The 54,965-nt window shown below is 35.1% G+C and carries 47 protein-coding genes, 2 other RNA genes and 3 riboswitches (1 of these 52 only partly in view); of the genes, 39 read left to right on the plus strand and 10 right to left on the minus strand.

The features are described from left to right. The 5 genes from ypwA to pbuX form a co-directional block, all read left to right on the plus strand. On the plus strand, nucleotides 1-96 hold the 3' portion of the coding sequence (gene ypwA, locus BAU23_RS05200) for a carboxypeptidase (protein ID WP_016129034.1). The gene continues 1,422 nt to the left of window position 1, outside the view; 96 of the gene's 1,518 nt are visible here — the last part of the coding sequence; its start codon lies beyond the left edge, outside the window; it ends in the stop codon at nucleotides 94-96. 48 nt (nucleotides 97-144) lie between these two features. Beyond that, a complete protein-coding gene (locus BAU23_RS05205; RefSeq protein ID WP_000540537.1) occupies nucleotides 145-618 on the plus strand; it encodes a GNAT family N-acetyltransferase in 474 nt (157 codons plus the stop codon). A 159-nt stretch (nucleotides 619-777) separates the two neighbouring features. Continuing rightward, a complete protein-coding gene (locus BAU23_RS05210; protein WP_071733700.1) occupies nucleotides 778-1,524 on the plus strand; it encodes a type I methionyl aminopeptidase in 747 nt (248 codons plus the stop codon). A gap of 117 nt (nucleotides 1,525-1,641) precedes the next feature. After that, nucleotides 1,642-1,743: riboswitch (purine riboswitch) on the plus strand. A 107-nt stretch (nucleotides 1,744-1,850) separates the two neighbouring features. Further along, entirely contained in the window at nucleotides 1,851-2,444 is a 594-nt protein-coding gene (locus BAU23_RS05215) for a xanthine phosphoribosyltransferase (RefSeq protein WP_000866479.1), read from the plus strand. Between the two features lie 2 nt (nucleotides 2,445-2,446). Next, nucleotides 2,447-3,769 (plus strand): xanthine permease PbuX, encoded by a 1,323-nt coding sequence (pbuX, locus tag BAU23_RS05220; RefSeq protein ID WP_000809237.1) that lies wholly within the window; start codon nucleotides 2,447-2,449, stop codon nucleotides 3,767-3,769. A gap of 15 nt (nucleotides 3,770-3,784) precedes the next feature. Here pbuX and BAU23_RS05225 read toward each other — a convergent pair whose 3' ends face one another. Next, complete coding sequence (locus tag BAU23_RS05225; protein WP_000193100.1) at nucleotides 3,785-4,948, minus strand: DUF418 domain-containing protein; 1,164 nt, start codon at nucleotides 4,946-4,948, stop codon at nucleotides 3,785-3,787. 100 nt (nucleotides 4,949-5,048) lie between these two features. On the opposite strand from BAU23_RS05225, the gene BAU23_RS29665 reads away from it, so the two are divergent. Together BAU23_RS29665 and BAU23_RS05235 are read left to right on the plus strand one after the other, a co-directional pair. Continuing rightward, nucleotides 5,049-5,306, plus strand: a complete 258-nt coding sequence (locus BAU23_RS29665) for a hypothetical protein (protein ID WP_071733701.1) — start codon at nucleotides 5,049-5,051, stop codon at nucleotides 5,304-5,306. Between the two features lie 194 nt (nucleotides 5,307-5,500). Continuing rightward, a complete protein-coding gene (locus tag BAU23_RS05235) occupies nucleotides 5,501-9,160 on the plus strand; it encodes a dynamin family protein (RefSeq protein WP_000182145.1) in 3,660 nt (1,219 codons plus the stop codon). Between the two features lie 3 nt (nucleotides 9,161-9,163). Here the strand turns inward: BAU23_RS05235 and BAU23_RS05240 are convergent, their stop codons facing one another. Beyond that, nucleotides 9,164-9,418 carry a DUF3931 domain-containing protein gene (locus BAU23_RS05240; protein ID WP_000369740.1) on the minus strand — a complete coding sequence of 85 codons (255 nt, stop codon included), beginning with the start codon at nucleotides 9,416-9,418 and terminating at the stop codon, nucleotides 9,164-9,166. Nucleotides 9,419-9,489: 71 nt separating this feature from the next. On the opposite strand from BAU23_RS05240, the gene BAU23_RS05245 reads away from it, so the two are divergent. The 5 genes from BAU23_RS05245 to ssrS (BAU23_RS05265) all read left to right on the plus strand — a co-directional run bounded on the left by BAU23_RS05245 (nucleotide 9,490) and on the right by ssrS (BAU23_RS05265) (nucleotide 11,591). After that, complete coding sequence (locus tag BAU23_RS05245) at nucleotides 9,490-9,957, plus strand: GNAT family N-acetyltransferase (RefSeq protein WP_071733702.1); 468 nt, start codon at nucleotides 9,490-9,492, stop codon at nucleotides 9,955-9,957. A 21-nt stretch (nucleotides 9,958-9,978) separates the two neighbouring features. Then, entirely contained in the window at nucleotides 9,979-10,251 is a 273-nt protein-coding gene (locus tag BAU23_RS05250; protein WP_000451807.1) for a YpbS family protein, read from the plus strand. A gap of 2 nt (nucleotides 10,252-10,253) precedes the next feature. Then, entirely contained in the window at nucleotides 10,254-11,087 is an 834-nt protein-coding gene (locus BAU23_RS05255) for a sulfurtransferase (protein WP_000637537.1), read from the plus strand. A gap of 116 nt (nucleotides 11,088-11,203) precedes the next feature. Further along, a non-coding RNA gene (ssrS, locus tag BAU23_RS05260) (6S RNA) lies at nucleotides 11,204-11,386 on the plus strand. A 21-nt stretch (nucleotides 11,387-11,407) separates the two neighbouring features. Further along, nucleotides 11,408-11,591, plus strand: a non-coding RNA gene (gene ssrS, locus BAU23_RS05265) — 6S RNA. Between the two features lie 54 nt (nucleotides 11,592-11,645). Here ssrS (BAU23_RS05265) and BAU23_RS05270 read toward each other — a convergent pair. Beyond that, entirely contained in the window at nucleotides 11,646-12,095 is a 450-nt protein-coding gene (locus BAU23_RS05270) for a hypothetical protein (protein WP_001235544.1), read from the minus strand. 83 nt (nucleotides 12,096-12,178) lie between these two features. Here BAU23_RS05270 and BAU23_RS05275 point away from each other — a divergent pair, with 83 nt between their 5' ends. The 15 genes from BAU23_RS05275 to BAU23_RS05345 all read left to right on the plus strand — a co-directional run bounded on the left by BAU23_RS05275 (nucleotide 12,179) and on the right by BAU23_RS05345 (nucleotide 26,765). Continuing rightward, nucleotides 12,179-12,490 carry a hypothetical protein gene (locus BAU23_RS05275; protein ID WP_000169032.1) on the plus strand — a complete coding sequence of 104 codons (312 nt, stop codon included), beginning with the start codon at nucleotides 12,179-12,181 and terminating at the stop codon, nucleotides 12,488-12,490. A gap of 3 nt (nucleotides 12,491-12,493) precedes the next feature. Continuing rightward, a complete protein-coding gene (locus tag BAU23_RS05280) occupies nucleotides 12,494-13,726 on the plus strand; it encodes a glutathionylspermidine synthase family protein (RefSeq protein ID WP_000084957.1) in 1,233 nt (410 codons plus the stop codon). Beyond that, entirely contained in the window at nucleotides 13,727-14,113 is a 387-nt protein-coding gene (locus BAU23_RS05285) for a DUF350 domain-containing protein (RefSeq protein WP_000606866.1), read from the plus strand. 348 nt (nucleotides 14,114-14,461) lie between these two features. Further along, nucleotides 14,462-14,625, plus strand: a riboswitch (M-box (ykoK) riboswitch). Nucleotides 14,626-14,976: 351 nt separating this feature from the next. Next, entirely contained in the window at nucleotides 14,977-15,702 is a 726-nt protein-coding gene (locus BAU23_RS05290; protein WP_000967616.1) for a P-type ATPase actuator domain-containing protein, read from the plus strand. A gap of 132 nt (nucleotides 15,703-15,834) precedes the next feature. Further along, a complete protein-coding gene (locus BAU23_RS05295; RefSeq protein ID WP_000757066.1) occupies nucleotides 15,835-16,701 on the plus strand; it encodes a 5'-3' exonuclease in 867 nt (288 codons plus the stop codon). 187 nt (nucleotides 16,702-16,888) lie between these two features. After that, the gene (locus BAU23_RS05300; RefSeq protein WP_001228050.1) at nucleotides 16,889-17,029 is read left to right on the plus strand and encodes an FbpB family small basic protein; all 141 of its coding nucleotides are present in this window, start codon (nucleotides 16,889-16,891) and stop codon (nucleotides 17,027-17,029) included. A gap of 332 nt (nucleotides 17,030-17,361) precedes the next feature. Continuing rightward, nucleotides 17,362-18,555, plus strand: coding sequence for an acyltransferase family protein (locus tag BAU23_RS05305; RefSeq protein ID WP_000439459.1), 1,194 nt, complete (start codon nucleotides 17,362-17,364; stop codon nucleotides 18,553-18,555). Continuing rightward, nucleotides 18,556-19,299 carry a YveK family protein gene (locus BAU23_RS05310; RefSeq protein WP_000807066.1) on the plus strand — a complete coding sequence of 248 codons (744 nt, stop codon included), beginning with the start codon at nucleotides 18,556-18,558 and terminating at the stop codon, nucleotides 19,297-19,299. Then, entirely contained in the window at nucleotides 19,286-19,906 is a 621-nt protein-coding gene (locus BAU23_RS05315; protein ID WP_016129038.1) for a CpsD/CapB family tyrosine-protein kinase, read from the plus strand. Before BAU23_RS05310 ends, BAU23_RS05315 begins: the two co-directional genes overlap by 14 nt. 18 nt (nucleotides 19,907-19,924) lie before the next feature. Then, on the plus strand, nucleotides 19,925-20,563 hold the full coding sequence (locus BAU23_RS05320; protein WP_000617638.1) for a sugar transferase: 639 nt from the start codon (nucleotides 19,925-19,927) through the stop codon (nucleotides 20,561-20,563). Between the two features lie 83 nt (nucleotides 20,564-20,646). Next, nucleotides 20,647-22,083: an oligosaccharide flippase family protein gene (locus tag BAU23_RS05325; protein ID WP_000533739.1), complete on the plus strand. Its 1,437-nt coding sequence runs from the start codon at nucleotides 20,647-20,649 to the stop codon at nucleotides 22,081-22,083. Nucleotides 22,084-22,086: 3 nt separating this feature from the next. After that, on the plus strand, nucleotides 22,087-23,301 hold the full coding sequence (locus BAU23_RS05330; protein WP_000429893.1) for an O-antigen ligase family protein: 1,215 nt from the start codon (nucleotides 22,087-22,089) through the stop codon (nucleotides 23,299-23,301). Further along, a complete protein-coding gene (locus BAU23_RS05335) occupies nucleotides 23,276-24,076 on the plus strand; it encodes a glycosyltransferase family 2 protein (RefSeq protein ID WP_000237698.1) in 801 nt (266 codons plus the stop codon). The genes BAU23_RS05330 and BAU23_RS05335 overlap by 26 nt, the downstream gene beginning before the upstream one ends. Continuing rightward, nucleotides 24,073-25,125, plus strand: coding sequence for a glycosyltransferase family 4 protein (locus BAU23_RS05340; protein WP_001023689.1), 1,053 nt, complete (start codon nucleotides 24,073-24,075; stop codon nucleotides 25,123-25,125). The genes BAU23_RS05335 and BAU23_RS05340 overlap by 4 nt, the downstream gene beginning before the upstream one ends. A 92-nt stretch (nucleotides 25,126-25,217) precedes the next feature. Then, complete coding sequence (locus tag BAU23_RS05345; RefSeq protein WP_071733705.1) at nucleotides 25,218-26,765, plus strand: glycoside hydrolase family protein; 1,548 nt, start codon at nucleotides 25,218-25,220, stop codon at nucleotides 26,763-26,765. A 138-nt stretch (nucleotides 26,766-26,903) separates the two neighbouring features. Here BAU23_RS05345 and BAU23_RS05350 read toward each other — a convergent pair whose 3' ends face one another. Then, the gene (locus BAU23_RS05350; RefSeq protein WP_071733707.1) at nucleotides 26,904-41,936 is read right to left on the minus strand and encodes a DUF11 domain-containing protein; all 15,033 of its coding nucleotides are present in this window, start codon (nucleotides 41,934-41,936) and stop codon (nucleotides 26,904-26,906) included. Nucleotides 41,937-42,058: 122 nt separating this feature from the next. Between BAU23_RS05350 and BAU23_RS05355 the strand changes: the two genes are divergently transcribed. Continuing rightward, nucleotides 42,059-42,919, plus strand: a complete 861-nt coding sequence (locus tag BAU23_RS05355) for a GNAT family N-acetyltransferase (RefSeq protein ID WP_071733709.1) — start codon at nucleotides 42,059-42,061, stop codon at nucleotides 42,917-42,919. Nucleotides 42,920-42,961: 42 nt separating this feature from the next. Here the strand turns inward: BAU23_RS05355 and BAU23_RS05360 are convergent, their stop codons facing one another. Next, nucleotides 42,962-43,522 (minus strand): cysteine hydrolase family protein, encoded by a 561-nt coding sequence (locus BAU23_RS05360; protein ID WP_000806342.1) that lies wholly within the window; start codon nucleotides 43,520-43,522, stop codon nucleotides 42,962-42,964. Nucleotides 43,523-43,704: 182 nt separating this feature from the next. Here BAU23_RS05360 and BAU23_RS05365 point away from each other — a divergent pair, with 182 nt between their 5' ends. Then, nucleotides 43,705-43,965, plus strand: a complete 261-nt coding sequence (locus BAU23_RS05365; protein ID WP_001195213.1) for a DUF6123 family protein — start codon at nucleotides 43,705-43,707, stop codon at nucleotides 43,963-43,965. 2 nt (nucleotides 43,966-43,967) lie between these two features. On the opposite strand, the gene BAU23_RS05370 is transcribed toward BAU23_RS05365, so the two are convergent. The 3 genes from BAU23_RS05370 to BAU23_RS05380 form a co-directional block, all read right to left on the minus strand. Further along, nucleotides 43,968-44,873 (minus strand): DMT family transporter, encoded by a 906-nt coding sequence (locus BAU23_RS05370; protein ID WP_000711152.1) that lies wholly within the window; start codon nucleotides 44,871-44,873, stop codon nucleotides 43,968-43,970. A gap of 13 nt (nucleotides 44,874-44,886) precedes the next feature. Continuing rightward, the gene (locus tag BAU23_RS05375; protein WP_000573868.1) at nucleotides 44,887-45,273 is read right to left on the minus strand and encodes a reverse transcriptase-like protein; all 387 of its coding nucleotides are present in this window, start codon (nucleotides 45,271-45,273) and stop codon (nucleotides 44,887-44,889) included. Between the two features lie 70 nt (nucleotides 45,274-45,343). Next, the gene (locus BAU23_RS05380; protein WP_000127413.1) at nucleotides 45,344-46,216 is read right to left on the minus strand and encodes an aldose 1-epimerase family protein; all 873 of its coding nucleotides are present in this window, start codon (nucleotides 46,214-46,216) and stop codon (nucleotides 45,344-45,346) included. 131 nt (nucleotides 46,217-46,347) lie between these two features. After that, nucleotides 46,348-46,392, plus strand: a riboswitch (PreQ1 riboswitch). Nucleotides 46,393-46,398: 6 nt separating this feature from the next. Between BAU23_RS05380 and BAU23_RS05385 the strand changes: the two genes are divergently transcribed. The 3 genes from BAU23_RS05385 (at nucleotide 46,399) to BAU23_RS05395 (ending at nucleotide 47,884) form a co-directional block, all read left to right on the plus strand. Next, nucleotides 46,399-46,884, plus strand: coding sequence for a QueT transporter family protein (locus tag BAU23_RS05385; RefSeq protein ID WP_001026481.1), 486 nt, complete (start codon nucleotides 46,399-46,401; stop codon nucleotides 46,882-46,884). A 151-nt stretch (nucleotides 46,885-47,035) separates the two neighbouring features. Then, entirely contained in the window at nucleotides 47,036-47,695 is a 660-nt protein-coding gene (locus BAU23_RS05390; protein WP_000875540.1) for a ribonuclease H family protein, read from the plus strand. Nucleotides 47,696-47,707: 12 nt separating this feature from the next. Then, nucleotides 47,708-47,884 (plus strand): zinc-finger domain-containing protein, encoded by a 177-nt coding sequence (locus BAU23_RS05395; protein ID WP_000358801.1) that lies wholly within the window; start codon nucleotides 47,708-47,710, stop codon nucleotides 47,882-47,884. A gap of 34 nt (nucleotides 47,885-47,918) precedes the next feature. Here the strand turns inward: BAU23_RS05395 and BAU23_RS05400 are convergent, their stop codons facing one another. Then, entirely contained in the window at nucleotides 47,919-48,167 is a 249-nt protein-coding gene (locus tag BAU23_RS05400) for a DUF2564 family protein (protein WP_000534729.1), read from the minus strand. A gap of 119 nt (nucleotides 48,168-48,286) precedes the next feature. Continuing rightward, nucleotides 48,287-48,484, minus strand: coding sequence for a cold shock-like protein CspB (gene cspB / locus BAU23_RS05405; protein WP_001161729.1), 198 nt, complete (start codon nucleotides 48,482-48,484; stop codon nucleotides 48,287-48,289). Nucleotides 48,485-48,746: 262 nt separating this feature from the next. On the opposite strand from cspB, the gene BAU23_RS05410 reads away from it, so the two are divergent. From BAU23_RS05410 to BAU23_RS05440, 7 genes are all read left to right on the plus strand, one after another. Beyond that, nucleotides 48,747-49,475 (plus strand): YqcI/YcgG family protein, encoded by a 729-nt coding sequence (locus BAU23_RS05410; protein WP_001005930.1) that lies wholly within the window; start codon nucleotides 48,747-48,749, stop codon nucleotides 49,473-49,475. A 139-nt stretch (nucleotides 49,476-49,614) separates the two neighbouring features. Further along, nucleotides 49,615-50,247: a LysE family transporter gene (locus BAU23_RS05415; protein ID WP_000466555.1), complete on the plus strand. Its 633-nt coding sequence runs from the start codon at nucleotides 49,615-49,617 to the stop codon at nucleotides 50,245-50,247. 19 nt (nucleotides 50,248-50,266) lie between these two features. Further along, a complete protein-coding gene (locus tag BAU23_RS05420; protein WP_000286371.1) occupies nucleotides 50,267-50,560 on the plus strand; it encodes a hypothetical protein in 294 nt (97 codons plus the stop codon). A 77-nt stretch (nucleotides 50,561-50,637) separates the two neighbouring features. Further along, nucleotides 50,638-51,267, plus strand: coding sequence for a sterol desaturase family protein (locus tag BAU23_RS05425; protein WP_000832714.1), 630 nt, complete (start codon nucleotides 50,638-50,640; stop codon nucleotides 51,265-51,267). A gap of 247 nt (nucleotides 51,268-51,514) precedes the next feature. After that, nucleotides 51,515-51,856, plus strand: coding sequence for a DUF485 domain-containing protein (locus tag BAU23_RS05430; protein WP_000817363.1), 342 nt, complete (start codon nucleotides 51,515-51,517; stop codon nucleotides 51,854-51,856). Nucleotides 51,857-51,858: 2 nt separating this feature from the next. Continuing rightward, nucleotides 51,859-53,409, plus strand: coding sequence for a solute symporter family protein (locus BAU23_RS05435; protein ID WP_001098254.1), 1,551 nt, complete (start codon nucleotides 51,859-51,861; stop codon nucleotides 53,407-53,409). 177 nt (nucleotides 53,410-53,586) lie between these two features. Continuing rightward, nucleotides 53,587-54,936 carry an aspartate aminotransferase family protein gene (locus BAU23_RS05440; RefSeq protein ID WP_000850945.1) on the plus strand — a complete coding sequence of 450 codons (1,350 nt, stop codon included), beginning with the start codon at nucleotides 53,587-53,589 and terminating at the stop codon, nucleotides 54,934-54,936. The last annotated feature ends 29 nt before the right edge of the window (nucleotides 54,937-54,965 follow it).

Raw genomic sequence — 54,965 nt, forward strand, 5'->3', positions numbered from 1 at the left:
CTTGAAATTTTAAAAGATGTAACAGGTGAAGGGCTAAATGCAAACTACTTAGCTGATTATTTAGAAGCTAAATATAAAGAGATTTATGAGTTATAAAACAGGAGCTGCTTAATTGCAGCTCTTTTTTATGAGGGAGTGAGAGAAATGGGCTATATATTTACAGTAATGTCGCAAACGGAAGCGGAAGAAATTGCGTACAACTGGCATTATGAAGGGAAGTATTCTTTTTATGACATAGAGGCAGATCAAGAAGATTTAGCTGAATTTTTACATGATGAGAGTAGAGGGGACGACACATTTGCTGTGAAGGAAAATGGTACTCTTATTGGCTTTTTTAGCTTTTGCAGAATGAATACTCGAACGGTTGATATCGGACTAGGAATGAGACCTAATATAACTGGAAATGGATTCGGTTTAAAGTTCGTAAAAGCTGGACTAGATTTTAGTGAAGAAAAATATGGTTGTAACTATATAACACTATCAGTAGCGACATTTAATGAAAGAGCAATTAAAGTGTATAAAAGAGCGGGATTTGAAGCGGTTGGAACGTTTATACAGAAAACAAATGGTAGTTGTTTTGAGTTTTTGAAAATGAATTATATATGTAAAAATGATTAAAAAACAGAGGAGAACTTCTGTTTTTTATTTTGATGTAGCAATAAATGATGTTTGTTTTTGTGCTCGCTGTAATTGGAGGTTTTGAAATTTTGGAAGAGGATGTGTATGATTGAAGTTTAGTAGTAAATAGCAAGTTTAGTAAGGAGAGGTAGAGATAGTATGATTACAATTAAAACGAAAAATGAAATAGATTTGATGCATGAATCTGGGAAATTACTTGCTTCATGTCATAGAGAAATTGGAAAAATGATAAAACCAGGAATAACGACACAAGAAATTGAGACGTTTGCTGAAGCGTATTTAGAAAAGCATGGTGCAACATCTGAGCAGAAAGGTTACAACGGGTATCCATATGCAATATGTGCATCTGTAAACGATGAAATGTGTCATGGGTTTCCGGCAGATGTTCCTTTAACTAAAGGCGATATTGTGAAAATTGACATGGTAGTAAACTTAAATGGTGCGCTTTCAGATTCTGCATGGACGTATACAGTTGGCGATATTTCTAATGAAGCAGAAAGGTTATTGTTAGTAGCTGAGAATGCTTTGTATAAAGGGATTGATCAGGCGGTAATCGGTAACCATGTAGGAGATATTGGCTATGCCATTGAAAGTTATGCAAATGCTGAAGGTTTTTCTGTCGCAAGAGATTTTACGGGACATGGAATTGGTAAAGAGATTCATGAAGAACCAGCAATTTTTCATTTTGGGAAGCAAGGACAAGGGCCTGAGCTACAAGAGGGAATGGTAATTACGATTGAGCCGATTGTAAATGTAGGTATGCGATATTCTAAAGTTGATTTAAACGGATGGACTGCAAGAACGATGGACGGTAAATTATCAGCTCAATATGAGCATACAATTGCGATTACAAAAGATGGGCCGGTCATTTTAACGAAGCTATAATAGAGAATGTAAGAGTTTGCAAAACTCGAACGAAAATAGTGTTTTTGTAAAATTTGTACGTGTTTTTTAAAATAAATACTTTCCAAATTATAAAAAGTGCGTTATAATCCTTCTATAAAATAAATAGTTAGCTACACTCATATAATCGCGGGGATATGGCCTGCAAGTTTCTACCGAAGTACCGTAAATACTTTGACTATGAGTGAGGACGAATATATTTGCTTGTTTAGCATTCTTTTTTTGCGAAACTCCAAAAGCGCGTCTCTCACTTGTAACGAGTGGTGGCGGCTTTTGGAGTTTTTTATTGCATAAGAGGGGGAACAAACATGAAAGTATTACAAGAAAAGATTTTGAACGAAGGAAAGGTTTTATCTGGTGACGTATTAAAGGTAGATGCATTTTTAAATCATCAAATTGACCCAGTACTTATGCAAGAGATCGGAAAAGAATTTGCTAAGCGTTTTAAAGAAGAGAACATTACAAAAATCGTGACGATTGAATCTTCAGGCATTGCACCAGCAGTTATGGCTGCATTAGAGCTTGGTGTAAAAGTAATCTTTGCAAGAAAACGTAAATCGTTAACGTTACAAGATAATATGTATGTGGCGAAAGTATATTCATTTACAAAACAAGAAACGAACGAGATTTCATTATCTCGAAATCATATCGATGAAAATGATCGTGTGTTAATCATTGATGACTTTTTAGCAAACGGCCAGGCTGCTTTAGGATTAATGAGTTTAGTAGAGCAAGCTGGTGCAAGTATTGCGGGAATTGGCATTGTTATTGAAAAAGCATTTCAAGATGGAGGAAAGAAGCTGCGTGAACAGGGTGTTCGTGTTGAATCACTAGCAGAAATTGCATCACTTGATAACGGCACAGTTACATTTGTACAGCAAGAAACTGCGGAGGTGAATTAACAATGAAGCAGCACCCATTTAAAATAGCATCGCTTGGTATGCAGCACATGCTTGCCATGTATGCTGGCGCAATTATTGTTCCTCTTATTGTCGGCGGAGGACTTGGTTTAAATCAACAAGAATTAACGTATTTAGTATCGATTGACTTATTAATGTGCGGCGTTGCAACGATTTTACAAGCATTATCAAATCGCTTTTTCGGTATTGGACTTCCGGTTGTACTTGGTTGTACATTTACAGCGGTTGGGCCGATGATTGCAATTGGTAAACAATACGGTGTGTCTTCCATATATGGGGCAATTATTGCTGCGGGATTATTTGTTGTTATTTTCGCGAAATTATTTGGGAAACTTGTAAAACTATTTCCTCCTGTAGTAACAGGATCTGTTGTTACAGTCATTGGGGTTACACTTGTTCCAGCAGCTATTAATGATATGGCTGGAGGAGTAGGCAGCAAAGATTTCGGAAGTCTTGAAAATTTAGCTTTAGCATTTGGAGTTTTATTATTTATCATCATTATCTATCGTTTCTTTGACGGATTTATCCGTTCAATCTCTATATTACTTGGTCTGTTGTTCGGTACAATTGCTGCGGCATTTATGGGGAAAGTAAGCTTGCAAGCGGTTGGAGAGGCAGATTGGTTCCATGGTATTCAGCCATTTTACTTCGGTACACCAACATTTGAATTAACACCAATTATTACAATGATTCTCGTTGCTTGCGTAGGGATTGTAGAAGCAACAGGTGTATATTTTGCATTATCTGATATTTGTAATAAAAAGATCGGTGAAAAAGAATTAACAAAAGGTTATCGTGCAGAAGGATTAGCAATGGTTTTAGGTGGAATTTTTAACGCATTTCCATATACAACTTACTCTCAAAACGTAGGACTTGTTCAATTAACTGGAGTAAGAAATCGCGTTATTATTTATACTTGCGGTGGTATGTTAATAGTTCTTGGGTTCATTCCAAAAATCGCAGCTATCACAACAATTATTCCGAAATCAGTACTTGGCGGTGCAATGCTAGCAATGTTCGGTATGGTTATGGCATATGGTATTAAAATGTTAAGTAGCGTTGATTTTGGAAAACAAGAAAATTTATTAATTGTCGCATGTTCTGTCGGAATCGGACTTGGAGTTACAGTTGTTCCAACGTTATTCTCACAGCTTCCTGAAAATATTCGTATTTTAACGGATAACGGAATTGTACTTGGAAGTGCGTCAGCAGTACTTTTAAATATCGTATTTAATATGGTGCCGCAGCGTAAAGTGAAAGTAAAAGAAGAGCCAGTGTCTATGCAAAGTGCAGTAAGAGAAGCGTAAAAAAGCAAGGTCTCATTATGAGACCTTGCTTTTCTTTTTAAGTGGCATCATCTTACCGTACGTACCAAGGCGCCAAATGTATTCAAGTGGCCCATATTGGTAACGTGAAAGCCACCAGCGGCTAATAAAGATTTGTAACGTATAAAAGCCGATGCAAAATAGTGGTCCCACCCATAATGGAGCGGGATAATAATTTTTGAAAAATAGGCCGAATACAAGTAACGTAACAATCGTATGCGTGATGTAATTTGTTAACGCCATTCGTCCGACATATTGGAACGGACGTAATAATGTTTGCCATCTTTCTTTTTGTAATAAACGCATGAGCGTGAAAATATAGAATATGAATAATGTTTTTCCACTAAACATTGTAAAGGCCTGCATATAAAATGGTTCATAAGATGGTTTTGATAAGAAGTAACGGACCATGAAGAACCACATTGGTAATGTCAAAATGAACATAATGATTTGCCATTTTTTAAGCTTTGGATCTAACTCTTTCGTGCGGCGGAAAATATCTTTTTTGCCGGCGTATAAACCAAGTAAAAATAGTCCAACTGTTTCTGGGAGCATGAATGCGTTTAGTCCAATTCCTTCAGAATAAAATGCATGGAAACGATTTTGTATTTGTGACACAAAGTCTTCAAGTGGCATGATCGGTAAGGAAAACCCTAACTCTGCCTTTGGTACTAAGGCAACCACTATACTAGCGATTAGCATGAAAAACTGAAAAATACTTAATAAAACGATTGCCCATATTAAAATGGTACGAGGTTCTCTCTTATAAAATAAAAATAAGAAAAATCCAGCGATTGCATAAGTATGTAAAATGTCTCCGTCCCATAAAAGAACGTAATGTAAGAAACCAAATAATAATAAAATAAGTAAGCGACGAACAAATAAAGTTTTTGGGCGATCTGTTTTCGCTTCAGCACGAGTCATAAAAATGTAAAAGCCTAGGCCGAATAAAAACGAAAAAATTGTATAAAATTTGGTTTGAATAAACATATCGTAAAATAGACGGATATAGCTATCTAGCCCCTCATAAACTCCTGAAAGATCACGTGAGTCAATCCCAGCGATAACAGGCCAGTTAACAAGAAAAATACCTAGTACAGCTATTCCTCTAATAATATCGATGGAATGTATCCTCTCGCCTTGTGAAATATTTTGTGTCATTATTTTCCTCCTTGTTAAGTAATTCCCTTTTATTATACAAAATGTAAAGAGGAGGGTATATAGGCAATTTCCAATTTTTAAAGCTGTTAAGTTGTGTATTATGAGATATAATAAGAGTGCACAGCAAGTTTTAAACTTCTTTAAAACAGGCAGTAGAGCTCCTTTTCCCGAAGGAGCTTTCTTTTTTAGAAATTTGTTGATAATGATTCTCTTTAATGATAAAATGTATTTAAAAGTGATAATCATTATCAAAAAAGGTTGGTGTGTTAATATGGTGTATGCACTTGTTGCAGGAACGATTGCTATATATTTTGGTGTTACAAAGTATGTATTAAATGGAGTAGGAACAACAAAATGAATAATATTACATAAAATCCCTTTCGTTTGTAAAAAGAATGAAAGGGATTTTTTTATTTTTAATGAGAATATGCTGAAAATTTAGTATGATAGTAAAGTGAAACTGTAATCATGGGGATGCTCAGTCCTAAATGATTATTGTCACACAAATAGCGGGATAAAGTATATACATCTTGGATAAAGGGGAACAAGGGGATGACAAACATAGTACAGACAAACGGTATGAAAAAACTTGTTTGTTTTTATGAAGAGTGGCAAAAACATGGAGATGCAGAGAATAGTTTGAAGTTGTTTGAAGTGATTCAAAAATATAAACAAGAACAGCTTATGATAGCTTTTTGTGGTCATTTTTCGGCAGGGAAATCGACGATGATGAATCATCTATATAAAGCGCAATTACTACCGACAAGTCCAATTCCAACGAGTGCTAATGTCGTTAAAATTGAAAAAGGTTCTGATCGCGTTGTTGTTACGATTAAGTCTGGAGAGCAGTATGAATATGACGGCGCATATTCAGCAGAAGAATTAAAACAAATATGTAAAGACGGTGATGAGGTAATTGGTGTTCATATTTATCGAAATGATGCACCAATTCCTGACGGAGTTATGTTAGTTGATACGCCAGGAATTGATTCTACAGATGATGCTCACCAATTAGCAACAGAATCAACACTGCATCTTGCAGATGTTATTTTTTACATGATGGATTATAACCATGTCCAATCAGAAGTAAACTTACAATTTGTTAAAGAATTGAAACAACGTAATAAAACGGTTTATCTTGTTGTAAACCAAATAGATAAGCATAAAGAAAATGAACTATCTTTTGAAGAGTATAGAGAAAGTGTAAAACAATCTTTTGCTAACTGGGATATTGAAGTGGATGGTATTTTTTATACATCATTGCGAATGATGAATCATCCATACAATGAGATTCAACGTTTAGAAGTACTAATCTCTTCTATCATGAAAGAAAAAGAGCAGTATGTAAGTAAGGGAATGGAGCGAGAAACAGAATATTTACTGCAAGAACATTTCTCATTTATTCTTTCTGAAAATGAAAAACAGCTTATAAAATATGCGGAAGAATTAGTCTCACCGCTGTCGCTTTCAGAGATTGTTGAAAAGAAGGAAGAGTTAATTGAAAATAAAAATCGAGCATCGAGTAAAGAGTCTGATGTAAGAAATGAATTTATTAAAGGTTTACAAGCTATATTAGATAACGCGTATTTAATGCCATTTGAAATGAGAGAATTGGCAAATGAGTATTTAGAAACGAAATTAACGAAATTTAAAGTTGGTTTGCTATTTGCGAAGGGAAAGACGGAGCAAGAAAAACAGAGACGTGTGGATGCTTTTCATTCCACCCTTCAAAAGACTGTTGAAACGCAACTTGATTTTCATGTGAAAGAATTCATTGTAACCTTCTTAAAAGAAGAGGGATTATTTACAGAGGAAATTGGGAAGGACATATATGCTCTAGAGATTGCTTTCGGGCCGGAATTATTGGCGGAGACAATTAAACAAGGGGCTGGCTTTACTGGTGATTACTTACTTCTATATACCGCTGATGTTGCAAATGAGTTGAAAAAAAGATACTTTATGAAATCCCAGCAAATCTTTGGGAAAAGTACGGGTACATTGCAGAAAAAAGCGAAGATAGAAGTTGCTCGTATTGAAGAAGAGATTGAAAAATACACGATGTTACAAACAGCAAAAGAAACGAAATTACAATACATTCAGGCGTATGAGGAATATGAGAGTTATTTAGGAGATGTTTGGAATGAACATATTTCTATACCAGATGGATTGCGAATAGACGAAATATTACAAAGTGAAAAACAAATTGTTAGTGAGAAGTTTACGCTACAAGAGCAAGAAATCGTAAATGATAACGAAATGGCTAGTGAAGAAGAAATTAAAGGGACGGCAGCTTTAAATATTCAGCGTATATTAGAAAAAGTGAAGAAAGCTGAAACAATATTAGATCCATTGCCTACACTGAAACATTTACAGCAAGAAGTAGTTGGAAAAAGACAGCGTGTAGAAACGAAGCAATTTACAGTAGCATTATTTGGAGCTTTTAGTGCTGGGAAATCATCATTTGCTAACGCATTGCTCGGTGAAAAGGTGCTTCCTGTATCACCAAACCCAACGACAGCAACGATTAATCAAATTTTGCCGGTTACAGAGGAAAAACCACACGGAACAGTAATTGTTCAGTTTAAATCAAAGCAAGCACTATTAGAAGATGTGAAAGCTGTTTATAAGCTGTTTCATTATGAGATTACTACGTTAGATGAAGCGTTAACGCAAATTGATAAAATTATGAAATATCCTTCACCGAGCGGGAAGCAAAAAACAACATTTAGCTTTTTACGAGCGGTACAAAAAGGATATGAGGCAGTTGCTGCTCATTTAGGGGAACAAGTACAAGTAACGTTAGAAGAATTCTCTGATTATGTAGCTAATGAAGAAAAATCATGCTTTGTTGAGTATATGGAGCTTTATTACGATTGTGCTTTAACAAGACAAGGAGTAGCTCTTGTAGATACACCAGGAGCTGATTCGATTAACGCCCGCCATACGGATGTTGCATTCCAGTATATTAAAAATGCGGATGCTATTTTATTCGTAACATACTATAATCATGTTTTCTCTCGTGCAGATCGTGAATTTTTAATTCAGCTCGGTCGTGTAAAGGATACGTTTGCGCTTGATAAAATGTTCTTCTTAATTAATGCGGCCGATTTAGCAGAGTCTGAAGAAGAACTTGAAATGGTAAAAGGTTATATTGCAGATCAGCTCTTGCAATATGGTATTAGAAATCCGCGTTTATTTGCAATTTCAAGTTTATGTGCGCTTGAGGAAAAACAAGGGAAAAGTATTGACAAAGAAAAGTATGGCGTCTTACAAAACTCTGGGATTGCTAAGTTTGAAGAATCATTTACATCCTTTATGATGAGGGATTTAATGCTTGTATCTGTGCATGCTTTATATAGTGCATTGCAAGGAGCAAATCAGCTTCTAGTAAATATGATAAATGGCGCAAAGCAGGGAAATGATGAGAAAGCGAAGCAAACAAAAAAATATGAAGCAGAGCGTGATCAGCTACTTCATATTATTTCATCATATAGTGTGCTTGCTGAAGAACAAGCAATGCAAAATGAAGTGAAAGAATTGCTTTATTACGTACAACAACGCTTATTCCTGCGCTATAACGATGTGTTTACTGAATTTATTAATCCAGCATCACTTCGAACGGATGGGAATGTAAAAACGCAGTTGCAACAGTGTGTAATGGAATTAGTTTCATTTATTCAACATGATTTATTACAAGAAATGCGTGCGACATCATTACGTCTTGAAAGGTGGATAGATGAAGCGATGAAGCGCGCGAAGGATGAAATTGTTGTGAACTGCAAAGGAGAAAATGAATCGATTTCTATGGGTGGAACAGTAGATTATGAATATAAAGTTATTACACATAAAGAGCCATTTCCTTCAATAGAAATAAAAGATTTCAAAAAGGCACTAGCGCATTTTAAAAATGAGAAAAGCTTTTTTGAAAAAAATGATAAAGCTTTTATGCAAGAAGATGCTAAAGGAGTACTAGAACCTTTCGTATCAAACTATGTAGCTGATGAAGAAGATTTATTCGTTCATCATTATAAGCAAGAGTGGGATACAAAATGGAATTTATTCCAAAAAGTGATGCAACAAGATGTTGAGAAATATTATGAAAGTATATTATTTGCTTTAGCTGAAACAATTGATGTAACACTATATGAGCAAAGTAAAGAAGAGCTTCAAAAGCAGTTAATAGAAATAGAAAAAGAAATTTATGTTATATAGTCGCTATGAAAAAAAGATTCGTTCAATTTTCTTTTGTAATACAGTATCTAAAGATTTTACGAACCCTGCGAATTCATCAGTAGAAATCATATGAGTAAGAACTAAGCGTCTGCCGTCTGGTGTTTCACCGCATAAGACGAATGAAGAAAACTCATATGTTTTGTTTTCGACTACTAATTTGGGATAGGAATATGTGTCGCTCTTCTTTTTCTTTCCATCTATGGAGATGACGTTGCATTTTTTCTCATTGTTGTCCATGGTGAATCCCTCCTTTCTATTACTTATGGTAGACAAGGAGGGTTTAGAACAATAGAGAAGGGGGAATTTTTATGGATATTGTATTAAATCGTGTTTCTAAAGATAATGTGCCAAAGTCTTTACTCTTGCTTGCTGATCCAAGCGAGCGGCAAATCGCTACATATATACAGAGAGGAATAGTATATGTAGCTAAAGTAGAGGGGAAAGTGGTTGGTGTATATGTGTTGTTAGAAACAAGACCAAAGACGATGGAAATTATGAATATTGCGGTTGTAGAACATATGCAAGGGAAAGGTATTGGTAAGAAGATGTTGTTGCATGCGATAGAAATAGCTAAAGGATATGACATGCACAAAATTGAAATTGGGACAGGTAATTCTAGCGTTTCACAACTTACGTTATATCAAAAATGTGGATTTCGTATTTTTTCTATTGATTTTGATTACTTTTCAAAGCATTATGAAGAAGAGATTATTGAAAATGGGATTGTATGTCGTGATATGATTCGGCTTGCAATGGAATTGAATAAGAACGTATAACTTATTTAGGGGGAAGAGAAGATGGAAGTACATAAAGCAATTACAGCACATTCTCGTAAACAAAATGAAAGTGTAAAAGCATGTTTACAATTAGATGCGCAGCGTGAAGCAGCTATTGAAGCAGCCGTATCTCTTGCGTCAAAGGGGAAAGAATTTTCGGTTGATGTCATTAATGTTGTGACAAAGCAAATTAATGATCTTGCAAAAAATGGTGTTACACTGCAGCGTAAATTTGTTACAGAAGAAATGGTTATGGAGTATGTAAGTCGTTTGCAAGAGAAAGAAGGTCGTTAAAGATGATAGTTACAGTCGAATGGTTACGTGAGCATATAGAAGATGAGAATGTCCGTATAATCGATTGTCGTTTTGATTTAGCGAATCCTAATTGGGGTAGAGAAAAGTATGAGGAAGAACATATTCTTCATGCGTTATATTTTGATTTGAATATAGATTTATCAAGTCCTGTAACAGAACATGGTGGTCGCCATCCATTGCCGAATATTGAGGAGTTTGCAGACAAGCTTTCACAAGCTGGTATTGGTGAACATACGACGGTAATTGCATATGACAGTCAAGCGGGTGCAAATGCTTCTCGTCTCTGGTGGTTATTAAACTATGTAGGACATGAGAAAGTATATATATTAGATGGCGGATTTCCAGCTTGGAAAGAGAATGGACTACCGATAACAACGGAAATTCCTGTTGCTATACGAAAAACATTCAAAGCAAATGTACAAGATCATATGCTTGTAACGATGGAAACGGTGAGAGAGAATATTCATGCAGGTGCAGATGTTACGTTAATTGATTCTAGAGAGCCAAAACGTTATGCTGGTGTAGAGGAACTAGTTGATCCAAAAGCAGGACATATTCCGACAGCAGTAAACTATTTTTGGAAGGATGGAATTGTACAATCAGGACAATTTAAGAATAAAGCTGGACAACAAGAACGATTCCAAAATCTTTCGAAAGATAAGGAAACAATTGTATATTGTGGTTCTGGTGTTACAGCATGTCCAAATATCCTTGCATTGAAATTAGCTGGATTCCAAAATGTTAAATTGTATGCAGGTAGCTGGAGTGATTGGATTTCTTATCCAGAAAATCAAATTGCAAAAGAAGAAGATTAATCACTTGCATGCAAAAATAATTTGTATTAAAATAAGGTCACAAGCAAGAGATTGCTCGAAAAAATTTGTATTTTACACATTGGAAACAATGTGATAATATAACGACAAGTAAATAATACATCCTGCGGTGTGCGTAACTTATTTATGTCTAAAACCGATGTTAGTTATACGGAAGCTCAATATTTAGCGACCATCATCAAGCCTTCCTTGTGGAGGAAGATGTACGGTAACTGTGAGGGCATCCACCTGCGAGTAGCGGGTTTTTGGACATTTACGAGGAGCGGCACGTGCGGGGGTCTTATTTCAACTAACATTATATAAAATTCCTACGGTGTACGTAGCTTATGCATGTCTTAAACCAATAAGTTTAATATGGAAGTTCAATATTTAAATGTAGCTAACAAGCCGTCTTTTTAAGAAGGAAGTTACAAACATTTGTGAGAGCATCCACCTGTGAGAGCAGGTTTATGGACATCTAGAGAGAACGGCATATGTGGGGCTAAATAAAAACCTTACGTTTTATACGTAAGGTTTTTTTGTTGCATAAATATATCTACTTTATCTGGATTCACCTGTGAAGTTTCCATAATAAATATAGCACTTTCTGTCTTCATCAATCTCTCTTGAATCTAAAGTGAACTCCATATGCATACCGTCGCGCTGAATATATATAATATCTGAATGAAGAGATGGTAAAATTTCTTCATAGTTCCATATATCTTTACTATCTATTATGCATGAACTCGTTTCACTTAGTTCTCTAACTTCAAAACCGATGTGGGAGTATGTAGGGTCTGAAGGGTCATTTGCAAACTCTTCTTTTTGAATATATATAACTGCTGCTCCGTCTGGATCTACTGAAGTTGCAGTAACAACATATGTATTTTTATCTTTTATAAAATATTCACAAGTCATGCGTGCGATGATTTCAGGATTAGAAATGTTTGCGTAGTTCCATAAAGCAGGATACCCTTTTGTTTCGTTATTAAGTCGATATTCTAAGCGCATTTTATCCCTCTTCTTCCTTTTTCTTCTACTTTATCATGCCATCCTATATAATAGGAATAGAATTTAAAAAGGGGAGTGCGAAGGTGACAAAAACGAAATGGCTAGTAGGTGGTGTCGTAACGTCTTTAATGACTGGCACTTTATTTGGCTGCGCACAAGATCTTCCCCCAAAACCGAATGATAATAGTTGTTCAGATTGGGATTGGGATGATGAACTTGGGGTATGGCAGTGTGATGATAGTAGTTCAGGTTATCGTGGGCATTACTTCTATGGTGGGAGTTACTATCAAAATAAATCCACTTTTAAAAATTCATCGGCGTTTAAATCTTATCAATCGTCTGCGGAATTTAAAGGTGGAATTGGAAGCGGTTCAAAGGGAGGATTTGGGGGCTAAAATATGTCGCAATACATAAGGGATCGAAAAGAGTTTTATTCGAAATATCCGAATTTTTGGTCGGATTTATATGAAAGTGAGTATAGTTTGTTTCATGTTTTTCCAATAACAGAGCAAACTATGAAACAGTTGCAAGTAGCGACTGAACGAATGGGGGAAATATTTTTTAAGACTGCTAGAATTTTTCGGAGTTTATCTGACGAGCAGCTGTTAGAATTTGGTTTTCCACCTACAAGCTTGCCTTTTATTAGGATGAAAGGACTGTATCCGGAATCTGTTATTTCACGATTTGATTTTGCCTTAACAGATGATAATTGTATTAAAATGCTTGAGTTTAATAGTGATACACCAACTTTTATTGTAGAATGCTTTCAAATGAATGGGGAAGTTTGTGAAGAGTTAGGCTATGATAATCCAAATGCAAATGAAGAGCGTTTACTGTCTTCTGGTATTACAAAGGCTGTAATGGAAGCGACAAAAGGGATAGAGACTCCAAATGTCGTTTTTACATCTCATCATGAACATATAGAAGATTGGAATACGACTATGTATTTGAGTCAGTTATGTCAAGTTGAAAATAAAGTGATGCCAATGTCAGAGCTTAGAATTACTGATGATGCTTTAGTAGATGGAGATGGTGTACGAATCGATGTTTTGTATCGTCAAACATATCCGATTGAAGATTTGATTGAAGATCGAGATCCGGAAACAGGGGATTTGGTAGGAGTGGAACTTTTGCAACTTGTGAAAGAAGGAAAGCTTTTTATTATAAATCCTGTATCGGCTTTTTTACTTCAGCCTAAATCAATTCAATGTCTTATTTGGGGATTAGCAGAAGAGGGGTTTTTTTACACAAGTGAGGAACAACAGTGGATTAAAGAATACATGCTACCTACATATTTAGAGCCGGATTTATTTTTGGAAAAGAATTCTTTCGTTCAAAAACCTTCGTTTGGTAGGGAAGGGGATACGATTACGATTCGTGATAAAGACGAAAGTATTATAATTCGAAATGTGCATGAAACATATAAAACGTCACTACCGATATTTCAAGAATATACAGAGCTTCCAGTAGTTGTTCTTGAAACTGAAAAAGGGATTGAAGAGCTCTCATATGTATTTGGGGCGTTTTTAATTGCTGGAAAAGCGAGCGGTATCGGAATACGTGCTGGAGGAAAAATTACAGGGAATGAATCGTATTATTTACCGGTAGGTATTAAAAAGGGAGGGAAATAAATGATTAATTTTTTACTATATTTAGGAGTATCACTTGCACTACTATGTATCGGCCTTTTTCTTATGGAAGTAACAACGAAAGTGAAAGAGTTCAAGTTAATGGCTCAAGGAAACAAAGCGGTAAGCTATGTACTTGGAGGAAGAGTACTTGGGCTAGCTATCGTTTTATATTCAACAGCTGCTAATTCTATTTCACTTTTGGATATGGTCTCGTGGGGAGCAGTTGGGATATTAGCACAGATTGTTGTATTTTATTTAGCAGAATGGCTTACACCACGTTTTAACATTAATAAAAGCCTTGAAGAAGATAATCAAGCAGTCGGTCTATTCCTTATGTTTTTATCACTTTCAATCGGAGTTGTAATTGCTGGTTGTGTAACATATTAAAATCCTTACGTTTTAACGTAAGGATTTTATTTTTTATGTGCTAATTTTTTGCGATATGTGTTCAAGTAATTTATCCCGATATTTGTGGGCAGTAAAACTTTTACCTCAAAATTCAGCTGGAACAAAGAAGTTATTTGGGAGATTAACTGCCCGTAAAAGTCCGATTAGTGAGGGCTAATAATCAGTGGGGGATGAACAAACCCCCCCCAACTGGTTAAAGTTTCACTTTATGTAGTCGAATGCGTATTAGTGTACTCTACTAGAGGTAGTTGTCGTAATAAGGAAAAGTTTCCATACAAAGTGTTGACATCTATTTTAAATAAGAGTAACATTTTCTATGTAATTAAAATAAGTCTCTGTTAGGTGAGGCTCCTGTATAGAGAAATGCTACTGCCCAAAAATGTCGAGAGACGCCAATGGGTCAACAGGAATGATCGAATTAAGGTTTTTCTTAACGTAGCTGGTAATGAACCTATGCTATACAGTGCTAAAACTCGACGAGGGAGAGGTCTGTAGATTTCTAATTATATTAGGAATCGCTTATTTGTGTATGCAATGACCTTTGCTCTCTTATGAGTAAGGGTCTTTTTTTGTTACAAAGCTATGAATAATTTCATAGTATAGATTATAACTAAAAAATAAATGAGGAGGTGAGGAGCATGTCAAATTCTGACTCGGTTCCGTTACCCATATGCTTCAAATCAAAAATGTATGATGTAGGCAGGAAACGACTTGTTCCTCCCTTTATATTTATCATAATGTAGCGTTTATTCAAGTATTTCAGCGCTAGACACTTTCACGCTAAAGTGGATAAATTGAGAAACAAAGCGTTTCTTCCTATGTTTAAAGGAGGAGACGATAATATGTTATATGTAAATAAAAGTGTGGGTAACACTACTTATAAATTAAGTAAAAAAGCAATGAAAGAACAAACAATGCTTCAAAAGAATAAAGATTTATTAATTGAAATCGCAACAAGAGATGTAAAATCTGTATTTGCGTATTTTAAAACAACAAGAGACGGGCTATCTATGAAAGAGGCACAAAAACGTATTCAAGTATACGGGCGAAATGAATTAACTTCAAAAAGAGCACGTATTGCGGAAGTAATGATGAAGCTAAGTGAAATGATCCCAGGTCTGTCAAAACAAAATGTGAGTGATGAATTACAATGTGAAACAGTTACTGTTTCTAGAGTAGAAGCATCTAGCCTACCAGGGCTAAACAATGAATTGAAAATGATGAAGCTACCAGTACAAGAGCTTGTACCTGGGGATATGATTTTTCTTTCAGAGGGCGATACAGTACCAGCAGATGTACGTATTATTTATGCAAATGATTTATTAGTGAATGAATCTATGCTGACAGGAAACGATGCTAGTATTGAGAAATTTGAAAGCTGCTATCATCTAGAACGTAAACGATTTATTCCATTAAAACGGATGAAAGACTATAATCCACTTGAACTTGAAAATGTATGTTTCAAAGGTACGTATATTGTTGGCGGAACTGCAAAAGCTGTAGTTGTTTCGACAGGTAAAAATACGTATTCAGGAATACTTCATACTTGTTGTGGTAGAACGTCCTAATTTGTTAATGATGCTAAATATAAAAAAACAATGTATAATAGACAAAGTTGAACAAAAACGTAGAATGGTAATCTATATATAACCTTACGTGATAACGTGAGGTTATTATTTTTTGTTAGTAGGAGAGGTATTATGAAAAAAGTATTATTAGTTGATGGTATGGCACTATTATTTCGTGCTTTTTACGCAACAAGTGTCTACGGACAATTTATGAAGAGACAAGATGGTACCCCAACGAATGGGATTCATGGTTATATGAAGCATTTATTAACGGCAACACAAGCAATTGAGCCAACACACATTGTAACGTGCTGGGATATGGGAAGTACGACATTTAGAACAGAATCGTTCTCGAATTATAAAGCAAATCGTGCAGCACCGCCGGAAGAATTAATTCCACAATTTGATTTAGTGCAAGAAATGACTGCTAAATTATCAATTCCAGTCATCGGAATGAAAGGCTATGAAGCTGATGATTGTATTGGTACGCTTGCAAAGCAATATTGTAATGAGGCTGAAGTTTATATTTTAACTGGTGATACAGATTTACTTCAACTTGTTGATAAGAACGTAACAGTTATGCTTCTGCGTAAAGGAATTGGCAATTACGAGTATTACACACCAGAGAAAATCATGGAAGAGAAAGGCGTAGAACCGTGGCAAATTGTCCATGCGAAAGCTTTCATGGGGGATACGAGTGATAATTATCCAGGTGTAAAAGGTATCGGTGAAAAAACAGCATATAAGCTTATTCAAGAACACGGAACAGTATCAGCTGTACTAGAAAATGTAGCGTCATTAACGAAAGCACAGCGTACAAAAATTGAAAGTGATTTAGAGAACTTAAATATTTCATTACAATTAGCGCAAATTCATTGTGAAGTTCCAATTTCATGCTCATTAGAAGAAGGATTGCACACAATGGACGAAGAAAAACTACGATTTGTTTGTGAAGAAATGAATTGGGGAAGACCTGAAATATTAATTAATATGCTTTAAAGAGTATGGAAAGGTTGATCAAATATATTTTTGATTAACCTTTCTTTTTTTGTTCACAAAGTTGTCAGAAAATAAACGGAATTTTCATCTGAAGTTCAAATGGAATTCACAACAATCAATTATTATAAGAACACACAGATAATTCCTTATCTTTTATATAAACCATCCCCCAAGGAGGAAAATAAACATGCGAAAAAAAGTGAGAAAATCCTTTAAACAATTATTAATAGAAAATAAACAATCCCTACTAACTAATAAAGAGAATATGAAAGAAATTGAAGAACGGATTGAGAAACGACATGTAGCATATAATGGTGCTAATAATTAAATAAAATAAAAAAGATAGCCTATAAATAAAGGCTATCTTTTTTATTTTATTTTGAAAAAACACTAGTCCTCTCTTTAATTTTGTAAGTATGCAACATATTTTTATAGTGTTTTTCTAACAATATTAACCATTTTTCGAGGTTGAAATTGGTATATACCAATTTTGAAAATTCACTATTCATAATATTACAAAAAATGTTACAATACACTCAAATTTATACTATAAAATCATTTTAATATGAAAAATTGGAATGAAAAGAAAGGAGAGGAATATGAATAAAGATGTCGCTTTGAAATGATTATTATCATTTCATTAGGAGTTGATGTAAAACGATGGAGAGGCATGAAGAACTGGATTCTATAAGAGGAATTTCTTCATTGGTAGTAATGATTGGTCATCATTTGATGATTTTCTCAGCATTTCAAAATTACAGTTATGAAGATAATAAACCATTTGTTGTATATCTATTAAAAGAAACGCCTGCACGTCTTATTTTTAGTAGTGGTAACGAATCTGTTATTATCTTTTTTGTTTTGAGTGGATTTGTTTTGTATGAATCTATTCAAAAAACAAATAGTAGCTATGGATCATACCTTTTAAAACGTATATGCAGAATATATATTCCGTATATTGTGGCAATAGTCATAGCTATTATATGCCAGACTACAATAAGTAAATATGGTATTTCTTATTTAAGCGAATGGTTTAATCGCTCATGGACGATTGAAAGTTCTTTAAGTCTAATAGCACAGCATGTTTTATTGGTTGGGAAATATAATACAGATACATATAACAGTGTGATTTGGTCACTTGTACATGAAATGCGAATATCTATAATTTTCCCGTTAGTTTTGATGGTTTGTTTACGCAAAACAGTAAGGGGTTCATTGCTATCATTGTTTAGTTTTAGTATATGTTCTGTCGTGATATTATTATTATTTCGCTCAAGTTTAACATTAACAAGCTATGTATTAACGTTGCATTACACAGTGCTGTTTTTACTAGGAGCACTAGTTGCGAAGTATAAAAATAATTTAATAGCTTTTTATAGTAATTGTACTAAAAATACGAAAATTACATGGTTTTTATTTGCGATTTTACTTTATATGTATGAAGGGCTTATTGGAGAAATTAAAGTGCTCAATAATTTTATATTTCGAGACTTCGTAGTAGCGATAAGCGCATGTCTATTTGTCATATTAAGCTTGTCAGTATCAACTTTGTCGTCCTTACTGCATAATAAATACTTGTTATATTTGGGGAAGATTTCTTACAGTCTTTATTTGTACCATAGCATATCTTTGTTTTCTCTTATATACGTGCTCCATGAAATATTACCGTTACCTATTGTTTTAATTTTGTCGCTTATTCTTTCGCTTATACTAGCAACGATTTCGTATGTATTTGTAGAAAAATTTGCATTTAGAGTCGGAAAGTATGTAACAAAGCGAGCGGATAGAGAGAGGAAAGAGTTATTAGTAGAAAATGATGTGCAGGATGTTATTCAGACAAAGGCGGTGAAATAATTGAAGCAAGAAATGAGTATAAAAGATTTTCAACAGTTATTGAAAAGGAGATTCGTAACGATCATTTTGACGATGTGTTGTTTAACCGTTTCTCTAGTTCTTATTTCTATGTATGTGCTAAAGCCTTCGTATCAATATTCAGCGCAAATTCTTGTTGGAAATTTAGATGAGTTTAATAAGGAAAATACAGCGAATAAAACACAAGAAAATAAGCAACTTGTAACATCGTTTGTTGACATTTTAAAAAGTCCACTTATTATTTCGACAGTAAAAAACACTTTGAAATTAGAACAATCAAGTTATGAATTAGCACAAAAAATTTCGGTGTTGAATACGGACAACTCACAAATTGTTACTGTTACAGTAAAAGATTCGGATCCTAAAATCGTGAAAGAGATTGTAAAGTCATTGGCAGAACAATCTCAAAAAAGCTTTCAACAGTATACGAATGTACAGGGGGTAAAAATATTAACTGACCGAGAGTTACAGGAAGAAGCTGAAAAGCTGTTTCCGAAATTTCAACTTATCATTCCTATCTCTTTAATTGTTAGTTTTTTTGTTGGTGTAGGTTTAGCTGTATTTCGAGATTATTTTGATGAACGGATATACGTGGAACAGGATTTAGAGAAAATAACGACAGTCTCTGTTATTGGTCATATAAATATGAAACCGAAAAGAAAAAAGAAACCTACAGAGTTTGATAAGCAATCATCTATATATCGAGGTGAACATGTCGATGTTTAAGACAAAGAAAAATCTGCCATTCGATCCGCATGATGCTCTGATGAAAGAGCAGTTTTATACTGTATATCATGAGTTGAAAAAATCTGGAAAACAACTATTCTCAGTTACTTCAACGAAAGACAGAGGCGTCGTTGCCTCGCTTATAGTAAATATGGGGCTAGTGTTTGCGGAAATGAAAAAAAAGGTGTTACTTATCGATGTGAATTTTTCGGAACCTAAACTACACCTACTATTACAAAGCGATCTTGCGACAACAGTAAACGATATAATAAGCTCCCCTCCATGTAATTATGAAACTTTTTCAAGTGATTTGTCTAAATACTTGTATTGTATTCCTGCAAAAAAAACGGTACACAGCGGAACGCCCTTAGTTGCTATGGATGAATTTGATAATGTAATTGCTAAGTGGAAAGAAGATTTTGATTACATTTTCTTTTATTCATCTGAAGTATTTGAGCTTCCTGCTACGCACATTATTGCGGGTAAATGCGATGGAGTGGTCTTGGCAGTCAAAAAACGAAAAGATTCCTTACGTACAGTACAAAAAGTAATAACGGATATAAAGAGGAAAGAATGTGAATTAATCGGTATAGTTTTATATTCTTGAATATGGGGGTAACGATCCATGATTCGTGAAACAAATCAAGCTAAGTTGTATACTATTCCGGCTCAAGAAAAGGATAGCATTTTGAATCGAAGTGTAAAACGCTTGTTTGATATAATATTTTCACTCATATTGTTACTAATAATGTTACCACTTATGTTGTTCTTTTGTATTATGATTGCTTTAGAAACACCTGGAGCTCCAATCTACTTTCAAGAGCGTTTAGGAATAAATGGAAAGAAGTTTAATTTATTTAAATTAAGGTCGATGATAAAGGACGCTGAAAAGAACGGACCGCAATGGGCAAACGAAAATGATTCAAGAATTACAAAGATTGGATTGTTTATAAGAAAAACGAGAATTGATGAATTACCACAACTTATAAATATTTTAAAAGGTGATATGTCTTTTGTTGGTCCTAGACCAGAGAGGGAGTATTTTTATAATCAATTTGATGCTTATATTCCAGAATTTAAGGATCGTTTAATAGTGAAGCCGGGGTTAACTGGATGGGCACAAATAAATGGAGGATATAATCTTGATCCGCAAGAAAAGTTGAAATTAGACATGGAGTATATTGAACTGAAAACGATTAGGATGGATATTCGTATTTTATGTAAAACTGTTTTAATTGTATTGAATGGGAATGGTGCAAGATAAAAAACATAGTAAATATGTTTTTATACAAATAATAGATGAATATACAACGAATCTAAGTAGGTTACATGCAAAGGAGAACTGGTATGGGTAGATCCATTCTAAACAATATTGTACATCTATTTTATAGTACGATTTTAGCTAATCTTCTTCAAGCCATTAGTTTAATTGCTTTAGCCAACTTTTTTAATGCACAAAATTACGGGATGTTTAGTGTTGCAATCGCATTAACATTTGTTATGTTATTTTTTACAGATTTAGGACTTAGTAATACATTTCTTCGAGAAGGAGCAAAGGAAGGAGTAGATTTAGAGGCAATTTTATCTTCGTATATAAAGATAAGGATGATTCTTCTAATTGTCATTTCGGTAATTGGTTATATAGCTATTCATTTTGTGTATGAGGATAAGGATTTAATTTATATGATGTTGAACGTAATGTTCTTAATGTTAATAGGACTAACGTGGCAAAATATAGGGATTGCGTATTTTCAGTTGATGGAACGTATGAAATATATAGCCCTTATTAAAGTTGTATCAGCATCTATTGTCATCATAATTACATGTTTCTGTATTTTTGGAGAACTACCAGTGTATATAACGGCTAGTTTATATGGTTTTGGTTATATGATCGGTGGTTTATTTAGTTTTTTCGTAATGAGAAGAAAAACGAATATGAATATGAAAGTAAAAGTTCATAAAGGATTATTTTGGCAATTAGCACCTTTTATTGTAAGTGGTTTTTTAATAATGAGTACGCCACAATTAGCACCTATTTTACTCAACTATACATTGTCATTAAGTATGGTAGGTGTTTTCGCGGTTGCCTATCGGATGCCAGCAGCTTTATACCAAGTGCCGGGGGTAATTGCAGGAGCGTTTTTCCCGGTGCTCTTTAAACATTATAACCAAAATAATTTAGAAGAGCATACGAAATTAAATATACTTCAAATGAAATCAATGGCAGTTGTGGGTATATGTATGACGATAGGCTTATATAATTTAGCACCATATTTTATTTCTATATTTTTTCATGAGGAATGGAGTAATGCAGTAGAGCCACTTCAAATATTATCTTTTCTTATTGTGTTACAAAGTATAAATATTGCTATCGCTGATGGTTTAACAACGAGTGGGGGGCAAAAGAAAAGAACTGTCGTGCAGTGTGTTGCTTTAGTGATTGGTGGAATTATGCTATACAGCTTCAGTAGTATCTGGGGAGTTATAGGAGCAGCTTATGCTATGGTTTTATTTGAGATAGTGGCCTTAGTTGGATATATAACAGTAAGTGTAGTGAAGGGGAAAATTGTATTTCAAATTGTAATACCGTATACAATTTATTTTGGTGTAACTTTTATTGGAGTGCAATATATGTTACATACGTACAATTTGATTGCACTTGTACTTCATACGTTTATCGCAGTAGTTGGTATATTCCTATATGATCATGAGTTGAAAAAACTTATTCTTTCGTTTATACGAAAGACACGAGAAAAGGATTATATTACGAAACAGGGGATATAGCCTATGGAAAATAATATGCAAATTTCGATGAAATGGATTTTTCTTTTAATTTTGTTTGTTATGTTAAGTAAATACAATATATATATAGGATTTTCCTTGAAAATATATATGATTTTCTTAGTCATTTATTTTTGTTTAACAATTAAAGACTTTCATATTCAAAAGCTATATTTTCATGAAGTGGTATTTTTACTGTTCTATTTCATTTATTGTTTAAGTGGTATTCTTTCTATATATTTAAGTGCTAGTATTCGTATGATTTTTGGCGTATTGCTTGTTTTAGGATGTTATTTTATTATGAGGAATTTACTGGGGAACACCGAAATAGTAGTGCTCGAGTCAGCCATTGTCTATGTAGGATTAGTATTTAATATTGTAAGTCTCATACTTTATATAGTCGGGTTACAACATTTTGGATTATCTGGCGGAGAAGAGAGAGAAATTTATGCTGGATTATTAGTAGATAGAGGATATCCGAGGTTAATTGGGTTATTAGATGATCCTAACATTTTTATTTTTTATAATACGATATTTTTTATGTATTATATGACAAATTTATATAACATGACCAACGTCATCGGATTGGTTTTATGTGTTACGACGAGTTTATTAACATTTTCAAGAGGTGGGATTTTAGCAATTGCGCTTGTTCTGGTTGTATATATATGTATGTCCAGCTTTGCTAAAAAAGTGAAAATAGTAATAGGTTTAGTAATATTTAGTATTGTTATTTTTAGTTTAGCGAATGTAGTAATGGGTGGAAAACTAGATGATATATTACATGATCGGATTTCTGATTTTTCGCACGATAATGGGAGTGGCAGATTTACACTATGGGAAGCTGCTTTCAAATATTTTTTATCTAATCCATATATTGGTATCGGTGCTTTTAATTTTTCGAATTATTATGAGTATCAGTTCAATGAAAAACTATATGTACACAATACATTTTTAGAAATTTTATCTGAATCGGGTACAATTGGTTTCCTTTTATATAGTGCTTTTTTATGTATTCTAATGGTGAAGTTGACTAAGTATAACTTATTTCGTGAAAAACCATATCTTTTATTGACTATGATTGCATTTTTATTTCAGATGATGTCATTGTCACTTATTATTAACGAAGCTTTCTTTTTATTTTTAGCAGTTGTTGTGAAATACATTTCAACATATGAAGGAAGGGGAATGATAGATGGTAAAGTGTCTATCAGTACATAACGAGGCGCCTTGTGTTTCTATAATAACACCTTCTTATAATAGTTTACGTTTTATTGGTGAGACAATCACATCTGTGCAGAGTCAATCTTATAAAAATTGGGAAATGCTTATCGTTGATGATGCTTCAACGGACCACTCATTTGTAAAAATTAAAGAGATGATAGAAGGGGATTCGCGAATTCGGTTATTATCATTAGAAGAAAATATGGGTGCTGCTAAAGCTAGGAATATAGCGATTAAAGAAGCGAGAGGAAGGTATATTGCCTTTTTAGATAGTGATGATATTTGGCTACCCAATAAATTGGAGACGCAATTGTTATTTATGGAAGGAATGAATGTTGCGTTTTCGTATACGTCCTATAGTTTAATTGATGAAAATAGTAATGCCCTGAATAAAGAGGTGAACGTACCGGAATTTGTTGATTATCATTATTTAGTAGGAAACACAATTATTGGGTGTTTAACAGTGATGCTTGATCGTGAGAAAATTCCTTGTATTGAAATGCCTAGTGTGCAGCCTGAAGATACAGCATTATGGCTGAACTTGTTAAGTAAAGGATATGAAGCGAAAGGGATACAGCAAGTATTGGCAAAATATAGGATTGTTACAAATTCTGTTTCGAGAAATAAAATAAGGGCGGCCTTCCGATATTGGAAGCTGTTAAGAGCACAAAAACCACTTAATTCATTGCAAACCTTTTTTTATTTTAGTAAGTATGCTTATCATGCTTACAGAAAAAATAAAATCAATGTAGTTGGGAAGACGCAAGTATGAATATATTATTGATGACAGATAAATTGATAACTGGTGGAGCCGAGAGCTACTTCTGTAAATTGGAAAACAATTTGCAATATGAAAACATTACGGTTTATACAGCTGCAGGTGAGGGAGAATTATATCAATCTCTTACCAGAAAAGAAAATTTCATGTTACTTAGTCGATGGAATCATTTGAGAAATATTCATTACTTACGAAAAGAGATTTATAAACGAAAGATAGAACTTATTCATGCAAATAGTTTGCGAATGGTATTATATGCTTTTCTACTTCAAAAGTTTATTAAAAGAAAGATAAAAATCGTGTATACGAAACATAATGTAACGATACTAGAAAAGAAAATGCCAATTCTTTTTCGTTATGTCATGAATAAATATGTGAACAATATTATTACAGTAAGTGAATTTGAAAAGAATAACTTAATTTCAATTCATGTAGCTGAAGAGAAAGTAAAGACAATCTACAACGGTGTGGATATTGAAAAATTTTTATTCCAGCAGAAAAAGAAAGAATCTACTTATAAAGTAGGTATATTAGCTAGATTATCCAAGGAGAAAAATCATCAACTATTTATTAAAATTGCAAATGTGTTGAAAAAGAGAAATGATTTTATGTTTTATATTGCTGGTGATGGACCAGAGAAAGAATCTATTATGAAAGAAATGGAAAAATATGACTTGCTACAAAGTGTAAAGATGTTAGGAAATATTTCAGAGCCACATAAGTTTATAGGAAATATGGATGTATTACTTTTATTATCTTTTCGTGAAGTGTTTCCAATGGTAGTAATTGAAGCAATGGCTACAGGAACACCAATTGTTTCAATAGATGTCGGTGGAATAAATGAAGCGGTAATAGATGGAGAATCAGGTGTTTTAATAACTGAATATTGCGAATCTGAATTTGCAGACGTGCTGGAGGAATTACAAGGAAATGAAGAAAAGGTGAATGATATTAGAGTGAAAGCGCGAGAAAAAGCGGAAAGAAATTTCTCGTTAACTAAAATGGTAGAAGAAACGAAGGATATATATGAATTAAACAAATGACCGTGGAGGTCGTTTGTTTTTTTTATGATACAAACTTTTAAGAGAGAACTCACATATTATATGAAAAAGGCAATATGAGGAGTGAATTTATTTTGTCAGAATATATTTCTTCACAAGAGGAGTGTGCGCCAGAAAATAGTGTTCATATTGATTGCTTTGGTGCAGTTCCGAATTCAGGAAGTGATAGTTCGTTAGCGATTCAACAAGCGATTAATTATTGTGTAGCGAACCGAATTTCAACGGTAAGAATTACAGGGGTTAATACGTATAAAATATTGAAGCCGATTGTTATTAAATCCAACGTAAGATTAGAGTTAGATCCTACCGTAACGCTGCAAATTGATGGAGATTTTAATGCGTTTGAGTTACAAAGTAATGCTTCTATAACTGGCGGTACTATTCAAGTTATTAATCAAGTATTTCAGTCATCTGTTATTTATGTTTCCGGTTCACAACAAATAGAAGTGCCTAATCAATCTGTCATATCAAATATAAATATAATAAATACCACACCATCATATAAAGGAAAAGCTATACATTTTTATTGTCAAAAAGCGTGGGATTATATTAGTTTCTTTCAAGTTAACTATGTTCAAGTTAAAAATTTTCAAACTGCAATATATTTAAAAACGGAATATGTAGACAATATAAATACACCTTGCTGGATTAACGCAAATGTATTTCAATCTATATTTATTGATGGATGTCAGTATGGAATAGAAGTAGATGGGAATAGTGATTTACCAAATGAAAGTTCAGGAAATACGTTTCATGATATTCAAGTGCAATGTAGACAACAAACGAAAAAAGCAATTCGTTGTTCAGGTGCTTATAATACATTCAACTGTATGATTTGGGATACGTACAGGATGAGTAGTGAACAAATAGTAATTGAATTTTCTTCTAATTCCCATCGTAACTACCTTTTTTCAAATTTACTTTCAACAACTATTGTAGATAACGGACAATACAATGTTTGTAAGTCTACTTATGAAGAATCACTTCGGGTTCAGTTACCTTTGACGCTGAATAAACCACATTTAATAGGAAATCAAGATGATATTTTAGTAAATGCCCAGCTGAAGTATAGTGTTAAGCAAGTAAGTGGGAAATTGCCTTACGGAGGAAATATCGCTAATTGTTTTAATTTAATAGATGAACAAAGTGTGAATTATATCGATGTTCCAGATAGTAATCCAGTTGTTATTGAATTGGACTTTACGAAAAATCCGATTAAAATGTTGAATTGTATTGGGATGTACTTTGGATGGGGAGAGAGCCCCAAAAAAATTAAAATTGAATATGCATTAAGTGCAACTGGGAGTTGGATTATCGCGGCAGATGTTCCATTAAATGTTGGAGATACAATTATATCGAATATGAAAGCTAATCAGTTATATAAAGTAAGAATTACATTGAGTGGGTACTCTCAAGACCATAAGCGTTTTCGAATTAATCGTATTTTTGCAAGGTCTTCTATGGAAAATGGAAATGCTTGGTTAGCGACAACTGGTGGAAGAATGTTTGGAGATATTGAGTTAGAAGCAAGTAAAGGTGTAATTATGAAAACTGCTGGTGGAGTAAAATGGAAAGTTACTATAAATGAAGCGGGTCAGCTTATTACAACTAAAATAACTTGAGATGTTCTTCTCTTTGTATAAGTTGTACAAGTATTAGGTGGTGTGATGAATTCGTTTTAAAAGAGGACGTGTAGTCTGTAGAATGAAAAAAGCTTGTAGTTTGAATGTTATCAAACTACAAGCTTTTTATTTTTTCGATTACCGCCACCAAATCCAAGTCCAAAAGTAGTTTCGTATATTCCGAGGAGTAATGCGTATAAAACGTTCACCGTCAAAGAAACAATTTAAATTTGGAAGTGTTTCATCTGGATTGTCTGGAACAAAGGTGACGATGTTTTCGTTGCTTGTAACGGTTACTGTAATTGGTGGGTCGGTAGGGGAGACTTGAAGTTGTAATGAAATATTGGCCGTATTTTTAAATTCATTATTAACAGGTGGACTTATCACTTGTACTGTGAATAACACGATAATTGTTTCGTTTGGTTCCAAATTAGTAGCGACTAGGAAACCGATATTCGGATTCGCTAGTGGAGAGCGTTCACCGTTAATAAAGACAGTGCCGTTTATAAATTGTAAACCTGCTGGAATGGTATCCTGTAAGGAAATATTTGAGAGTGAAATCTCGGAAGTATTTGTAATACGCACCGTATAATCAAAATGTTGATTTAAATAAGCTGAGCTAACGGAAGCGTTTTTCGTGACTGTTGCAGTAACAAATTGAACTGGTATACGAACAATGTTCGAATTAACAATGAAAGTAATAACTGGGTCCTGTGGTGTCAATTGGAAAGCAGCTGTAACTGTTGCAGAATTGATAATTGTACTGTTTGAAGGAATAGAAGTTACGAGAACTTGAAATGTTATCGTTGCTACTGAACCTGCAGGTAAAGCGCCGATATTAATACCAGTGTCTGGACGGACATTTGGAACCGGAGTACCGTTAATTGTTACGCTGTTTTCTATAAATGTTGTACCAGCCGGAATTATATCTAAAACGGAAGTACTTACTGTAGGAATTGGGGAATGATTAAATACCTCTAATGTAAATGTAATAATATCCCCTGTAACGACAATAGATTTGTCAGCTTTTTTCTCAATGCTAATCATTGGCTCAATCAGTGTTGTTGTAACGGTATTTGTTTGCTTTGTAATTGTAATAGGCGGTTCATTCGGATCAATGGTAACGGTATAGGAAACAGAAGCATCGTTATTAATTACAGATTGAAGAGTCGAAGGAGATATTGTTACTTGGAACGTAATGATAGCAGATTCCTTAGGAGCAAGGTTTCCTAACGTAATACCATTTTCAGGATTCTCATTAGGTTGATTGATTCCGTTAATCGTAACGCTGCCCGTAACGAAGGTCGTATCTACTGGTGCGGTGTCTATGGCAAGAAGATCTTCAATAGTCACATTACCACTATTCGTAATCGTAATTGTATACGTTAAAGTTTGACTAGGTAATGCATTCGTGGCATTAACAGACTTTATGGCAACGACATTATCATTTTGGACAGTTGTTGTCACAGTATTTGTTGTAGTCGTATTTGTAACAGGTAAGTTATTTGGATTGACTATATAGTTAAAAGTAGTAATTGCTTTGTTGTTGAGCTCATTTGGTGTTGGAATAGAAGTTACAGTTACTTGGAATGAAGCGATAGTATTTCCACCTACAATTATAGTGCCAATTGGTATGCCGCTTACTGGATTAACTCCCGGAAGAGTTTCTCCGTTGACAATGACGCTATTTTCTATAAACGTAGTACCTAGAGGAATAATATCTTGAATGATTACATCATTTGCTGCAACATTACCAGTTTGATTTAATGTAATCGTATACGTTAACGTATCACCAACCGTTGCAAATGCAAGGTCAACAGCTTTATTACTATTCAAATTCGCATGATTAATTTCTGTTACAGCAGCTGATGAAATAATAGTTTCGGTAATAGGCGGTCGATTCGGTACAGTGTATTGGTATTCAATTGTACTCGTGTTAGAGATTGGATTTGTTTGTGGAATCGAAGTAACCCGTACTTGGAATAGAATAGTTGCTGTCGTATTAGGCGGAATGTTATCAATTTGTATACCGTTAAGTGGGTTGTCATTTGGACGAGCGTTGCCATTTACAATAACACTATTCTCTATAAAGCTCGTATTTGCTGGGATGATATCTGTAACAATAATGTTTTCCACTTGTATATTTCCGTTATTTATGATGGAAATTGTATAAGGGATAATGGTTTGTAGGTCAGCATATTGGATAGGCGTTGTTTTTGTCGCAATTACATTAGCAGAAATAAATTCAGTGAAGGTAATATTACTAGTCGATATTTGTTCTTCCCCGTTTATTGTATAGCGGGAAGCAGATTGATTTTGAATACGACCGCTAGCTGGAAGAGCTACGACGGTAACAGAAAATGTGACTGGGATAGAAATGTTAGGAGCAATCGTTCCTACAAGTATACCGGTACTTGGATCCGCGTTAAGCTGCGGAATGTTATTTACTAAAACGCTACCGTCTATAAAGATTGTTCCATCAGGAATATTGTCTGTAAATACAACAGCAGTAGCATCCGTATTCCCTGTATTCGTTAAAGTTGTTGTATAAGTTAAAATGTCACCAATCGTTACAGAAGTCAAATCAACAGTTTTAAGTGAAGCGATATCAGCATCATTAATTTGAACGAAAGTAGTATTGGAGGTAGTAGATTTTTGAATTGGTGCAAAGTCAGGATTGAAAATAAAGTCATAGACGATATTTGCAGTATTAGGTGTTGGATTTACAGCAGGTAAATTCGTAACGAAAACTTGGAATATTATTGTTGTCGATTGACCTGACGCGATATTAGCAATGGAAAAGCCGATATTCGGATCTGCTGCAGGAAGTACAGTATTGTTAACTATTACACTTCCCGGAATAAATACTGTTCCATCTTCTATAGTATCTGTAAAAAAGATGGAGTTAGTTGTAGTGGATCCGTTATTTTGGATTAATACTGTATATTCAATGATTTCATCAATATTAGCTAATACTTTATTAGCGGATTTTGTAGCGATAAGAATAGCGTCAATAAATTGTATATTTGTACTATTGGAAGAGGTCGTTTCTGAAATTGGTGGTGAGCTTGGATCCGGTTGATATTCATAGTGAATGACAGCGATATTATTAATATTATTTTGTGAAGGTATAGAGACTACATTTACTTGGAACGTAACGATAATCGTATTATTTGGAAGGATAATACCAATAATTATTCCAGTAATTGGATTTTCGTTAGGTCTTGGTATGCCATCTACAAGGATGCTATTTGGAACGAATGTGGTTCCAGCTGCAATTGCGTCAATAAGTAGTGCATTTGTAATAGGTACTGTACCAGCGTTTGTAACTGCGACTGTATAGGTGATAATTTGGCCGATACGTGTAATGGATCTATTAGCGGATTTAATTGCACTAACATTTGCCGTTCGCACTTCAGTGTTTACTGCATTTGATAACGATCTACGCTGAATAATCGGAGAACTAGGATCAATTTGGTATTCATACGAAGTGTCTGAAATGTTAATGACCGTATTGCTGGAAGGTATACTTGTAAGTTGTACTTGGAATGAAATAGTGACTGTTTCATTTGGTTGTATCGTGCCGAGATTTACTCCGTTTTCTGGATTCGCGCCAGGCTGAATCACATTATTTATTGTTAAGCTATCTTCAATGAATATCGTACCTTCTGGAATGTTATCAATGAACACAATATTGTTAGCTGGAACGGTTCCTATATTTTGTAGTGTATTTGTATAGGTAATAATTTGCCCGATTGATACGAAAGTTACATCCGCGTTTTTAACAGAAATAATATTTGCATTTTGAAGTGATGTTGTAACGATATTAGAATTTGCAGAGCGATTTACTGGTGGAGCTGTAGGGATACTTACATATTGGTAATTTACAGATGATTGATTTACAATTTCGGTTTCAGTAGGTGGATTATTTGTTTGTGCTTGAAATAGTATTGTCTTGGAACTGTTTGCTGGAATGGTTCCAATTGGTATTCCGTTTTCTGGATTTACACCTGGCTGCAGGACACCGTTAATTGTGACACTATCGGGAACGAATGTAGTCCCAGCTGGAATAGAATCTGTAAAAATAATATTTATTGCGTCAACATTGCCGATATTTTTCACTTCAGAAATATAAAGTATAGTTCCGCCGATATCTACAGTTATTGGATTGGACGTTTTTGTAATTGTCAATTGTGCTTGCACAAAATTTGTAATGACAATATTACTTGTAGATGTTTCAGTAATAGGCGGCTGGCTTGGATCTGGTTGAATTGTATATGTTGTATTGGATTGATTTGTAATAGAATCTTGCGAGAGTGAATTGTTAATAAGAAGTTGGAACGAAATAAGGTGAGTAGCGTTTGCTGCAAGGTCAGGCAAAGTAACACCTACATTTGGATTTGCACCAGGTATAGTAGTTCCGTTAAGTGTAAAACTATTTTCTACGAATGTAGTCCCATTTGGAGTAGAGTCTAAAAATGAGAGATTAGTTGCTGAGATATTTCCGTTATTTTCTAATGTTATCGTGTAGGTCAAAATATCGCCAGTTGTTGCTTGCTGTGCATTGACTGCTTTTAAAGAAAGGATATTTGCATCCGAAATTTGCGTGAAAGCTGGATTAGATGTAATTGTTCGAGAGATGCTAGGAGCAGTTGGATCGGCGACAAAAGTATAGTCAATACGGGCTGTATTAGAAATTGGATTCACGCTTGGAATGGATTGAACGATAACTTGGAATGTGACGGTGACGATTTCTGATGGTACGATGGAGTTTAATGGTATTCCTACGTTTGGATCGGCACCTGGAACTGAAACGGTATTAATGGTAACGCTATTCGGAATAAATGCGGTTCCTTCTGGGAGCAAATCTGTTAAAGTAACTGTATTTGCAGTTGTATTTCCGTTATTTTGAACGACTACTGTGTAAGTGATTGTACCGTTAGTAGATTGTACGAGAGAATCTGTATTTTTCATTGCAGATAAGGATGCATCAACGACAGCTGTATTCACCGTATTAGATGAAGATGTTGCTGTAACTGGAGGTTGACTTGGATCGACAATATACGTGTAACTTGTAAGTGCTTGATTTATAATCGCTCCTTGCGGTGGTATAGAACTTGCAAGGAATTGGAACGTAATAGTAGCTGAATCACCTGGTGCGATAATACCAACTGGAATACCGAGAGTTGGACTTGTATTTGGAAGTGAAATTCCATTTAACGTAACGCTATTTGGAACGAATACTGCCCCTTCAGGAACTCCATTTATGAGTAATACAGAATTTGCAGGGAAGTTTCCAGTATTCGTTAATGTTGCTGTATACGTAATTACATCTCCGATAGATACGATTGTTCGATTTGCTTCTAAAACAGTAGTAACGGTAGCGTTATTAATTTGTGTTGAAGAGCCATTAGAATTTATTGTGCTTGTAACAGGAGGAGCAGTCGGATCAACAATGAATGTGAATTGAATAGATGCAACGTTTGTAATTGGGTTTGAAGGTGGAGTAGATGCAACTATGACTTGGAAAGTAACAGTTAAGGAACTATTCGTACTAACGGTTCCGATATTAACTCCGTTATTTGGATTTGCCCCTGGAATGATACTTCCATTTACAGAAAAACTATTTTCAACAAAGGTCGTTCCAGCTGGAATAAGATCTGAGAAATTTAGATTCGTAGCGTTTGTATTGCCGCTGTTTTGAATCAAAACTGTATAAGTGATTGTGTCTCCGATATTTGCAAAGGCTGTATTAGCAGTTTTTACAGCTGAAAGTATCGCTGAATTAATAGAAGTAACGAAGACGTTCGTTTCCACATTGCCAGGCTGGGCTTGTAATGAATTGCCTACGTTATATTGGAAGTTAACAAATCCTAAGTTTTGGAGTTCAGGTGTGAACGTTGTTGGATTGCTTACAATTTGAACTTGGAATACAATTGTTACAATTTGATTTGGACTGATTGTATTTATACCAACACCGTCAATGATAGAAGCAGATGGTAATGGAGTGCCGTCAACAATAACTGATCCTGTGACAAATTGTGTCCACGAAGGTATAGGGTCTGAGAAAACAACGTTGTTAGCAGAGATGTTTCCTGTATTCGTAATAGTGGTTGTATACGTAATCGTATCACCGATCGTTGCAAAAGCTTTATCTCCTATTTTAATAGTGTTTAAAATAGCACTTTCAATTGTTGTTGTAACACTATTTGAAGTAATGTTTTTTGAAACAGGAGGATTAGCTGGATTGACGATATGTTGGAAACCAACACTAGCTTGATTGGTAATTGGATTTATAGGCGGAATTTCATCGGCATTAATATGAAATGCTACGATGACAGACTGGTTTGGCGCGATATTACCAATTGGAACGCCTGTAATTAGGTCTGCATTTGGGATGGTAGTTCCGTTAAGTGTAAAACTATTCGGTTCAAAGGAAGTTCCGTCTGGAATTAGGTCGGTAAAAATAACATTCGTCGCACTAACATTGCCGCTATTTGTAATCGTAACTGAGTAGACAATATCTTGCCCAATATCTACTGTTGCCACATTTGAATTTTTTTGTGCAGTAAGGATAGCGCTATTAACTTGTGTTGTCGTTGTATTAGATTGATTAGAAGTTGAAATGAATGGCTGATCTGGATCAACAATATAACGGTAAGTGGTAAGGGCCGAATTAGAAATAGGATTGTTGATTGGGAGGGTTGAAACGATGGCTTGGAATGTGACAATTGATGTGTTCCCACCATTAATTGAACCGATATTTACACCAGTAGATAAATCAGCGTTTGGAATGGTTTGCCCATTAACTGTGAAACTGTTTGGAACGAAACTTAAATTGCTATCAAGTATATCGATAACAGTAACATCAGTTGCAGCCACATTCCCCGTATTAGGAAGGTTAAGTGTAAATGTTATTGTATTACCAACATCTGCAAAAGTAAGATTTGCTGTTTTTGTACTTATAATATTTGCGTTATTTATTTGGAGAAGCGTAGTGTTAGAATTAGCTGTGCTTGAAACGGGAGGATTAACAGGATCAACAGTAAAATCATAAGTCGTGGATGCTGTATTCGGTGCTGGATTAATAGGTGGAATGCTGTTCACTGTAACTTGAAAAACGATACTATATATTTCATTTGGTGGAAGTGCTGCAAGTAATACACCTGTATTTGGATCCGCATTAGGTTGTAAAATGCCATCGACAGTTAATGTGTTAGGAACAAATGTGAGTCCGCTTGGTAATACATCTGTGAATACAATATTAGTTGCATCCGTATTGCCTACATTGGCAATAGAAGTAGTGTAAAAAGCAGTTTGCCCGATATCTACAAAGGATACACTTTCATTTTTCGTCATAGATAATATGGCTTCTCTAATTTGTGTTGAAACAGGATTACTAATTGAAGTTTCTGCATCAGGCGGTGAGACTAATTGGTACGATGTCGATGAGAAATTGACAATTGGATTTTCAGTTGGTAATGAGATCACGTTTACTTGGAAGGAAACATTTACTGTAGACCCAGCTGTTATAGGTCCGATATTTACACCGTTCACTGGATTTGCACCACTTTGAGGAATTCCATTAATAGAAAATGTGTTTGTAATAAAAGTAGTTCCGCTTGGCACAGTATCTGTGAATATAACATTTTGTGCGGAGGAATTTCCATTGTTTGTTAAAGTGACAGTATAGGTGAGTGTGTCTCCGATGCTGCTAAATGCTTTATCAACTTGTTTCGATGAAAGAATGGTAGCTGTATTAATTGTAGTAAACGTTGTGTTTGAAGTAGCATTTCTTGAAACAATCGGTGCATTTGGATCAGCGATAAATGTGTAAGATGCAGTCGCGGAATTGGCAATAGGATTTTGGACTGGTGTAGAAGTAGCGGTAACCTGGAATGCTATAGAGATGGAGCTGTTAGGAGCAATTGATCCAATTGTTATACCAGTATTAGGATCGAGTCCGATTTGTGTGATGCCATCTATTGTAACGCTATCGGTAATAAACGTTGTACCATCTGGTATAAGATCAGTGAAAGTAATAGTAGTTGCATTTGTATTACCGTTATTCGTTAAAATTGTTGTATAGGTAATCGTATCACCTAGTGTTACAAGCGTTTGATCGACCGATTTTACTATCGTTAACATAGCATCTAGTACAGGATTTGTAACGATATTCGTTGAAGTAGAAGTTGTAACAGGAGCTCCGCTTGGATCAACAGTATAAGAATATAAAATTGTGTCATTATCCATAATCGAACTTGAAGGGGGAATAGAAATAACATTTACTTGGAAAGTAACAGTTACTGTTTCACCGGGTGCGATATTTGGTAAATTTACTCCAAGTGCTGGTTGCGCACCAGGTTGCTGAACTCCATTTACTGTAACTGAATTTGGTATGAATGTAGTGCTAGCTGGAATAGCGCTTGTGAATGTTATATTCGTTGCTGGTGTATTTCCTGTATTCGTAATAGTCGTTGTATACGTAAGTGTATCACCGACGGAAATAATAGATTTATCAACAGTTTTTGTTGTATTTAATATTGCGCTATTAATTGTTGTTGAAACTGCATTAGATACATGCGTTTGTGATACGGCAGGTTGGCTAGGATCGACCACATGTGCAAATTGTACAGAACTAAAATTAGAAATTGGATTTATACTTGGAATGTTTGTAACAAGTACGTTGAGAGTAATAATGGCCGTTCCACCTGGATTTATATTTTCAATCTGTATCCCGCTAGCTGGATTTCCAATTTGCTGTGTACCAGAATCGCTTGTAAGAGTCCCGGAAATAAATGTTGTTCCGTCAGGTAAAATATCTGTGAAAATTATATTTTGTGAAGTGACATTTCCAGGGTTACTTAATGTAATTGTATAAGAAATTGTATCGCCGATCGTCGCGAAAGTTTTATCTGCAGATTTAATTGCCACAACTTCCCCAGAATTTATTTGTGTCGAAACAGAATTAGATGTTGTACTTCTTGAAACTAGGGGCAAATTAGATCCTGTCATAAATTGATAATCAATAGAAGCGCCGTTTACAACTGGCGAGTTTGGCCCCCCAGGTCCAATTGTGAAAATCGGATTTGGAATGCTAACTACTTGCACGCGGAAGGTGACGTTAATAAAATCTCCTGCAATAATATCCCCAATTGGTATCCCGTTAGCTGGATTTACTCCAGGTAATAAAACCCCACCTACTCGAACGCTATCTTCTATAAATACTGTATTATTTGGAATCGAATCTGTAAAAATGATATTAGTAGCGGTCACGTTCCCGACATTTTCTAATAAAACTGTATACGTTAAAAATGAATTTCCAGGCGCGATGTCAGAAAATAGCCGATCGACACTTTTTGTTGCTTGAATAATTGCTTCGTTAATTTGCACTAAAGTTGGATTACTTGTAGCTGTTTCTGTCACTGGTGGCTGGGTAGGATCCACAATGATAGAGTATGTTGTGCTAGATTGGTTCAATGTAGGGTTTGGATTCGGTATTGAACCGATAATAGCTTGGAAGCTAATGGTTGTCGTTCCTCCAACTGGAATTGAATCTAAAGAAATTCCGCTATCTGGTCTAAATCCGAGTTGTGGGATCGTATTAATTTGTACGCTATCAGGAACGAATGAAAGTTCAGGTGGCAATATATCGATAAAAACAGGTGTGTTTGCGGTAGTATTTCCGCTATTAGTGAGAGTAGTTGTATACGTAATTGTATCTCCGACAGCAGCAAATGTACTGCTTGCAGTTTTTGTTGCGATAACGGAAGCAGTATTTACTTGTGTAAAAGTTTTATTGGATTGAACTGTTCGTGAAACAGGTGGTTCATTAATATCTACAATAAAACTATATTGAACCGATGATTTATTAGGGATTGGATTAGGATTTGGAATCGTTGTAATGTTTACTTGAAAGCTGAGTATAACTGATGCATTTGAATTTATGTTACCGATATTGATACCATTTTGTGGATTTGCATTAGGAATGGTTGTTCCATTTACTGTAAAACTATTTGGAATAAACGCTGTACCATCTGGAATTAAATCTGTAAAAATAACATTGTTTGCGGTAGTGTTACCGGAATTAGTAATGGTAGAAGTGAAAGTAAGTGTATCTCCAATAGTAGCGAATGTTGAATTGACAGTTTTATTTATAGATAGAGTAGCATCAATAATTGGAGTAACCGTTGTGTTTGTAATTGTACTACCAACAGCAGGTGATTGGTTTGGATTCACTGTATATTCATAATTTACAAGGGCGTTATTTGTTAATGTGCCACCAGGCGGTATCGCTAAAATTTGTGCTTGAAAAGCAATAAATACAGTATCTCCTGGTGGAATATCTGCTAAGTGAATACCGAGTGATGGATCTAATCCTGGTTGTGGAACATTATTGATAGTTACGGAGTTTTGAATAAATGAAGCTCCTGCGCCAAGCCCATCCGTTAAAACATTTGCACTAGCAGGGATATTTCCAGTGTTCGTAACTGCAATCGTATAGGTAACGATATCTCCAATTGCAGCTGTCGGTGTATTCACTGATTTAGTAGCGACGATCGTAGCGTTATTAATTTGAGTTGTTATTACATTACTTAACGCATTGGCGGATGTTGGAGGTAAGTTAGGATTTACGACATATTGGTATGCTGTATTACTTTGATTAGGGATTGGGTTCGGATTCGGGATGGAATTTACTTGTACTTGGAATGAAATTATCGTATTTGCATTCGGATTTATTGGATCAATTGCTATTCCATTCGCTGGATTTACATTAGGCAGTACATTCCCATTTACTGTTACACTATTAGGAATAAATGACGTCCCACTTGGAATTGCATCTGTAAATACTAAGTTTGATGCAAGTGTGTTCCCGTTATTCGCTAAAGTAGTTGTGTACGTAATAATTTCATTTACGTTAGCAAACTGTTTATCTGCAGATTTTGTAGCGGCAATTGAGGCATTATTAATAGTTGTCTGTACAATGTTAGAAGCAACCATTTGCATGACAGCTGGTTTGGATGGATCATACGTATATTGGAATGTTGTGCCTGATTGATTCGTAATCGGATTTACAGCAGGGATAGTTGGTACGGAAATTTGGAATGCAACGGTTCGTGATGAATTCGCTCCTATCGTACCTATAAAAATACCATTAGCAGGATTTGCGTTGGCTATAGGGACACCGTTAATCGTTACAGTATTAGGAAGGAAGATGGTACCAGCTGGAATGATATCTGTAAACGTTACACTAGAGGCAGGGATATTGCCGTTATTCGTTAAAATCGTTGCATACGTTATGACATCGCCAACATCAGCGAAATTTGTGCTCGTTAGTTTCGTAGCAACAATATTAGCAGTATTAATTTGTGTAGTTACTATATTACTAGTAGTGTTTTTCACAACAGCAGGTAAATTTGGATCAGCAATAAAGCTATATTGAAGTGAAGCGCTATTTTGAACTGGATTTGGTGAAGGTATCCCATTTGCACTTATTTGAAAAACAATCGTTGTAAAACCACCTGCAGGAATGGAGCCGACTTGAAGCCCGGTACTTGGGTCTGCGCCTAGCTGTAAAGCACCACCGATAAAAATACTATTTGGTACGAGAGTTGTACCAGCAGGAAGTATATCGGTAACAACAACATTATTTGCTGTAGTATTGCCAAGGTTAGCTAAGGAAATTGTATATGTGATTGGTTGCCCAACATCAGCAATAGTTAGATCTACCTGTTTGACAATAACTACGTTTGCTAAGTTAATTTGTGTACTTACAGTGTTACTTAAAGATGTTTCTATAGTTGGCGGATCGCCTGGATTTAGAATAAAACTATATTGTGTACTAGATGAATTTGTCGTTGGATTTTGGACTGGTAAAGAGGTGACAGTTACTTGATAAGAGACCGTAAGTGAGGCGTTAGCAGGAATGGCAGGTAACGGAACACCTATATTTGGATCTGCATTATTTTGAAGTACACCGTTAATAAGGAAAGTGTTTGGAATGAAGGTAGTGCCATCTGGGTTTGTATCTACGAAAGTTGGACTATCAGCAGAAACACTTCCTGCATTCGTTAAAATAACGGTATAAGTTAATATATCTCCAACGGTAGCGAACTCTCGATCCACTGTTTTTGCCGAAATGACATTTGCATCGTTTACTTGAGTAAATGTAGTAGTTGAAGTTGTATTTTTACTTACAGGTGAAGCATTTGGATCAACAATAAAGTTATAGGAGATGGAAGCGCTATTTGAAATAGGATTTGGGTTTGGAATACTAGTTATTAATACTCGGAATGAAGCTGTAATTGTAGTATTAGCATTGATGCTACCAATATTAACGCTAGCTGGTGTTGCGCCCGGCTGAGTAACACCGTTAACTATAACACTGTTCGGTACAAAGGAAGTACCATTCGCAATGGAATCAGATAGTAATACGTTGTTCGCTGCAACGTTTCCATCGTTTGTAACAGCAAAGGTGTAAGTTAATTCATCTCCAACTTCCGCAAATGTTTTATCTACAGATTTAATGGCATGAAGATCTGCTAGTCTAATTGTTGATGTAACAGAATTAGAATTTGCTGTTTTTGAATTTGGTGGCAGGCTTGGGTTTACAGTGTAAATATAAGAGGAAAAAGCGTTATTAATGATAGGATTTTGTGCAGTAATATTGATGACTGTTACTTGGAAGGATAAGTTGAAAGTAGCTCCACCAGGAATTGTGCCGATAGGTAAGGCAATGATAGAATTTACATTTTGCAAGACGCCGTTTAGCGTTACAGTACCTGGAGTCAATATCGTTCCATTTGGAAGTGGATCTGTTAGTTGAACGTTATTAGCGGGCGTATTTCCACTGTTTGAAATAAGGATTGTATAACTTATCGTTTCGCCAATTGTGGCGAATTGTTTATTTGTAGATTTTGTTAATGATAAATTCGCATTGTTAATTTGAGTAGAAACGAGATTAGAAGAAATGTTTTTCGTAACGGGCGACTGGCTAGGGTTGACGGTGTACTGATAAGAAGCGCTTGATCCGTTAGATACGACATTTGACGCAGGTATTGTATTAACTACTACTTGAAATGAAACGTTTTTGGTTGTGCCAGTTGGGATGGATCCTATATTCACACCGTTAGCTGGATTTGCGCCAACTTGTGTCGTGCCATCTATTGTTAAACTGTTGAGAACAAAAGTGGTTCCAGTAGGAATGATATCTGTAAAAATAACGTTGTTCGCATTCGTATTACCTGTACCTGTAAAGGAAACGGTGTACGTTAGTGTATCACCAATATCTGCATAATTTTTATCTACTGCTTTCGTCATTGTTACAGTAGCATTATTCACTTGAGTGGAGACAATATTCGTCGTATCAGTCCCGCTTACTGCCGGTTGATTTGGCACAGGAATATATTGATATGTTGTTGTGCCACTATTTAATATTGGATTTGTTTGGGGGATAGAAGGAACGAATACTTGAAATGAAATGGTAGTAGTAGAATTTGCAGCAATAGATCCAATTGATATACCATTAGCAGGATTTGCTCCCCCTTGAGTAACCCCGTTAACAGTTACGCTCCCTGGAATGAAAGTAGTCCCGCTAGGAATCGGATCCGTATATATAACGTTCGTTGCAGCGATATTTCCTATATTAGCCAAGGCAATACTGTAAGTTAATGTTTCGCCAATATCGGTAAAAAGTTTGTTAACTGATTTTGTCCCATTAATATCTGCGAGGTTAATTTGTGTTCCTGCAGAGTTACTTGTTGCAAGACCGTTAAAAGTCGTTCCTCCGGCAATTGGTGTATATTGAAATGTAATATTAGCAGTGTTAGAGATAGGATTTTGACTTGGAAGAGAAACGACAGTCGCTTGGAAAGCTACTGTACGAGAAGAGCCATTATTAATTGTCCCAAGAGATATACCGGCGGCAGGATTTGCGTTTGTTTGCGGGACATTATCTATTGTTACAGTCCCAGGTATAAAGGAAGTACCGTTAGGGAGAACGTCTGTAAAAGTAACGTTATTGGCAGGAAGAAGCCCGGTGTTAGGAACAGTAACTGTATAGGTTAGAATATCCCCAATTGTAGCGACACTTTTATTCACGCTTTTCGTTGCTTGTATATTAGGTGAGTTTATATTGATTTGTAAACCGACTGTATTTAACATATACGCGTCTCCGTTAGTAGTTAAACGGATTGCGGCAGATACTTGGGAGTTTGTTAAATAAGGAGAAATATCAATGGAAGTAATGTCCCATCCTTGTCTTCCAGCGGAGATATTTGTACCTGTAGAAGCACTCTGGTTTCGCGTTCCAAATGTACCAGTTGTATCTAAGTTCCCTGCAGCATTATTAATTTGAGAACCGAAGAAATTATTAACAGCATTATTTGGCCCAGATAATGCTGTTAATGAACTGAAATTTGGTCCAAATAAAGCTTGATCCCCAGTTAAATCAGCATCCCCTTCAGTAGAACTTAAAAATAATCTCCCGCTTACAGGTCCCCCGGCAGGTGTTAAAAACCCTGAGACAGATACATCTGCACTACCGGTTTCTACAGAAACACGGTTACCAGCTACGTAAATTGTTAAATTTCTTGCGGGTAAGGAACCGTTTTGATAAGCGACAATAAGCGTCCATCCTGCAGAATTAATGGCTCCATTAGAAGCGTCTAAAGGATCTACAAGTCCAGGAACAGAACCTGTTGTATAAGAGCCAGATCCAGCAGCTTGAACGAGTGAGGTTACATCTGCTGAACGTGTATAAAATCCAAATGTGACAGATCCAGAAACGAAAGTTTGATTTGAAGCTGTAACAGCCGAAGGGGTAATTGAGTATGTTGACACAGGTGTTGTAAAAGAAACGGGGTTTCCTAATACACTCGTAATGTTTTGATCCCGAGATAAATAGTTTCCACCCCAAACGAGTTCTGCGTAAAGAATAGTACTACCAGCAGGGATATTTAAAAGAGCGGTAGAACTATTTTGTGTATAGTTTAATGTTGTACCAGTAGGAAAAGTAGGTACTTGTAAAGCGGTATTCGTAGTTACGAATGCACCAATTGCCCCGATTGTACCAGCACGGTTTAGATTGCTAATTTTACTTAAACCTAGTGTGTTTCCTGTAATAGCGAGTGCGCCGTTAGTGGTGGTAGAAAATCGATTCGTAATGGGCATGTTGTCACCTCATTTACAATATAGTCTTGGTCAAAATAGGATATGTGTGTGACAAATAAAGGGAAACATGTACGAGTTGATTTGATAATAATGATTTAAATGTCTAGATAAGGGGATGGAGTATGATTGAATTGGAAATTAGAGTGGAGCGTCTGAGGAAAGAAGATACAGAGGATATTGTTGCACTATCTTCTTATATTGGATGGGATTATAACAGAGAAGAAGTTGAAACGATTTTTAACTCCGGTATTGTATACGGCGTATGGAATGAGAGAAAAAAACTTATTGCAAGCGCTACAATAATATTATACGGAGAAGTGTTAGCATCAATAGGAATGGTAATTGTACATCCAGATTATAAAGGAAGAGGGATTGGAAAGATAATAACGGATTCATGTGTTAAAAGCGTATCAGCTCAAACCCCCATTATGCTTATTACTACGGATGAGGGAAAAAATTTATATGAAAATCTAGGATTCAGGGCTGTTAGTTATGTTTCTAAATACATATGTAACTCGTACAATGCGAATGACCATTGTGTAGGAAATGAAGATTATATGATAAATTATGAAGAGTGTGATTTAGAAAAAATAATAAAAATAGATGAATATGCGTTTGGAACAAATAGAAAAGCATTTTTAAAGAAAAGAATTATCCAAAGTGAACAGTGCATCGTTGTAAAGGACAACAAACAAAATGTATTAGGTTACGGTTTAAGTATACAAACACCAGAAAATAAAATATTAGGACCAGTCGTTGCTAAAAATGATGCGATGGCAATGAGAATTGTACATTATTTAGCAAGAGAGCATCATGGTAAATTAAGAATTGATGTACCAGAAGGAAAGAAAGGTTTCATGAAAGAATTAGAGATTACTGGTTTTCAAAAGGTTAATACACCACCAATTATGATGAAAAATAGTGATCAATTTTTGAAAAGAAATGGAGAACTATACAGTATTGCAGCGCAAATTTTTGGATAAAAAAGAATCCTTTCGTGAAAAGGATTCTTTTTTATAGCCAACTTAATCGCGATATTGATCATGAATAGGTTGAAAAAGGTCTTCCTCGACATCTCTAACCATTGAAAAATGATCAACGTTATAATGTCCATGTAAAGTTTTATTATGATGACCAATAATTTGCTCTGCAGACAATACGTTAGAATCAGTTGTGGAATGACCATTTTTAATTAATGTAACGTCAAATCCTTGTACAGTCGCTGTTCTAACTGCGGTGTCGATGCAATGTTCTGTTTTACATCCACCGATAACAATATGATTAATTTTTTCTTCTTTTAAAAGTTCAAGTAGAGAAGTGCCATAGAATGAGTTTGTTGCTGCTTTATTAATAAGGATTGCAGACTGAGGTACTTTAATTTCATTATGTACTTCAAATCCTTCTCCGCTACCAGAAGCAACATCGATATCTCTTACGAAAACAATAAGGACATTTGCATCTATCGCTTTCTGTACGGCTGTATTTAGTGTAGATAGTAACTCCGTTTTACGAAAAACTTCTTTTTCTTGTTCATTTCCATCCATTAATTCTTGCTGAGCATCGATAATTAATAGTGCTTGTTTCATTGTTTCTCCCCTTTAATACAGAATAATTTTCACTTTATATATTCCGTAATAGTGTATGAGAATCCTCTATCGTGAGTGAAGTAGACGAGCGATTTACAAAGTTGTCAAAGAAATTTCATTCTCATAGAGTATAAAAACATGTATGATAGGAAGTGGAGAATTTTTGAGTAGGTGGGAATATCATGCAAACAGTAGAAGATTATCTTTCATTCTTACATACGAAAGGATTTAAATTATCAGAGGAAGCACAAGGGTTTATTATGTTCGGACAAGGATACACCGGTGCGTCTGATGGAATTGTGAACGTAGCAATAGAAGCGACGATTAAACATCAATTACAGTTTGATGGTAGTTATTTTGTTGCGTTATTAGAACGATTGAAAGAAGAAGAGATTACAGATAAAAAAAGCGCTAAGGCTTTTATGCGGAAGTTACAAGCGTAACTTCACGCAGCCTGCGCTTCTTTTTTTGTTTTGGAAGGTAATTCAACAAAAACCATGCCTAGGAAAATACATAGGCATCCGATAATAGCAGAAATGGAAAGTTGTTCGTTTGCAACGAGAACGCCTGTTAATGCAGCAAAAACGGGCTCCATTGCGAAAATAATTGCTACTCTCGTTGGAGACGTATGTTTTTGTGCCGATGTTTGAATGAAAAAAGCAATGGATGTCGCGAATAGGGAAGTTAGAAATAGAGCAAATAAAAAAGAAGAATTCGTCCATAGTGCTACTGAAAATAATTTTTCCCAATCTTCAAACAAAAAGGCGCAAATAGAAGAAAACATACCGACAGCTAATACTTGCGATGTGCTTAACAATAAAGGTGATATTTTCTTAGAAAAGAAGCCGTTAACAAGAATATGGGCAGCGAAAGCAACTGCACAACCGAGAACGAGTATATCTCCAATGTTTAATTGAAAAGAATCACCAGCCGTTAATAAGTATAAACCTGCTGTTGCTACAGCAATACCAAGTACGATAAAAATGGTAGCTTTTTGTTTTAAAAAGATAAAAGACAAAATTGGTACCATAACGATACTAAGCCCTGTTAAAAAACCAGCTTTTGAAGAAGTTGTATAGAGTAAGCCGAATGTTTGTAATACATAGCCAACGCATAAAAAGAATCCAACGATTAATCCAGCGAGGCTACTCTGTTTTATATCCTGTTTTGAAGCTTTTTTTGAGAAAATCATTTGAACGAATAATAAAATAATTCCAGCGAATAAAAAGCGAATCCCATTAAAAGTAAATGGACCAACGAAAGACATAGCATTTTGGACGACAACAAACGTAGCTCCCCAAATAAAAGAGACAAATAATAAAGCAAGAGGAGCAATCCAATCTTTTTTCACACTCATACCCCCGTTAATTTTGTAAGATAGCTTTTCTAGCTAATTCATCAGCGACTTTATTTTGACTACTTGGAATCCACTTAATAAAAAAGAGATCGAAACTTTTTATGTACTGCAGTGCTTCCTCTAATAGTGGTGCAAACATTTTATTTTTTGCGTATTCTTTTTCAACAGCTCGCTCGACAAGTTGCGAATCGGTACGAAAAGAGACAATGTTATAATCATGTTCCGTGCAATATTTTAATGCCGCAAGTAAAGCGTGGTATTCTGCTTCATGATTGGACATTGTCCCAAGGGGCAATGATAAATGTACAGCTGGTTGAACCCCTTTAATAAACACTCCTGCACCAGAAGGACCAGGATTTCCTTTTGATGCACCATCAATATATACTTCAATCAAAATGAGAAACCTCCAAATTATAAGATGATCCCCTACTTATATGTTTCTTTAAAGTAGGGGATAGAGTAACTTAGCCAATTGTAATACTATAACGACATGTAAATGTTTCATTCGCTTGTAAAGATTGAATTCCTTTTTTTTCCTTGAAATCTTTTGCTGGATTTATTTCATCAGCAATCCCGTACCAAGGTTCAATACATAAGAAAGGTGCGTTCTCGCCTGGTGTCCATACGCCGACAAATGGGAATCCGTCAAATTCTACTTTTACAAATTTATTATGTTTATGAGAACGAATAGAGATTTCATCCGTATTCATATTTTCAAAAATAAGTGCATCATTTTTGAATAAATCGTATGTAAGTGGTAATTCATTCGTATTTTCAGCGATTAATTGCTTTTTACTTGAAAGATAAGGTCCTTCTAATACGCTTGTTTCTAAGCGTTCAGAACCATTAAATGATAAATGATAATCTGTAAATGATTCGCCCTCTAATAAGGGGAAGTTGAAGCCAGGATGCGCTCCGATTGAGAAGAACATCTCTTTTGAAGTAGGGTTATTTACTTCATATGTTACATGAACGATTTGTCCGTCTAGCTCATAAGAAACGAGTAATTCGAATTCGTATGGGTATTTTTTTAATGTTTCTTCATTACTAGTAACAATATAAGTGATTTTCGTTTCACTTTGTTCTTTTACAGAGAATGTAAGATCACGAGCAAAGCCGTGTTGTGTTAAAGAATATGGTTTACCATCTACGTAGTATGTATTATCTACTAATCGGCCGACAATTGGGAATAAAATTGGTGCGCGGCGCCCCCAATAAGTAGAATCGCCTTGCCATAAGTATTCAGTGTTATCTTCTTTTAAGCGAACGCTTTGTAATTCTGCACCTTTGTCAGAAATGGAAACGATCACTTTTTCATTTTGAATTGTTGCTGTCATGAAGTGAAACCTCCTAAATCTTTCATATGTTTTATTATACGTCGTCCAAAAGAAAAAAGGTAGTAAATGATAGGAATCTATTGACGAAAGAGTGCCTATTGCGTACAATATAATCTTGTTGCTTAAAAACGAATAACGTGGTTCGAAACCATCCCACGTAAAAAAACTAAGGAGATTTTGTCATGAATATAAGAACATTAGTCGGTAATGGTATTTTAGCGGCATTATATATTGCTGTTTCTATGCTTATTCAGCCATTTGGCTTTACCAGTGTACAGTTTCGTATTTCAGAGATGTTTAATCATCTCGTTGTATTCAATAAGAAAGCAATTTACGGGATTGTATTAGGTGTATTTTTAACGAATCTCTTTTTCTCACCTATGATCGCTTACGATTTAGTATTTGGAGTAGGACAATCGATTCTTGCGCTACTTGCAACTATTATTTCTATGCGCTTTATTAAAGGTGTTTGGGCTCGTATGATTTTTAATACAGTTATTTTTACAATTACAATGTTTATGATAGCAATTGAACTTCATCTTGCATTTGATTTACCATTCATGTTGACTTGGTTAACTTGTGCGGTTGGTGAATTTGTTGTAATGGCAATTGGTATGCCTGTAATGTACTGGATTAATAAACGAGTACAATTTGAAAGATTTATGTAATAGATGAAAGAGCTATTCCTAAAGGGATAGCTCTTTTTGTATGTAATCACATTGAATATAATGCTGTGACTCTTGATACAATATAATAAAATAAAGTGAGGCTTTCATTAGCTGGCTACATATAAGAAGTCTTATAAAAGGGGAATCTAGTATGAAATATAAAATACATTGGTTGTATAAAACGAAGCGTGGTTTACAAACCGAATTAACAACAGATTATATGAACATAGAAGAAGTACTTCAATTTGCGGAGGATTTTGAGAAAACAGGTAGGGTGAAAGAACTGTTATTTTTCGATGAAATGGACGCGGAATGGTCATTAAAAGAAATGAAAAAACTGAGTAAGCAAGTGGAGGAAGATCCTCAAGAAATTCAAGTTTATTTTGATGGTGGTTATGATGTACAGACGAAAGAAGCTGGGGTTGGTATATGTGTATACTATAAAAAAGGAAATACAAATTACCGAATTCGTCGCAATGCATACATAGAAGGCATATATGATAATAACGAAGCGGAGTATGCAGCATTATTATACGGGATGAATACACTCGAGGAATTAGGAATTAAATATGAACCGGTTACACTTCGGGGGGATTCTCAAGTTGTACTGCAGCAATTAGCTGGTGAATGGCCTTGCTATGATGAACATTTAAATCATTACTTAGATCAAATTGAACAAAAAGCGAAGCAAATGAAATTAAAGCTTGTTTGTGAACCGATATCAAGAAAACAAAATAAAGAGGCGCATCAATTAGCAACGCAAGCTTTAGAAGGGACAGTCATTGATAGTCATAAAGAAATAACCGAATAGAGAGGTGCAAAAGTGGATAAAAAGCAACTCATTACAGAGGTGAATGACTTATTAGAAACGTATTGTGAAGGATGTTTTTTGCGAGAACATAATCGAAAAACAAATAGTAAATATTATGCCCATTCATTTTGTATACGACAATGTACAGTTGGAGAAACGTTGAAAAAATATGGAGAACAGTTGTCATAAAAAAAACATCCAGAGAAAACTCTCTGGATGTTTTTTAGTGCCTTGCTTCATGTAATTGATGCTCGCACTTACTTAATTTCTTTTCCTCATTCATTAAAAATGGCTCATCTAAATCTGTTGCAACAGATTTCATAATTTCAAGCTGAGAGCGAGCTGCTTCTACTGCAGTAGAAGCATGCTCTAATGTGTCCGGATCCATTGAAATCGTTGCAGAACCTACCATTTTTTGTGCAGTTTCTACACGGAATTTTACTTCTTCAAAATCATTTACATGTGAACCCATTGTTATTGCCTCCTTTGTATTTTGCGCATTTCACATAGTTTTTGCTCTGTAAAACGGAAATATACAAAGGAATAACAAAGGAGGTTACCAAGTTAGGTAACCTCCTGTCATATGTTGGATTAAAGTTTTACTACGTTAGCAGCTTGAGGTCCACGGTTTCCTTCAGTAATGTCGAAAGATACTTCTTGACCTTCCTCTAAAGCTTTGTAGCCGTCACCTTGAATAGCAGAGAAATGTACGAATACATCATCAGAGCCGTCCATTTCGATAAATCCAAAACCTTTTTCATTGTTAAACCATTTTACTTTTCCTTGCATGTTACAATTCCTCCTAAAAAACGATTACTTTTTTCATTTAGTGAAATTCATTAAAAAGAAAATATAATTTTAAAATGCTATAATCTAGAATATTCTGCTAAATGATTAATTTAAATATACACGAATTGGTAGAATTTAGTCAAGTAAGCGGTTTTATTTTTTGTATTTTTAAATAACTTCCCGCTCAAATTTTTAATAAGGTATAGGACAAGCCACGTATGTAATATTCTTAAATGAAAGCTGTACATAATGAGGTGAAAGAATGAATGAGTCTTATTTATTAGATAATGAAGGAATGAAAAATAGAGTCGACATACCGAATTGGGTTGCAAAAGAATTTCATGATTTTTCGAATGTCGTGCTAGAACCAACTTTTCCGTGTTATTTCGGTTTAACAGCGTTGAAAAAGAATGAACTTCGTTATTCATTTCTCTCTCATAATGATTGGGGGCATTTACCCAATACAATGTTATCTTTTTTGGAGTTAATGAAAGAACGGCCAATTGTAAGAAGAGGATTTTTTCTTTTTGTAGAGCCGGAATGTGAAGAGAAATCAATCGAATATTATCGAGATTATTTTTGGAAAGTACTACAATATTTACATGAAAACGATGATCAAACATGGCCGAAGCAAATTCCAACAGATCCAGATCATTATTTATGGGAATTTTCATTTGGTGGTGAACCGATATTTGCGTTTGGAAATGCACCGGCTTATAAACAGCGAAAGACTAGGCACTTAGGAAATTCTCTCGTTATTGGATTCCAGCCACGAACTATTTTCGAGGGCTTAGAAGGAGATCGTCCTAAAGGCTCATATTCGAGACAAATGGTTCGTGAGCGAGTGGAAAAGTGGGATCAGCTGCCGAAGCATCCTAACATTAGTCACTATGGCGATCCTAACCATCGTGAATGGAAGCAATATTTTATTGGAGATGATATAGAACCGATTAAAGATAAATGTCCTTTTCATCATAAGATAGAGAAATAAGAGCCATCAACTGGATGGCTCTTTTGTATATTTTGGATAAAAAAGGGTATTGTATTAGTGAATAATTTTTATGAAAGCTAGTCTATTTTCTATATTTCCATCATTACTTAGTAGTAAAAGAAGTAGAAAGGATAGAGCGATGTTTGGAGCAATTATACAACAAATAGTATTGGGTATTTCATTAGCTGCACCGGTAGGTCCAATTAATATTGAAATGTTAAAACGTGGAATTGAACGTGGATTTTGGCATGCGTGGATTGTTGGAATCGGGGGCATGACTGCTGATATTTTGTTTATGCTTCTTATTTATTTTGGTTTATCTTCTGTGTTTATGTATACATATGTACAAGCTTTTATGTACTGCACTGGGTTTTTCCTGTTATTTTATTTAGGATTTCAAAGTGTAAAACAAGGAATCTCCCACTCGAATATGGAATATAACAAAGAAGAGGTAGGTGGACTTAAACAATCCTTTATGGCGGGATTTTTAATTGCGATATCCAACCCATTAAATCTAGTTTTTTGGTTTGGCATATACGGAAGTACACTTAGCTCATTGCTTACAAAGGTAACGAAACAAGAAGCTTTTTTGTACAGTCTTTGCATTATTATTGGTATTATTTTGTGGAACTTAAATATTGCTTTTTCTGTACATTTTGGAAGAACTTTATTAAAACCAAAAGCACTTGGCTATATTACAGCCGGAGCAGGTATTATTTTAGTAGGATATTCTATCCATTTTGCATACAAAGCTTTACAGTTGTTCACATAAGATTGAAGGGGAGATTTTTATGTATCGAACCACTATTGACGGAAAAGAAATTATCATCACACTAGCACCAAAAATCCGAAAAGAAATTACTGACAGGAACCCATTATATGAAGCGGTATTTAAAAATGCAGCAAGGTTGCTGCAAACGAAACAACCAACGTTTGCAGTAAATCATGAAATATTTGGGCTTATTATTGGAGAAGTACAAAGGGGTGAAGTAACAGTGTTTGCAGTAGAACACATTATCCCTAAGCAAAATATATTTGGTCCGAACACTTTTTTCTCGACAATAGAACAGCAGGCAAATTTGTAAAGTGAATAGAATAAAATAGTAAAGAAATAGTCGTAACGATATGTTACGGCTGTTTTTTGGGAAAAGGGGGAAGAAAGGTGAAGAGAGTGGTAAAGGAATTCTTTTTGCAACATGATATTGTTATTATGTATAGTATTTTATTAATTTTTATCGTTATTTTAAAAATGCAATTTTTCACATGGATTGGTATGTTAGCGTGTGTGTTTGGGATTGTTTTTTATACGTTTAACGAGTATATGACACATCGTTTTTTATTCCATTTAAAGCCGCCTAAAAACGCATTTTTATTAAAAATGTTAAGAAGATTACATTATGATCATCACGTATATCCAGATGATTTGAAACTTTTATTTTTGCCTGTATGGTTTAGTATACCTAGTTTTACTGTATATTTACTTATATCATATGGTATTACAAAAAGTGTTACTGTTACACTTTCATTTGGAATCGGAATGATTATCATGCTCCTCGTTTATGAATGGAAACATTATATTGCACATAAACCGATTCGTCCCTTTACTAATTTTGGAAGATGGTTAAAAAAACAGCATATATTACACCATTATAAAAATGAAAAGTTTTGGTTTGGTGTTTCAAATCCAGTATTCGATTTTATATTTGGAACGCTTAAAGATGGAAAAGAAGTTGAATTAAGCGAAACAGCTCGTAATTTAGAAAAAGAGAAAAAAACAGAAGTAGTGCGATAAGCACTACTTTTTTATTCTGTTTTAACTAGTATCAAAGTTTGACTGGTGCGGGATTGAAGTACGTAAATTTTATGTTGAAAAAGTATATTAAAAACTTAGGGGAAAATGCCGAAAAATGTCTATCGAAAAATCTTTGCAGGAATGTACGGATTGTCTAAAATGAAAATAAGTTTCTGAATATTTATAAAATTCGACCTTTATGTATGCAAGGGGGAAGTGCATTTCAAGTAAGAGAGGGGACCAGGGAATGAAACGAGATGATACGTCAGCACGTAAGTTGCAAAATGAGGTGAATTATACAGAGGTTGTTCAGTCAGAAGAGTTTCAATTGCTATTAAATAAGAAAAAGAAGTTTATCGTTCCGATGAGTATTTTCTTTTTAAGTTTTTTTATTACATTACCTATTTTAACATCCTATTCAAAGGTGCTTAATACACCGGTGTTTGGTGATGTTACATGGGCGTGGGTATTTGCATTTGCGCAATTTATAATGACGTGGGCATTATGTATGATTTATAGCAAAAAAGCAGAATCCTTTGATGAAATCTCGCAAAAAATTCTGCAAGATATGCAAAAAGGGAGGGGCTGAATTTGAATACTACTGCGTTTGCACTATTCTTAATTATTGTTCTCGGTACGCTCGTCATAACCTATTTTGCATCGAAAAAAACGAAAAATGCGAGTGAGTTTTATACAGCTGGTGGGGGATTAACTGGTTGGCAAAATGGTCTGGCCATTGCTGGAGATTACATGTCTGCTGCGTCATTTCTTGGTATAGCCGGAGCAATCGCATTAACTGGGTTTGATGGATTCTTTTATAGTATCGGTTTTTTAGTTGCTTATTTAGTTGTTCTATATCTTGTTGCAGAACCGCTTAGAAATTTAGGAAAGTACACGTTAGCGGATATGATTGCAGCACGTTTTGATGCGAAAAAAGTTCGCGGAGTTGCAGCACTTAATACGATGACGATTTCAATTTTTTATATGATTGCACAATTAGTTGGTGCGGGTGCACTTATTAAATTATTATTAGGCATCGAATACACGACATCTGTATTAATTGTCGGCACACTTATGACCGTGTATGTTATTTTTGGAGGTATGACAGCTACTAGCTGGGTTCAAATTGTAAAGGCTGTACTACTTATGGCTGGTACATTTATTATTTCTGTTATCGTTTTCTCCAAATTTAATTTCAGTGTGACTGAAATGTTCGCTCAAATGAAAACTGCTACTCCATTAAAAGATTCGTTTTTAAATCCAGGAGTAAAGTATAAGGATGGTCTTGATACACTTTCTTTAAATTTAGGACTAGTTCTTGGTACAGCAGGATTACCACATATTCTTGTTCGCTTTTTCACAGTACGTGATGCAAAAACGGCACGTCAATCTGTTGTATATGCGACGTGGTTAATTGGCGCGTTTTATATTATGACGATTTTCTTAGGGTTTGGAGCAGCGGCGTTTGTAGGAAATGAGGCAATTATTAAAGCAAACCCTGCTGGTAATATGGCAGCACCTTTATTAGCTAAAGCGTTAGGTGGAGATTTCTTATTTGCTTTCGTATCGGCGATTGCTTTTGCGACTATTTTAGCAGTAGTGGCAGGCCTAGTATTAACAGCAGCATCAGCATTCGCACATGATTTTTATAATGAAATTATTCGCAAAGGAAAATCAACGGAAAAAGAGCAAGTGTCAATGGCTCGCTATGCGTCTATTGGAGTAGCGATAGTATCTATTATACTCGCTTTATTTGCGCAAACATTGAACGTAGCATTTTTAGTTTCATTAGCATTTGCAGTTGCTGCTAGCGCAAACTTACCAGTCATATTATTCACAATTTATTGGAAGCGTTTTAATACAACGGGAGCGATTTGTGGTATGATTGTCGGTCTTGTATCAGCAATCGTTCTCGTAGCATTAAGTCCAAACGTTTGGAATCCTGTAGCTGGAAAAGCTATTTTTGTCGGGGAAGCGATATTCCCATATACGACACCTGGAATTGTTTCAATTCCACTTGGATTCCTTGCAGCATATTTAGGAACTGTTTTCTCTAGTAAGAAAGAAGATGCAGCGAAGTTTGATGAAATTCTTGTGAAATCTAATACTGGTCATGGTATTAGTGATGCTTCTTCACATTAAAAAAAGAGGAGCTTTTCGATATATAAGAAAAGCTTCTTTTTCTTGTAAATATTACTGTATTGTTAGTAGGATTTGTCAAAATTTTGTGGAATGAAAATAAGCAGGGAGAAATTTAAATCATCATGGTACCAGTGCAGCTTTGTGAAAAATAAGTTGTTATGGAAGGTGGAAGAAATGATGAAAACGAAACAGACTGATGAATTATTAGCAAAAGATGAGCAATATGTTTGGCACGGAATGCGTCCCTTTAGTCCAAATAATACAATGGTAGGGGCAAAAGCAGAAGGGTGCTGGGTTGAAGATATACAAGGAAAAAGATACTTAGATGGTATGAGTGGTCTTTGGTGTGTGAATAGTGGATATGGCAGAAAAGAGCTCGCAGAGGCGGCTTATAAGCAATTACAAACATTATCATACTTTCCAATGTCACAATCACATGAGCCAGCTATAAAGCTTGCTGAAAAGTTAAACGAGTGGCTTGGTGGAGAGTATGTTATATTCTTCTCTAATAGTGGATCAGAAGCGAATGAAACAGCTTTTAAAATAGCAAGGCAATATTATGCTCAAAAAGGTGAACCGCATCGTTATAAGTTTATGTCACGTTACCGCGGATATCATGGAAATACAATGGCGACAATGGCAGCGACAGGACAAGCGCAGCGTAGATATCAATATGAGCCGTTTGCTTCAGGATTTTTACACGTAACGCCTCCAGATTGTTACCGTATGCCAGAAATGGAATCACAAAATATTTATGATGTAGAGTGTGTAAAAGAAGTCGATCGTGTCATGACATGGGAATTAAGTGAAACGATAGCAGCATTTATTATGGAACCAATCATTACAGGTGGAGGTATTTTAATGCCGCCACAAGACTATATGAAAGCTGTTCACGAAACATGTCAAAAACACGGGGCACTACTCATTAGTGATGAAGTTATTTGTGGTTTTGGGCGTACTGGAAAAGCATTTGGGTTTATGAACTATGACGTTAAGCCTGATATCGTTACGATGGCAAAAGGTATTACGAGCGCATACTTACCATTATCAGCAACAGCTGTGAAAAAGGAAATTTATGAAGCATTTAAAGGAACGGGAGAATATGAATTTTTCCGCCATATTAATACATTTGGTGGAAACCCAGCGGCTTGTGCATTAGCGCTTAAAAATTTAGAGATTATGGAAAATGAAAATTTAATCGAGCGCTCTGCACAAATGGGTTCACTTTTATTAGAGCAATTAAAAGAAGAAATCGGAGAACATCCACTTGTTGGGAATATTAGAGGGAAAGGGCTATTAGTTGGGATCGAACTAGTAAATGATAAAGAAACGAAAGAGCCAATTGATAATGATAAAATCGCAACTGTTGTAAATGCCTGTAAAGAAAAAGGACTTATTATTGGGCGTAACGGTATGACAACAGCAGGATATAATAACGTCTTAACGTTAGCACCACCGCTTGTTATTTCAAGTGAAGAAATTGCCTTTGTTGTTGGAACGTTGAAGACAGCGATGGAACGCATTTAATGAACGAAGCGAGCCGTAATACGGCTCGC

Origin of the sequence: Bacillus nitratireducens (genome assembly GCF_001884135.1) — a bacterium.
GTDB classification, from domain to species: Bacteria; Bacillota; Bacilli; order Bacillales; family Bacillaceae_G; genus Bacillus_A; species Bacillus_A nitratireducens.

Excerpts from the sequence above, each read along its gene's own strand:
- BAU23_RS05365 (WP_001195213.1), top strand. The coding sequence starts at position 43,705 with ATGCAAACAGTAGAAGATTATCTTTCATTCTTACATACGAAAGGATTT.
- BAU23_RS05350 (WP_071733707.1), bottom strand. The coding sequence starts at position 41,936 with ATGCCCATTACGAATCGATTTTCTACCACCACTAACGGCGCACTCGCT.
- BAU23_RS05335 (WP_000237698.1), top strand. The coding sequence starts at position 23,276 with ATGGTAAAGTGTCTATCAGTACATAACGAGGCGCCTTGTGTTTCTATA.
- BAU23_RS05240 (WP_000369740.1), bottom strand. The coding sequence starts at position 9,418 with ATGGACAACAATGAGAAAAAATGCAACGTCATCTCCATAGATGGAAAG.
- BAU23_RS05245 (WP_071733702.1), top strand. The coding sequence starts at position 9,490 with ATGGATATTGTATTAAATCGTGTTTCTAAAGATAATGTGCCAAAGTCT.
- BAU23_RS05305 (WP_000439459.1), top strand. The coding sequence starts at position 17,362 with ATGGAGAGGCATGAAGAACTGGATTCTATAAGAGGAATTTCTTCATTG.
- BAU23_RS05205 (WP_000540537.1), top strand. The coding sequence starts at position 145 with ATGGGCTATATATTTACAGTAATGTCGCAAACGGAAGCGGAAGAAATT.
- BAU23_RS05295 (WP_000757066.1), top strand. The coding sequence starts at position 15,835 with ATGAAAAAAGTATTATTAGTTGATGGTATGGCACTATTATTTCGTGCT.
- BAU23_RS05280 (WP_000084957.1), top strand. The coding sequence starts at position 12,494 with ATGTCGCAATACATAAGGGATCGAAAAGAGTTTTATTCGAAATATCCG.
- BAU23_RS05255 (WP_000637537.1), top strand. The coding sequence starts at position 10,254 with ATGATAGTTACAGTCGAATGGTTACGTGAGCATATAGAAGATGAGAAT.
- BAU23_RS05325 (WP_000533739.1), top strand. The coding sequence starts at position 20,647 with ATGGGTAGATCCATTCTAAACAATATTGTACATCTATTTTATAGTACG.
- BAU23_RS05290 (WP_000967616.1), top strand. The coding sequence starts at position 14,977 with ATGTTATATGTAAATAAAAGTGTGGGTAACACTACTTATAAATTAAGT.
- BAU23_RS05320 (WP_000617638.1), top strand. The coding sequence starts at position 19,925 with ATGATTCGTGAAACAAATCAAGCTAAGTTGTATACTATTCCGGCTCAA.
- BAU23_RS05270 (WP_001235544.1), bottom strand. The coding sequence starts at position 12,095 with ATGCGCTTAGAATATCGACTTAATAACGAAACAAAAGGGTATCCTGCT.
- BAU23_RS05390 (WP_000875540.1), top strand. The coding sequence starts at position 47,036 with ATGAAATATAAAATACATTGGTTGTATAAAACGAAGCGTGGTTTACAA.
- BAU23_RS05355 (WP_071733709.1), top strand. The coding sequence starts at position 42,059 with ATGATTGAATTGGAAATTAGAGTGGAGCGTCTGAGGAAAGAAGATACA.
- BAU23_RS05420 (WP_000286371.1), top strand. The coding sequence starts at position 50,267 with ATGTATCGAACCACTATTGACGGAAAAGAAATTATCATCACACTAGCA.
- BAU23_RS05430 (WP_000817363.1), top strand. The coding sequence starts at position 51,515 with ATGAAACGAGATGATACGTCAGCACGTAAGTTGCAAAATGAGGTGAAT.
- BAU23_RS05410 (WP_001005930.1), top strand. The coding sequence starts at position 48,747 with ATGAATGAGTCTTATTTATTAGATAATGAAGGAATGAAAAATAGAGTC.
- BAU23_RS05210 (WP_071733700.1), top strand. The coding sequence starts at position 778 with ATGATTACAATTAAAACGAAAAATGAAATAGATTTGATGCATGAATCT.
- BAU23_RS05250 (WP_000451807.1), top strand. The coding sequence starts at position 9,979 with ATGGAAGTACATAAAGCAATTACAGCACATTCTCGTAAACAAAATGAA.
- pbuX (WP_000809237.1), top strand. The coding sequence starts at position 2,447 with ATGAAGCAGCACCCATTTAAAATAGCATCGCTTGGTATGCAGCACATG.
- BAU23_RS05300 (WP_001228050.1), top strand. The coding sequence starts at position 16,889 with ATGCGAAAAAAAGTGAGAAAATCCTTTAAACAATTATTAATAGAAAAT.
- cspB (WP_001161729.1), bottom strand. The coding sequence starts at position 48,484 with ATGCAAGGAAAAGTAAAATGGTTTAACAATGAAAAAGGTTTTGGATTT.
- BAU23_RS05315 (WP_016129038.1), top strand. The coding sequence starts at position 19,286 with ATGTCGATGTTTAAGACAAAGAAAAATCTGCCATTCGATCCGCATGAT.
- BAU23_RS05340 (WP_001023689.1), top strand. The coding sequence starts at position 24,073 with ATGAATATATTATTGATGACAGATAAATTGATAACTGGTGGAGCCGAG.
- BAU23_RS05330 (WP_000429893.1), top strand. The coding sequence starts at position 22,087 with ATGGAAAATAATATGCAAATTTCGATGAAATGGATTTTTCTTTTAATT.
- BAU23_RS05285 (WP_000606866.1), top strand. The coding sequence starts at position 13,727 with ATGATTAATTTTTTACTATATTTAGGAGTATCACTTGCACTACTATGT.
- BAU23_RS05415 (WP_000466555.1), top strand. The coding sequence starts at position 49,615 with ATGTTTGGAGCAATTATACAACAAATAGTATTGGGTATTTCATTAGCT.
- BAU23_RS05235 (WP_000182145.1), top strand. The coding sequence starts at position 5,501 with ATGACAAACATAGTACAGACAAACGGTATGAAAAAACTTGTTTGTTTT.
- BAU23_RS05225 (WP_000193100.1), bottom strand. The coding sequence starts at position 4,948 with ATGACACAAAATATTTCACAAGGCGAGAGGATACATTCCATCGATATT.
- BAU23_RS05440 (WP_000850945.1), top strand. The coding sequence starts at position 53,587 with ATGAAAACGAAACAGACTGATGAATTATTAGCAAAAGATGAGCAATAT.
- BAU23_RS05400 (WP_000534729.1), bottom strand. The coding sequence starts at position 48,167 with ATGGGTTCACATGTAAATGATTTTGAAGAAGTAAAATTCCGTGTAGAA.
- BAU23_RS05360 (WP_000806342.1), bottom strand. The coding sequence starts at position 43,522 with ATGAAACAAGCACTATTAATTATCGATGCTCAGCAAGAATTAATGGAT.
- BAU23_RS05215 (WP_000866479.1), top strand. The coding sequence starts at position 1,851 with ATGAAAGTATTACAAGAAAAGATTTTGAACGAAGGAAAGGTTTTATCT.
- BAU23_RS29665 (WP_071733701.1), top strand. The coding sequence starts at position 5,049 with ATGAGATATAATAAGAGTGCACAGCAAGTTTTAAACTTCTTTAAAACA.
- BAU23_RS05385 (WP_001026481.1), top strand. The coding sequence starts at position 46,399 with ATGAATATAAGAACATTAGTCGGTAATGGTATTTTAGCGGCATTATAT.
- BAU23_RS05380 (WP_000127413.1), bottom strand. The coding sequence starts at position 46,216 with ATGACAGCAACAATTCAAAATGAAAAAGTGATCGTTTCCATTTCTGAC.